This window comes from Gordonia sp. NPDC003950 (assembly GCF_053605205.1).
The window spans coordinates 1-57,478 of sequence record NZ_JBSGIT010000023.1; the positions used below are offsets into that span (position 1 = coordinate 1).

The following is a 57,478-nucleotide window of genomic DNA, read 5'->3' on the forward strand; positions in this document are numbered from 1 at the left end:
CTTGGCCCACGCGACTGTCTACGACGAGGAAACTGCCTGGCCCCCAACGACCCAAACCGCTGCCGCTTGACAGAGATACCGCATGGGATGTCTGAGTTCAGGCTGCTCGACGAGGTGTGCGGGACCCTCGCCTACGACGAGTGCCACGCCTACACGCCGGCGCTCACCGAGGGCGGCAAGGCCCGAGACACCCATGCCTCGCTGGTCTTGATGCGTGACCACCTGCACTTGCTCGACAACCTTCGACGGCGGCCGAGCGCGACACGCCAGTGCCGACGACGGCTTGTTCGACCCCGGCGGTGAGCTGATCTGCCGGCTCGAGTCGTACGGACCCGATGAGCGGCCGGCCAATCCTTATGCGTCGGGCCGCCACGAGAAGGAGATCGTCGCCGACATCGCGACCGACCTGCAGGTCGTCGCCGACAGGACACTGCCCGATTGGCGATGCGTCGTGCTGGGGCTGGCACGGGTCGGCCGAAGGTCATATCAGTCCGCGGTGATCGCCTACAGCGCGGACGCGGGCAAGCTGTCGCAGTCAGACCATCATCGGGCACGTGAGATGTGGCGCAATGTTGCCGCACTGCCGGCTCCCATGCCCTGGGAGCACAAGGGACTCAAGCTGATCGCGTATCGAGCCGGCCGAACGCGGATCGAACGTACCGACGACGCTGCACAGGCTGCGTCGTGGACGGCCTACGGAATCGGATCTCCGCCCGTCGACGTCGTCGTCGAGGCGATGCGGCCCGGGATGCTCTGACTCTCGTCGGCACCCGCGGTGCCCCCAGTAGGGCTCGAACCTACGACCTGCGGATTAAAAGTCCGTAGCTCTACCAACTGAGCTATAGGGGCAGTCCTTCGGTTAACGAAGGCGGATGCGAGTTTACCCGGTCGGATCCGACGTCGGTGCGGACGGTCGGCCCCGTGCGTGTCATGATCGAGAAACCCGCTCTGACATGGCGATTTGTGTTTTCTCCGCGCGGTGTCCTAATCTAAGTCGGCTCCCAACGGAGCGCCTCCTAACGGAGAACCGGCCCCCTTCGTCTAGCGGCCTAGGACGCCGCCCTTTCAAGGCGGTAGCGCGGGTTCGAATCCCGTAGGGGGTACGCTGCGGGTTTCGACCGGCAGATAACTGAACATGGCCCTGTGGCGCAGTTGGTTAGCGCGCCGCCCTGTCACGGCGGAGGTCGCGGGTTCGAGTCCCGTCAGGGTCGCCAAAGGTTTCGGTATGCACCGGACCTTCCGGCCAGGTAGCTCAGTTGGTACGAGCGTCCGCCTGAAAAGCGGAAGGTCGCCGGTTCGATCCCGGCCCTGGCCACAGATATTGCCCCGACTTCGGTCGGGGCTTTCTCTGTTGCACCACATCTCGCAGCGAGTCAGTTGATGTGCTGTTTTCTTGACATCGGGCACATACCCATCTCATGTGGCATTTTCTTGACATCAGCATCCGAGGTTCGTAATGTGGCGATATGTCAACATCCGAGGGTTTCGACGATGTGCGGGTCCGATCCGCTTCCGCACTCGGCCGAGTCCTCCGGGCCGCACGTCAGTCACGCGGCATGACCCAATCCGATCTCGCCGACATCTCGAGCACCAACCGTTACACATTGGCTCAGATGGAGGACGGCGACGCCACCAAGGCCGTCGACCGGCTCTTCGATGTGCTCGCCGCACTGGAACTCGAACTCGCGGTCCGTCCTCGCCGTCGACGCCCGGCCGGCGAATGACCGAGTTGGACATCTGGCTCGACGGCGTGATCGTTGCGACGGCCGCGACGACATCTCGAGGCCGCAAGGTCATGGTGACCTACACCGATACCGCGACCGAAGCCTACGAGCAGGGCGACCCGATCCTGTCGTGCTCACTGCCCGCGCTACCAGGAGCAAACCCACCCGCCGCCTCACGCGCCTTTCTCGAGGGCCTGCTGCCAGAAGGACGGGCGTTGCAGATCGCGGCCGCGCATCTGCACGGCGTAGGCCTGGATTCGTCGGGTGCACCCGAGACCGCCGCCGACTCGATCAGACTGTTGGCGGAGTACGGAAGGGACTGTGCGGGAGCCGTGTCCGTCCTCCCGGCCGGCGAGCCGCCTTCGGCCAATGCTCGACCATCCGCACCGTTGACCGTCGAAGAACTCGGTTCGCTCATCGTCGATCTTCCGGTCCGGCCCCTGGGTGCGGACCGGGCAAGGGGGTTCGCATGTCCCTCGGCGGAGCGCAAGACAAGGTACTGCTCACCCGGGTGGGCGACGACTGGTGCACACCGCTGGACGGCTATCCGTCCACCCACATCCTCAAACCCGCGACCGTCTGGAGTCACAGCGCCGAGAATGAGGCGTTGGTGATGACACTCGCGCGGACATGCAGATTGTCCGACACCGATCTCTGGGTCGAGTCAATCGGCGGCAGAAGCACATTCGTGACCACACGATACGACCGGACGGTCGGCGAGGACGGGTCGATCACCCGCATCCACCAGGAGGACATGTGCCAGGCGCTCGGGATACGACCGAAGGACAAGTACCACGTGGGACGACCCTCGGAGCGCATGGCGCGGATCCTGCGTGAGTTCGCCGATTCACCAGGGCACGAGGTGCTCAGACTCTTCCGCCAAGTGGCGTTCCGGGCTTTGGTGGGCGATGAGGATGGCCACGGAAAGAACTACTCCCTGCTGTTGCGCGGCGGCTCCGCCACCGTCGCCCCCATCTATGACTCGCTGTGTACCCTCTACTACCCCGAACTGTCCGCACGGATGGCACTGCCCATCGGCGGCCAGACTTCGTTGGCGAAGGTCGACCGCGCCGCCCTGATCGCCGAGGCAAGGGCGATGCTCTTGCGGGAGGCTGACGCTCAAGCGGCCATCGATGACCTCGTCGCCGGAGTCCGGGCGGGGCTGGAATCACTGCCCGACGAGGTGACCTCCGGTTGGCCGTCGGATCACCTCATCACCACCATCACCGACCGGGCCCGACGCCTGGAATCGGGGCAACCTCTGGGCGACAACGGTTCCCGTTCACGAAGGCCCACTCTCGACGAGGCGACTGCGCGTCGGCACACACCGTGACCGACCGGCGACCGCAGGCCCCTGACCGACTCAGGTCACCGATTGGGCGACGCAGCGCCAAACACCGAGATACCTTCGCGGGCAGCATCACCGGCAATCACCCGGAGCTGATTGCGGTCTCGGCGCGCAGCGCACCGGCCAGATCGTGATCCCAGATCTGGTTGAGTAACGTCTTGGTGCCGGCGAGCGCTTGACCGGAGACCCGGCCAGGCGACCGGCGATCCCGGACCCACGGTGATCAGATCAGCGGCCGGGACCACCCATCCTGCCGCTCGACGCGCTTGCCTTCACCCTGGTCACAACCCTCGAATCCTTCTGTTACACATGGCTTGCCACCGATGGAGACATCGGCGTGGCACGCCCCGACGACGACACCGCCATCGAGATCCTGACCGCGATCTCGTACCGCACGGTGTACGGGCCCGGCACCGGGTAGTCCCGGGGGACGCTCAGCGCCACCGCCGCTGCAATTGCGGATCGGCCTGCCACCACAGGCCGGTTGACGCAACCGGGGTGTCCTCGCCGTCATCGGCCAGGTCGAGCACGGCGTCCACCGTGTCGGCGCGATCTCGCTCGTCCAGCCGGAATCGGTGAAACAACACCAGCAGGAACGGAAGCCCGATGAGGTCACCGAGTATCCAGAAGACACCCGCACCGATGGTCTGATCGGTGCGGAGTGACGGACCCCAGGTCCGGTGCAGCGCCTCATAGTACGTCGCCGCGATCAGCGGCCCCTGCCACATCACCACACCGAGAACGCCGTCACCCAACGTCTCCGCGAGGGTGATCAGCAACGACAGACCCTGCGGGTATCGTCGCGGCACCGGATCGAGTTGCAGCCGTGCGTAGAAGTAGCCGAAGCCGCAGAGCACCAGCAGAATTCGGGTGAGCACGTCGATAGCGTCGGAGCGCAGCACGAGCGGATACCAGCCGGTCAGGTAGATCAGCCAGGGCATGAGCACCACTCCCGCCGACGTCACCATCGGCGATGCGAGGACGCGAACGGCCCTCAAGGCGAGCGCATCGTCGACGAGTGATGCGCGATCGGGTCCGAGGGCCCGACGCAGGACCGATACCGGCCGGCCGAGGGCCAGACAGAATGGCACGGCGAGCAACACCACGACGAACTGCAGCGACCGCACCCAGAACAGGGTGTCGGCGTACACGCCGACGAAGCTGCACGCTCCGACGACCCACAGCACGACACCCGCCGCGAACGCACCGGCCGGCCGCCACCCGATTCCGGCGCGGCGCGCACCCCACGAGTAGATGAGCGCTATCGCCACGACGGGGAGCAGCGTCAGGTCGGCCCGCCACGAGGTGAACGCCGTGGTGAGTGTCAGTGGGGCAAGCGTCGATGACACGCGACCAGTATGCGCACACCGGGTACCGGGTAATCGACTCGTAAAATGCAGGACTGCAACCGGATTCGGTTGACTCAGACAACGCGGGCAAGATTGGGGCATCGATTGCCACAGATGACGCCGCAGGCGATCACCGGTGGAATAGGGTGGATCCACGGATCGTCGACGCGGAGGTCGGGACATGGGCAAGAAGAAGCACAAGCACAACAAGCACCACGAACCGGTGGCGATTCAGCAGGTTCCGCCATCACCGGACCGTGAACCCATGACCAACAAGGAGTTTCGCAAGCTCATCAAGCCCCTCCACGCCGAGCTCGTTGCCCTGCAGGAATGGGTGAAGTCCACCGGGGCCAAGATCTGCATCGTCTTCGAGGGCCGGGACACGGCCGGTAAGGGCGGGGTGATCAAGGCGCTCACCGAGCGGGTCAGTCCACGGGTATTCCGCGTCGTGGCGCTGCCCGCCCCCACCGAACGCGAGAAGTCGCAGATGTACATCCAGCGGTACGTGCCGCATCTGCCGGCTGCCGGCGAGGTGGTGATCTTCGACCGCAGTTGGTACAACCGTGCCGGCGTCGAACGCGTCATGGGATTCTGCACCGAGGAGCAGAGCAAGCAGTTCCTGGCCGACACCCCCGGCTTCGAGAAGGCCGTGGTCGCCTCCGGGATCATTCTGCTCAAGTACTGGCTCGAGGTCAGCGAGGAACAGCAGACACTGCGGCTGCAGGGGCGGATCGATGACCCGCGCAAGTACTGGAAGCTCTCCCCGATGGACCTGAAGTCCTACACACATCGGGATGACTACAGCCGGGCGCGTGACGAGATGTTCCGCACCACCGACACCGGCTGGGCGCCGTGGTACGTCGCCAACACCGACGACAAGAAGCGCGGACGCCTCAACGTCATCCACCATCTGCTCGAGCAAGTTCCCTACACGCCGCTGGAGCCCCTCGACATCACGCTGCCGGAACGGACGGTCGGCGAGTATCGCGCCGCCGACCTTCCGTTGCGCCGGATCGCGACGCCGTACTGACGCCGCCGGCGTGGTCAACTGAACGGGTGACCCATCCCGATCGAGACACCCTGACCGCACGCCTGGACGCCTTCGACCGCCGCGGTACCGAGCTCCCCGGCACCGCCGCCGCGGTGGCCGTCGTGGTCACCGAACGCGAGGGCACCCTCGGCATCTGGCTGATGAAGCGTCCGGCGACGATGCGTCGGCATGCGGCGCAGTTCGCCCTTCCGGGTGGCCGGTGCGACGCCGGCGAGGACGCCCCGACGGCCGCGTTGCGCGAACTGCAGGAGGAGATCGGCATCGCACTCGACGACGATGCCGTCGTCGGTCTGCTCGACGACTACCCGACCCGCTCGGGATTCGTGATCACCCCGGTCGTCTGCTGGGCGGGGGTTACCGAGGATCCCACGCCCAACCCGGACGAGGTGGCGCAACTGTTTTTCGTGCCTCTCGACGACGTCCTGGTCACTCCGCGGTTCCTGTCGATCCCCGAGTCCCCGCGTCCGGTCATCCAGCTGCCGATCGTCGGCGCCCTGGTCCACGCGCCGACGGCCGCGGTCATTCATCAGTTCGCCGAGGTATGCCTGCGCGGTCGCAACACGCGCGTCGACGGATACGAGCAACCGGTTTTCGCCTGGTCATAGACCTTCGGAAAGAATTTTCGCGGATCCGGGAATGAAATCGGACCGCGGTCCGGTTATGCTCGGTGATGGGTCACGACGGCCCAGAGACCACCCAGCATCACCAACCGAGCGTAGGAGCCACCATGAGCACCCCCACCGTCACCGCACCGATCGCCGCCGGCACCTGGACCATCGACCCGACCCACTCGACCGTCGGCTTCTCCGTGAAGCACCTGATGGTCAGCAAGGTCCGCGGCAAGTTCGACACCTTCAGCGGCACCATCACCGTCGCCGAGGACGGCACCCCGTCGGTGCAGGCCGAGATCGACGTCACCTCCATCACCACCGGAAACGCCCAGCGTGACGGGCACATCAAGTCGGCCGACTTCTTCGACGCCGAGAAGTTCCCGACCGCCACCTTCGTCTCCACCGACGTCCGCCCCGCCGGCGACGACTACAAGCTCGTCGGTGACTTCACCCTCAAGGGCGTCACCAAGCAGGTCGAGCTCGATCTCGAGTTCAACGGCCAGAACCCGGGCATGGGACACGGCGCCGTCGCCGGTTTCGAGGCCAACACCGTCATCAACCGCAAGGACTTCGGCATCGACATCGAGATGCCGCTCGAGGGCGGCGGCGTGGTCGTCGGCGACAAGATCACCATCACCCTCGAAATCGAGGCCGTTCAGCCTTCCTGAAATCGCAGGCCACTTGATATTCTGAGACTCCCTTCTCACAGGGAGCGGTGACGAACCGATCGGCGTCATCGCACACGAGACCGATACCGCGACCCCCGACTGCGGTATCGGTCTCGTCGTATGTGGGGTCGTGGCGATGCCGATGCGCCGGCCGACTTACCGCAGGATCGACCTACCGCCCGATCCGGCGACGGCGCCGATCGTGGCCGCCGACCGGCGAATCAACCCGGATGGCCGAGGCGACCTCAGGGCAGGATGAGCCGTGGCCGTGTACTCAGATCGGCCGCGGTCACCACCGCGTCGACCGCATCGAGGAACTGCGGGACGAACTTGTCAGCGCCGAGAACGCAGCAGGCGTGCCCGCCGTCGACGTCGAACCGTTGCGCCCCGGGGATGCCGTCAACCAGGAGCTGCTGACGTTCGGGCGACACGGTCTTGTCTCGAGTCGAGACGACCACCGCCGTCGGAACGTCGATCTGGTGCAGCCAGTCACGAGAATCGAAGCGACCCAGGCCTTCTCCGAAGTCACCGGTGTGCGACAGCGGCGTGGACAGGAACTGGCGCATCCCCCACACCACGGTGTTGGAGGTCGGCTTGTCCAGGGTCTGGCCCGATGATCGCGGGATCACCTTGTAGACCGGTTTGAGGAGGCGACCGGTGCGATTGGCCTGTTCACGCAGCCGCGGATCGTGCGTACTGAAGAACGGTCCGGTCGAGCACAGCACCAGGCCGGCGACGCGATCGGCATGCCGACGCCACGCCAGCTGCGAGATGCCACCACCCATCGAGAACCCGGCTGCGACAAAGCGTTCGACGCCCAGGACATCGGCCAGTGCCGCCACGTCGTCGGCGCAGTCGAGCAGGTTGAACTCGGTGGACCGGATACCCCGGCCGTGCCAGCGGTGGTCGAGCGTGATTACCCGGTACCGCTGATTCAATTCGGGGATGGTCGGGTACCAGCACAACAGGCCGGTCGTCATCACCGAGTGCTGCAAGATGATCACCGGGGCGTCGGCCGGACCGGAATCGGTGACGAAGGTGGCGCCCCGACCCGGGAGTTCGACCATGCGGCCGGTTGGCAGATCACGGACCCGCGGGTAGGGCGACTGCCCCAACGGTAAGGCTCGTGCCACCCGCTCCACCACTGACGTACTCACCAGTACGACGGTACGCGACAATCCTTCCGGGGACCTGGGGACGAGACGCCGCGCGTCAACCCCGACTACGCCCCTACGCGGCCAAAGTGCGATCCTGATCACATGATGGAAATCGACCGCCCGAAGATCGAGGGTTCGGTGGCCGTAGACGCCGGACGACGCCGTATCGGTTTCGCCGAGTTCGGTTCGGCTACCGGCCGCGCCGTGATCTGGCTACACGGCACGCCGGGTGCACGCAGGCAGATCCCGACCGAGGCGCGCGCCTACGCCGCCGAGAACCACATCCGTCTGATCGGCCTCGACCGGCCCGGTGTCGGCAGTTCCACTGCCCACCGCTACCAGAAGGTCGCCGACTTTCCCGCCGATCTCGAACCGGTACTCGAGGCACTGGGCATCGAGAGGTTCGCGGTGATCGGCATGTCCGGCGGCGGCCCGTACGCCCTGGCCTCCGCCTACGCCTTCCCCGACCGGGTGGTGGCCGCCGGGATCGTCGGCGGCGTGGCACCGACCGTCGGCCCCGAGGCCATCGGTGGCGGGGCGATGCGACTGGGGACACTCGCCGCACCGATCGTCGGTGTGGCGGGCGCACCGGTGGGCAAGGTCATCAGCTCGTTCCTGGGCGTGGCCCGGCCCATCGCCGATCCCGCGATCCGCCTCTACGGGCAACTGTCTCCGCGCGCCGACCGGGAACTGCTCGCCCGCCCGGAGTTCCGGGCGATGTTCCTCGACGACCTGCTCCACGGCGGGAGCCGCCGGATGGACGCGCCGTTCGCCGACATCCTGGCGTTCTCCCGCGACTGGGGTTTCCGCGTCGCCGACATCTCCACCCCGGTGCGGTGGTGGCACGGCGATCACGACCACATCATCCCGTATGCTCATGGAACACATATGGTTTCGCTGTTGAGTGATGCCAAGCTGTACGAGCTTCCCGGTGAGAGTCACCTCAGTGCGCTGGGTGCCTCGACCCAGATCCTCGCCGAACTGATGGCCCTATGGGATTCCGCTGACGCCGCCGAGGAACCCGCCGGACTTCTCATCGAGCCCTGACCAGGTAGTGGGCCCGCCATGACCGCAGACTCCAAATTCCCCAACGACTTTCCGGGCGTCCGGATTCGCGAACTGAGTTCCACCGACGACCTCGATGCGCTCACCCGGGTGTTCGACGATGTGTGGCACCCGGATCCGACGAATCGTCCGGTGAGCGTCGACATGCTCAAGGCGTTGTCGCACGCCGGCAACTACGTCGTCGGAGCGTATGTCGACGGCGAACTGGCCGGCGGGACCGTCGCCTTCTTCGGCGCCCCGGTCGGCGAGGTTCTGCACAGTCACATGACCGGGGTGTCGCGCCGCGGCACCGGACGTCGGGTCGGATTCGCGCTCAAACTGCATCAGCGTGACTGGGCGCGCGCGCAGGGACTGTCGCGAATCACCTGGACCTTCGATCCGCTGGTGGCACGCAACGCCTACTTCAATATCGCCAAACTCGGTGCCGTACCGGTGGCCTATCACCGTGACTTCTATGGCGCGATCGGCGACGAACTCGGCGGCATGGACGAATCCGACCGGATGGTGATGAGCTGGGCGATCGATGGACCGGACACGGTGGGCCGCAACGCCATCGACCCCGTCGGCGATCTCCGTGCCGCCGGCGGGGTCGCTGCGATCGACACGATGGACCCGGCGCATCCGATATCGGGCACCGAGGAGCCCGGTCCGGGGGACACCGTGCTGGTGGAGATTCCGCGGGACATCGAGGCGATGCGTCGAGTACATCCCGTAGCGGCGTCACGCTGGCGGCAGGTGACGCGAGACGCATTGTCGCCGTTGCTGTCCGATGGGCCGGTCCGTCCGGTGAGCTTCCTGCGATCGGGGTGCTATGTCTTCGGTCCGGCAACCGAGCGTGAACGCAACCCGATGAACGGAGCGTCGTGAAGATCACCGGAGTAGAGTTGCGGCGGGTGGAACTCCCGCTGGTGTCACCATTTCGCACATCCTTCGCCGTCGAGCGCAGCCGCAACGCCCTTCTCGTGCGGGTGGTCACCCCGGGCGCGGAGGGGTGGGGTGAATGCGTCAGTATCGACGAGCCGGTGTATTCGTCGGAGTACACCGACGGAGCGATAGACGTCCTGCGGCGCTTCCTGATTCCGGCGGTGACCAACGCCGACGACCTGACTGCGATTGCGGTGGCGCCACGCCTGGCCCACATCAAGGGACACCGCATGGCCAAGGCGGCGTTGGAGGCAGCGGTCCTCGACGCCGAATTACGGTCGGCGGGGATGTCATTGGCGTCCCGACTCGGCGGTACCGCGACGTCGGTGCCGGTCGGGGTGAGCGTCGGCATCAAAGACGACATCGGCGCCCTGCTCGACGAGGTCTCCGGATATCTCGAATCCGGTTACGGCAGAATCAAACTGAAGATCCAGCCCGGGTGGGATGTGGAGCCGGTCGCGGCCGTGCGAGACCGCTGGGGTCCACGCCTCCCATTACAGGTCGACGCCAACACCGCCTACAGTCCGGCCGATCTGCGTCATCTGACCCGCCTCGATGAGTACGACCTCCTGCTCATCGAGCAGCCGTTCGACGAGGAGGACATCGCCAGTCACGCACGGCTGCGCCAGATCTCGACGACACCGGTGTGTCTCGATGAATCCATTCTGTCGGCCGCGGGGGCGGCCGACGCGATCACCCGCGGGGCGGTCGACATCGTCAACATCAAACCGGGCCGCGTGGGCGGATACCTCGAGGCGGCCCGCATCCACGACGTCTGCGCCGCGCACGGAATCCCGGTGTGGTGCGGCGGCATGCTCGAGACCGGAATCGGCCGCGCCGCCAACCTCGCACTGGCCTCACTCCCGGGCTTCACCCTGCCCGGCGACATCTCCTCGTCGGCACGCTACTTCCACACCGACATCACCGAACCCTTTGCGGCACAGGATGGTCGGATGACCGTTCCTACCGGACCGGGCATCGGCGTCACACCACTGACCGATACCCTGGCGGCCCTGACCACGTGGAGTGAGTGGATCACCGGGCCATGAGCCCCGGGGTGACAAAAGTGGGGGAAGAAGATTCTTCCCCCACTTTTTGCAACCGGTTCGCGCGGACGGTTCGCTACTCGTCGTCGAGTTCGGCGAGGATGGCATCGGTGTGCTCACCGAGGGCGGGGACCGCACCCATCGACAGTTCGACGTCGTCAAAGGTGATGGGCGGCAACAGTGCTCGGATCGAGCCGATCTCCGTGTCGACGGTGCGCCATCGGTCGCGGGCGGAGAGTTGGGGATGTTCCACCAGACCTGCGACGTCGCGGATCTGGGCGGCCGGGATGCCGGCCTTCGCCAACCGCTCGTCGAGGTCGGCGCCGGAGAAGTCGCGGGTGCAGTGGGCGACGAGTCCGTCGACCTCGCCGCGGCGGGCGACCCGCTCGATGTTGGTGGCGTAGCGCGGGTCGTCGGCGAGGTCGGGGCGACCGAACACGTCGGTCACCAGAGCGCGCCAACCGCGGTCGTTCTGAACGCCGATGAGGATCTCGCCGTCGCGCGTCGGGTAGGCGTCGTAGGGAACGATCGCGGCATGCCCCACCCCGCAGCGTGGGATCTGCCGATCCTCGTACATCTGGATGTACATGGCGTGGCCCATCCACTCGACAGTGGCGTCGAACATCGACACCGAGATGCTTGCGCCGCGGCCGGTCACGCCGCGACGCACCAGCGCCGACAGGATCGAGGTGAGCGCGTACATCCCGGCGGCGATGTCGGAGGTCGGTACGCCGGTCTTGGTGGCGTGCTCGGCGGTACCGGTCACCGAGATCAGTCCGGCCTCGGCCTGCACCAACATGTCGTAGGCCTTCCGGTCACACATCGGGCCATGGGTGCCGTAGCCGCTCATGTCGACCACGATGAGTTCGGGATGACCGGCCCGCAGTGTGCCCGCATCCAACCCGAGGCGGGTCGCGGCGCCCGGCGCAAGATTCTGCAGGAAGACATCGGCGCGGCCGATGAGGCGGCGCACCTGCTGCTTACCCAGCTCGGACTTGAGGTCGACCGCAAAGGACTCCTTACCGCGGTTCAGCCACACGAAATGCGACGCCAAACCCTCGACCGCGGCGTCGTAGTTGCGGGCGAAATCCCCCTCCCCGACCCGCTCCACCTTGATGACGCGCGCCCCGAGGTCGGCAAGGTGCCGGGTGGCCAGCGGCGCGGCAACCGCCTGCTCGACGGCCACCACCGTCAAGCCGGCCAACGGCAACCCGCCGTCGGCGCCGGCGTCACCGGCGGGGTCAGCAGAGGTCGCATCATCGAAGCCCACTGCGCCACCCTGACCGTCGCACCCTGCGGTGTCAACGTCCGAGCACATCTGGGACACATAGGGTTTACCTCACGATGTATGAGCCCAGAAATGGTTGCCCGATGCACCTATCCCGTGATCGTATGGATCGATGAGCACTGCATCGGATACCGAGCCGACGGGCTTGTCGGTGGTGGTCACCGGCCACCGACAGCGCGAGGCATGGGCTGAGAAGGTTCTCCCACCGGTCGAGGAGGTCCGTCCCGGCCTGTTCTCCGTTCCGGTGCCGATGCCGGGCAATCCGCTGCGCTACATCCTGGTGTACGCGCTGGTCACCGCCGACGGTGGACTGGCTCTCATCGACACCGGCTGGAACACCGACGAGTCGTGGGACACCCTCGTCGCGGGGATTCATGCCACCGGGCACGACCTCTCCGACATCACCGATGTCTTCATCACCCACCTGCACCCCGACCACTTCGGTCTGGTCCCCCGTCTGCTCGAGCACACCGATCCGCGGCTGGGTATGCACCGCAACGACGCCCGGTTCCTGCGTCATCACGACGAGGAGGAGGTGGCCCGCCAAGTCACCGACGCCCAGCTCGATCTCGTGGATCTGGGCGCTCCCACCGAGATCGTCGACGCCGGAATCCGTGAGATCGTGCGTCTACCGAAGGGCCGCACGATGGACGTCGAACTGGACGGCGGCGAACCCCTGGACATCCCCGGCTGGAACCTACGCGCGATCTGGACACCCGGTCACACGGCCGGGCATCTGTGTTTCGCCGACGACGACGCCGGGGTGATCTTCACCGGCGATCATCTGCTCCCCCGGATCAGTCCGAACGTCTCCACCAACCCGTTCCAGAGCCGGAGTCCACTCGCCGACTATCTGACCTCACTGGCCAATACCGAGCACCTCGGTGATCTCGAGGCGATGCCGTCGCACGAGTACCGATTCCGCGGCCTGTCCGACCGCGTCACCGACCTGCTGTCCCATCATGAGGAGCGGCTGACCGAGATCGCCGAGACCATCACCAACGCACCGGGATCCACCGCCTGGGAGATCACCCGGTCGGTCACCTGGTCACGGCCGTTCGAGCAGCTGTCGTTACCTCTGAGCCGAATGGCGTTGCGCGAGACCAATGCCCACCTGTTGGTATTGGCCGAACGCGGACTCATCAAGGGCGTCGGCACCGAACCCATCGGGTGGTTCCCGATCGCGTCGACATCCACACCATCGCATTCCACTTCCCGAGAGGACATCTCCCGATGAGTCCGGTCACAACCGAATTCGCCGACGGCGTCGCCGTTTTCACCATCGACCGCCCCGAGGCGCGCAATGCGGTCAACAGCGAGGTCGCCGAACTCCTCGCCGCCGCCATGGACGAGTTCGATTCCCGCGACGACATCACCGTCGGAATCCTCACCGGAGCGGGTGGAACCTTCTGCGCCGGAATGGACCTCAAGGCCTTCACCCGCGGCGAGGTTCCGAGCGTTCCCGGTCGCGGCTTCGGCGGCATCACCGAGAAGCCGCCGAGCAAACCGTTGATCGCCGCGGTCGAGGGCTGGGCCCTGGCCGGTGGTTGCGAGCTGGCCCTGTCCGCGGATCTGATTGTCGCCGCCGACAACGCGAAATTCGGTCTGCCGGAGGTGAAGCGCGGACTCGCAGCCGCTGCCGGCGGCCTGCTGCGGCTGCCGAAGATCCTCCCCTATCAGCTGGCCATGGAGATCGCCCTCACCGGAGACCCGATCACCGCCCAGCGTGCGCACGATGCCGGCCTGGTCAACGTCCTCACCGCCCCCGGCGGGGCGCTCGACGGCGCGCGGGAACTCGGCGCACGCATCGCCGCCAACGGCCCGCTCGCGGTCCGCGCCACCAAGGAGGTCGTCGGCATGGCGATCCGCTACACCGATCCCGACCTCGTCACCGCACAGCGCAGTGTCCTCGACCCGATCTTCGCCTCCGCCGACGCACAAGAAGGCGCTTTGGCCTTCGCCGAGAAACGTGCCCCGAAGTGGACCGGGAGCTGACTACTATGCTCGTATGATCCCGCCCCCATCCGGCCCCGGCCTATCGCGCCGACGCCTTCTCACCGGTGCCGGCATGGGTATTGCCGGGTTGATGGCCGGCACCCCGGTGGTATCGAAGGCCGTTGCCGCACTGAATGATTCATCGTTTGTCTCCGCGGCACCGGTTCCCGGGTGGACGGACGGCTTCCACTTCGGCGTCGCCAGTTCGGGTTTCCAATGCGAGGGATTCAACCCGGATTCCAACTGGCGCCGCTACACCGACCGCGCGGCTGCCGCGGGCACCGTCGATCCGGTACGTTCTGCCGTCGACTTCCGGCACCGCTACGCCGAGGACCTACGACTCGCACAGGGTTTGGGGCTCAACACGTTCCGGCTCGGCATCGAATGGGCGCGCGTGGAACCGCGCCGCGGACATTACGATCCGACGGCGCTCGCCTACTACGACGCGGTGATCTCGACGATCCGGTCGCTGGCTATGAGCCCGATGATCACCCTGGTGCATTACGTGTACCCCGGGTGGGTGGCCGATCAGGGCGGGTTCCTCGCTTCGGACACCCTGCGTGACTTCGAGCGATATGCGCGCATGATCACCGCCCGCTACGCCGAAGCCTGCACGATGTGGATCAGCTTCAACGAGCCACTCGTGTTCTACGGCCACGAGATGGAGATCGGCGCGATCACTGCCGGCGATCTGCCGCGGTTCCTCGATGCCGTCGCCGAGGGGCATCGCATCGCCCACCGGGTGGCGCACGCAGCGAACCCGAAGGCACGCGTCGCCGTCAACGAGGCGTTCCTGCCTGCGGTGACGCCGGTGACCGACGCGATGTTCCTCGATCGGGTCGTCGACGTTCTCGACTTCATCGGGATTGACTACTACTACGGTGCCGCGCTCAGCAACCTCACCGCGATCTACGGTGCGACAAGCGAGTTCGCCCGGATCACACCGCAACCCGACGACATCTATCAGGCGTGCCACCATTACGCCCGGGCGTTCCCCGGCAAGCCGCTGTACATCGTCGAGAACGGGATGCCCACCGACAACGGCCAACCGCGGGCCGACGGCTATACCCGCGGAAACTTCATCCGCGACACGATGTTCTGGCTTCAGCGGACCCGCGGCGAGGGACTGCCCGTCGTCGGCTACAACCATTGGGCGATCACCGACAACTACGAGTGGGGTACCTATGACTCACGCTTCGGGTTGTATCAGGTCGACGTGCTGACAGATCCGACCCTGACGCGCAAGCCCACCACCGGTGTCGAGGCCTATCGGGAGATGACCGCACGCCACGGCCCGCCCGCGGGGTATCGCCCCGTGATGGCCCCGGCCACCGGCTCCTTCGCCCGTGTGCCACAGTCCTGGACGTCGCCGTCGGTGGTGGCCGGGCCACGGGCGCGGTTGGCCTAGGATCGACGGGTGGACCTGCATCTCGCCACCTACTTCGTCGCAGTCATCGACCACGGCGGCATCACCAAGGCGGCTCAGGCGCTCTACATCTCGCAGCCGTCGCTGTCGCAGGCCATCCGCACCCTCGAACGTCGTCTCGGTGTCACCCTGTTCGACCGCGCCGGCCGTCGCCTCGAACTCACCGACGCCGGACGCCGGGTGGAGGTGGCCGCGCGACGCATCCTGACCGACGTCGACCGCGCCAAGGCCAAGGTCGCGGCGGTCCGCGAATTGCGTTCGGGACGTGTGGATATCGTCGCGGATGCCTCCTTCGCGATCGATCCGCTGGTGTCGCTGGTACGGGCCTTCCGCACGCGATTCGATCACGTCCTGGTGCGGATCACCGCCGCCGACGGCCCCGCCGGCATCCTCACCGCGCTGCGCAGCGGCGACGCCGAGATCGGGGTGATGGATTCCGACGCCGACCATGCGAGTTTCACCGCGGTGCCGCTGGGGACGCAGGAGTTGGTGCTGGTCGCCGCACCGGGCATCGTCGACGACGACCTACCCGACGCCGACGGCAGACTGTCACACGCGCGTGTTCGTGACCTGCCGTTGATTGTCGATCTGTCCGATCAGGCCAGTGCCGCGGTTTTCGCCGGGATCGTCGCCGACGGCGCCCGCAACGTGGTCGTGGATTCGGCACATCCCAACGTGACGTGGGATCTGGTGTCACGCGGGGTCGGTGCGACCATCGCGCCGCGGGCGGTGGCCGCCGACGAGGCACCGCCATTGCCCGTCTACGAGTTGCGGCCGCCGTTGCGACGCCACTACGGCCTGGTCCTGCGGTCCGGTCAACCGTCGCCCGCGGCGGCGGCGTTCATCGCCACCGCGCGCGGTGTGCTCGGTTCGCCGTCGGCACCCGGCTCGGATCCCGGTCCACTCGACGACGTGGCGGTGTGGTGAGCCGTGGAGTTACGTCAGGTCGAGTACTTCCTCGCCGTCGTCGAGCACGGCGGCATCGGCGGCGCGTCCACCGCGTTGGGCGTCACCCAACCGACTGTGTCCCAAGCACTTCGGGCTCTGGAACGGGAGCTCGGGGTGCAACTGTTCCACCACATCGGTCGCGGTATGGTGCCGAGTTCCGCCGGCCGCGCCCTGGTGGGTAGCTCACGGCAGATCATCCGCGACGTCGGCGCCGTCGACGATGCACTGTCGGCGGCCGGCGGTGAGGTGACCGGCCGGGTGGAGATCCTGGCCTCGCCCTTTGTCGAGGGACAAGCCGTCACCGACCTGATCCAGCGCTTTCGGCTCGACCATCCCAGTGTCACCGTTCATCTGGGCGATCTTCGCGACGAGGAACTGGCCGCGACCATGCTCGAGGAGGGTCGCTGCGAGTTCGTGATCACCCACTTGTCCACGGTGTCCGACGATCTCGACGCCATCGTGCTCGGTGAGCACGAGTACTGGCTGGTCTGCCCACCGGGCACCGAGCTTCCTGACGGTCCGGTGGCGGTGGCGGACATGCCACTCATTCCGATGATCTTTGTCCCGAGGGGCGGCTCGGTGGCCAACGAGATCGAAAGCGCCATCCGCGAATCCGGGGTTCGACTACCCCTCGCGGTGATCTCCGCGCATCGGCAGGAACGGTTGCCGATGGTGCTCGCCGGGATCGGCGGCAGCCTCCTCGAACGGCAGATCGCCGAAGCTGTCGCCGACCGCGCCGTAGTGCGCCCGATGAGTCCGCGTTTCGCGCGGACCTTCGCGCTCGTCTTCGATCCGGGCGCTCTGTCGTTGGCGGGTCAGGCGTTTGCCGATACCGCGCGGGCGATGATCGGAGGCTGAGGAGCCGTATCCGCCGAGTCGGGCATGTCGGGGTCGAGGAGGTTCCACGGTTGAGTGCTGTTGCGTGCGTGAGGTTTTCGGATTGCGGTGGTCTCGACCTCGACAAGCTCGGCCCGGCGGACACACGACGAGCTCGCTTCGCGTGCGCACTCGACCAGCGGGAGTGACGGCCGCCGCCTCCTCAGGAATCCAGGTCGTCGGCGATCCGACGAATCTCCGATCTCTTTGCCCGATGTCGCGCAAACAGGTAGGCGGCCGTGCCGCCGGCCACCCCGCCGACTATCGCTCCGACGATCGTGGCCGAGTCGCCGGACGGAGTGATCTCGAGGATGACCGCGAGGGCCATGGACACTGAACACGCTCCCGTGATCACGCCGAGACCGAGGACGCGTCGCCGTGAGGCACGAGCGTAGACCAGCGATTGCGCGTCGACGCCACGCGCCTTGGCAAACCGCTGCCATTCCATCGCCGGCACGATCAGTACCAGCCACAAGCCGATCGTGACCCAGATCGGGATGAACCAGGCAGCCACCGCTGAGAGGATCCACAGCGCAACCGCCATCACCGAATAGATGTAGGCGTAGCCCTCGAGCAGGACCGCCCGTTCTCGTTCATCCCCCCCAGGAGGCGTCTTCGGGTCCGAGGACGAGATTCGGGAGAGTTTTTCGTGCTGAACCCATGTCATTCCTTCCGATCATCGAGCGGAAACAGTTCCTCCACGGTCGCACCGAGAGCTCGTGCGATCCGCAACGCCAAGTACACCGACGGCGCGTAATCGCCACGCTCCAGCGACACGATCGTCTGCCTGCTCACCCCGACCGCCGATGCCAGATCGGCCTGTCGCATGGCGTTCCGGATCCGCGCCACCCGTACTGGTGACTCCCCATCCGCCATGCCACGAGTAAAGCCCGCTTGACATGATATGTCAAGCGGGCTTTACACGGATCTCTGGGCGCGGCTGTCAGCCCACCCGCTCAAAGACTGCCGCGAGTCCCTGACCACCGCCGATACACATCGTCTCGAGACCGTACCGGGCCTCGCGGCGGTGCAGTTCCCGAGCGAGGGAGGCGAGCATGCGGCCGCCGGTGGCACCGACCGGATGGCCCAGCGAGATCCCGGAGCCGTGGACATTCGTGCGCGCGAAATCGGCACTGTCGGTGGAGAACCGGCCGAAACCCCATTCCCGGGTGACCGCGAGGGCCTGCGCCGCGAATGCCTCGTTCAGCTCGATGACGTCGATGTCCGACAACGCCAAACCCGCTTTGGCCAAGGCCTTCTCGGTGGCCGGGACCGGACCGATACCCATCGTGCGGGGCGGCACACCTGCCAGACCCCACGACACCAGCCGCACCAGCGGTCGCAGCCCATGCTTCTCGGCGACGTCGGACGTGGTGACGATGCACATCGACGCGGCGTCGTTCTGGCCGCTGGCATTGCCCGCGGTCACCGTGGCGTCGGGGTCGGTTTTGCCCATGATCGGCCGCAGACCCGACAGTGCCTCGAGCGAGATGTCGGCACGCGGATGTTCGTCGGTGTCGATGACGTTCTCGCTCTTCCGGTTCCGGACGGTGACCGGGATGATCTCCTCGGCCAGGATGCCGTCCTTCTGTGCGCGGACGGCCCGCTGGTGGGATTCCACCGCGAGTTCGTCCTGCTCGGCGCGGGAGATGTCGTACTCCGCACGCAGGTTCTCGGCGGTCTCGATCATCCCGCCGGACACCGGGTAGTTCTTGCCTCCGGCGGTGGATCGTGCGCGCACGAGGCTGTCGTGCATAACGATTCCGGTGCGCGCCCCGCCCCAACGCATGTCCACCGAGTAGAACGACGCGTTGCTCATCGACTCGGTACCACCGGCGATCACGAGATCGTTGTCACCGGCGGCCACCTGATGGCCGGCCTGGATGACGGCCTGCAGGCCGGATCCGCATCGGCGGTCGATGTGCATGCCGGGTACCGTCGTCGGCAGTCCGGCGTCCAGCGCCACCACTCGGCCGATGGCCGGCGCCTCACTGTTGCCGTTGCAGTGCCCGAGAATCACATCCTCGGCGACGTCCGGCGCAATACCGGTGCGCTCGAGTAGGCCGGACAATGCGGTCACCCCCAGCCCGACGGCGGTCAACGATTGAAACATGCCGCCGTAGCGGCCGATCGGGGTGCGAACCGGTTCACAGATGACCACGTCGCGCATGGGTCTGCCCTTCTCCTTCGTGAACGATGAAAAGAATGTCGTGCTTCGTCAGGATGCCGCGAGCTGCGCCCGCAACGCCACCTTCTGGATCTTCCCGGCCGCCGAGGTCGGCAGCGCATCGACGACGATGACGTCGCGAATCTTCTTGTACGGCAACACCTGTTCGGCGACGAAACCGATGACGGCATCGGGATCGACGTCGTGACCGCCCTCGGCCACCACGAAGGCCACCGGCTCCTGCCCCGTCGCGCCCGCCTCGCGCGCCACCACCGCGGCACTGGAGATGTCGGGGTGGGTCACCAGGATCTCCTCGAGCTCACGCGGATACACGTTGTACCCCTTGTAGATCAGCATGTCCTTGGCGCGGTCGCAGATGTAGAGATAGCCGTCGTCGTCGAGATAGGCGATGTCTCCGGTGTCGAGCCACCCGTCGACGTATTGCGCGGCGGAGATGTCGGGATGATTCAGGTAGCCGGCGGTCACCTGCGGGCCGCGCACCCAGAGTCCGCCCCGCTCGCCCGGTGCGAGCACCGTCGCCTGATCGTCGAGCGAGCGGATCTGCACCCGCGTGTCGAAGGTCGGCAATCCCACACTGCCGAAACGATACCCACCGACCCCCGATGCACCGGCGGTCAGTGGCGCCGACGACACCAGGCAGGTGGCCTCGGTCAGACCGTAACCCTCCACCACCGAGCCGTGCGGGAACGCGGCGGCCAACCGCTCGAGGGTGACGTGGTCGATCGGTGCGGCCCCCGACGAGACCACCCGCACCGACGACAGGTCCCGGGTCGCGATGTCCGGATGCGCGGCCAGCGCATGCCACATCGTCGGACTCCCGGTGATGTAGGTGGCGCGGTGGGTCTCGATGAGCTCGAGCATCCGCGCCGGATCGAACCGTTGCGCACCGGCCACCGCCAGCACATGGGTGGCGCCACACAGCAGCAGGAAGGACATGTTGATCAGGGCGTGGGCATGGAACAGCGGTGAGACCACCACGGTCGCCGCCGCTCCCGGTGCCACGCCGCGATTCGTATCCTCCCTCGGCTGCAGGACGAATCCACCGTCGGCGTCCTCGATCACGGCATGCCCGGCCCGCCAGGCGATCATCTGCGTGGCGTTGGCGATCACATTGCGGTGCAACACCTGGACACCTTTGGACACCCCGGTGGTGCCGCCGGTGAAGGCGAGGTGCGCGACGTCGTCCCCGGTGATCGTCAGCTCGGGCGCTTCGCCGGCATCGGCGGTGAGTTCGGCGAGGGTGATGACCCCGGTCGGGGCAATCTCGGCGTCCACCTGGATCACCGCGCGCAACGCGGAATCGGCTGCGGTCAGCAGTGTGTCGAGTTGCGTCGTTCCGGTGAACGCCGCCACGGCGGAGGTCTCGACGAGTTGGGCCCGCAGACCCGCAACCGGTTGCGCCGGATTGATCAGCGTGACCGCGGCACCGGCCCGCAACGCGCCGTAATAGGCGACGACGAACTCGATGCTGTTGGTGAGATGCAGTGCCACCACATCTCTTTCGGCCACCCCGACCGACCGCAGCCCGGCGGCCACCGCGGCGGTACGCGCGTCGAGGTCGTCGTAGGTGAGGACGGCGTCACCGTCGACGATCGCCGCACGTCCGGGATAGAGCCGGGCCATCCCGTCGGGTAGATCGGCGAGAGTAAGTGCCGGGTAATGGAGTTCGCTCATCTCGGCGCCATCCGGATGGCGCCGTCGAGCCGGATGGTCTCGCCGTTGAGATAGCTGTTCTCCAGGATCGACACGGCCAGCTGCCCGAATTCCGAGGGCTTGCCCAGCCGCGACGGATTGGGGATGCTCGCGGCCAGCGACGCCCGGACATCGTCCCGCAGACGCGCCAGCAGCGGTGTGTCCATGGTGCCGGGGGCGATGGTGTTGACGCGGATCAGTTTGCTCGCCAGGTCACGCGCGGCCACCAGCGTCATGCCGACGATGCCGGCTTTGGAAGCGCTGTAATTGATCTGGCCGATCTGGCCCTCGAAGGCGGCGACCGAGGCGGTCATGATGATGGCGCCGCGTTCGCCGTCGATGTCGTCGAGGCGGGCCATCCGTTCGGCCCCCAGCGAGAGGGCGTGGAAGGAGCCGATCAGGTTGAGGCGGATGACGAACTCGAAGTCGTCGGCGGACCCGGCCTTGCCGTCGCGGTCGAGGATGCGCATGCGTCGGCCCGCGCCGGCGCAGTGCACCAGGGCCCGAAGCCCACCCCGGTCGTCGGCGACGTCGAGGGCGGCCGCGAACTGTTCGGCGTCGGTGATGTCGGCGGCGGCGAAATCTGCAGCCGGACCAAGTGATTCGGCGACCGCGGCACCGTCGGAGGTGGGTAGGTCGATGAGTGTGACCTGCCCACCGGCATCGATGATGCGTTGTGCGGTGGCGAGTCCGAGACCGGACGCCCCGCCGGTCACGGCGGTCGAGAGACCTTTGAGTTCCATGTATCCTCCTGGGGATTGAGGCGAGTGTTCAGCCGAGCAGTTCGTAGATGGTGGCGTTGGCCATGCCACCCGCCTCGCACATCGTCTGCAGGCCGTGGCCGATACCGTTGTTGCGCATGTGGTGGACCAGCCGGGTCGCGAGGATGGCCCCGGACCCACCGAGCGGGTGGCCGACGGCGATGGCCCCACCGAGGGGGTTGAGGGCCTTCTCGTCGGCACCGGTCTCGATCTGCCAGGCCAGCGGCACCGGCGCGAATGCCTCGTTGACCTCGAAGGCGCCGATGTCGCCGATCGAGAGTCCGGACCGGGCAAGGGCTTTGGCGGTGGCCGGGATCGGTCCGGCCAGCATCACCACCGGGTCGTCGCCGGTGACGACGGTGGTGTGGATGCGGACCAGCGGTGTCAGGCCGCGCGCGGCGGCCTGAGCACTCGACATGATCAGCAGCGCGCCGGAACCGTCGGAGATCTGGGAGGCGTTACCCGCGTGGATCACTCCATTCTCGTCGAAGACCGAGCGCAGCTTGGCCATCGATTCCAGCGAGCCGCCGCGGCGGATGCCCTCGTCTCCCTCGAGCACCCCGGGTAGCGGGGCGAGTTGCCCGTCGAAAGCTCCGGCGTCGGAGGCGACGGCGGCGAGTTCGTGTGAGCGCAGCGAGTATTCGTCGAGTCGGGTGCGGGAGAGATCCCAGCGCCGCGCCATCGTCTCGGCACCGAGGCCCTGACTGAAGCGGTCCACACCGTAGCGATCGAGGACGGTCGACGGTTGGTGTTCCCCGTTGGGGGCGGCGCTGCCCATCGGGACGCGACTCATAGATTCCACCCCGCCGGCGACGACCACGTCGAGTTGACCGGAGATGACCGCGGCGGCCGCCATCGCGATGGCCTGCTGGCTCGAGCCGCAGGCACGGGTGATGGTCGTGCCGGGAACGCTCTCCGGCCATCCGGCGGCCAGGATCGCGGTGCGTGCGATATTGCCGGCCTGCTCGGCGTGCTGGCTGACGCATCCCCACATGACGTCGTCGATGTCGGCCGGTTCGATGCCGGTGCGTCCCACGAGCGCCTCGAGGACGTGGGCGGAGAGGTCGGCCGGGTGGATTCCCGACAACGCTCCCCCGCGTCGTCCGATCGGTGTGCGGACCGCGTCGACGATCACTGCGTCGGTCATGGTCGTGTCCTTCCGTTGCTGCCGGTCCTTCGAATCCACCATGACCGGTGTTGCTTCACAAGTAGATTCACGTTCATGGGGTCATAGCCGTGGTCTATGTACGCCTCAGGCATCGGCGTACACGGCGGTCCGGATCGCCCTCTTGTCGCGGTCGGGATCGACGAAGATCAGCGCCAGCACCGCGGTCACCGCGGCGACGAGACCGAGGATCTGGAAAGCGGTGGCATAGCCTGCGGCCTTGCTCGAGGCGGCGTCGACGATCAGCCCGGTGGCGTAGGGCGCGATGAGTCCACCGATGGCCATCACCGCGAGGAACGCTCCCAGGGTGCCGGCCATCTGGCGCGGCAGGCAGATCTCGGAGATCGCCGAATTGAGCAGCGGGAAGACGATCGCGGCGAATCCGTACCCGACGGAGACCACCATCACGGCGACGATCGGGGTGCCGATCGACGGCAGCAGCGCCAGCATCGCACCGCAGAACAGGACCCCGGCGGCGGGCACGATCACCCGGACCCTGCGTGACGACGACCCGGCCGCGAGCATCCGATCGCCCACCGACGTCGACACCAGCATCAGGATCAGACCGACGATCGAGGGCAGCGCGAACATCGATCCGGCCTGCACGCGGCTGTAGCCGAGGCCGACCTCGAAGTACGACGGCAGCCAGGTCAGCACGACGGTCACCAGCGCGTACACGCTCATCACGAGCAAGGCGCCGAACACGAATGTGCGGGAGGTGACGATCCGGCGCCACGGCACCGTCGGTTCCTCGGCCACCTCGGTGGCACCAGTGTGGTCCGACGCCTTCTTCACGCCGCCCTTGGTGTACGGACCCTCACGCCACGTACCCAGCCAGATCACGCACCAGACCACGCCGGCCACCGACAGGCAGATCAGAGCGGCGCGCCAGCCGAGGCTGACGGTGACGACGGCCAGGACGGGTGCGATGGCGATCTTGGCGATCGACGCCGCGCCCGCGAGCAACGCCGACGGCACACCACGCCGGGCGGGCGGATGCCACGAGTAGGCGGCCGTGTGCAGCAGCGCCGAACTCGGCCCCTCGGCCAGGCCGAGCAGCAACCGGCTGACGATGAGCACGCCGAAGGACGCGACCGCCACCAGCGGCAGCATCGCCACACCCCAACACAGTGCAAGCAGGATCAATGCCCATTTCAGGGTGAGCCAGCGGTTGAGCAGTCCGGCGAAGAAGCCGCCGATGGTGAAGGTCAGGAAGAACAGGCTGCCCACCAAACCTATCTGCGCCGAACTCAATCCGATCTCCTCGGCGAGTGGCTGGGCGATGATGCCGAGGACGGCCTTGTCGGCGTAGTTGACGACGTAGAGCGCCACCAGGAGGCCGGTGAGTCCCCACGCGGTGCGGCGCGATTCGCCGAAATCACCGGCCGGACCGACCGCAGGGGTGCCGGCCGGGATGTCGGTGGCGGACGGGGCCGTGGCGAGCGTGGTTCTCGGTTCGGGGGTGCCGTCGGGGGCGGCGAGGGTCATGGGGTCCTCCGGGGGTTCTGGCGGCGGGGATGAAGTCCGGGGAGCGAGTGTGGCGGCGCCACGCGATGCTCGAGTGAGTGCGCTGGATCACAACTGCAGTCTCATCAGAACCGACGGTCCGTTTTGCCGACAATGCCCAAGTTGGCGATGGAGCCGAAAGGCCGAACCTATATGCGCAGTTCAGACGCCGATTCCCGGTGATTTCCGGGTCACCCATTGTCTGGCCCTATCGGAGCGTTAGCCGGAGACCACGTTCCTGATACCTGCCTCGCCGGGCATGCTGTGACCATGGCCCGCCTCGCCCAGACCCTGGGACTCACTGATATCCAGACCGAGATCGTCGCCAACGTGCGCCGGTTCGTCGACACCCAGATCATCCCGAACGCGCAGGAGCTCGAGCACACCGACACCTACCCGCAGGAGATCGTCGACGGCATGCGGGAGATGGGCCTGTTCGGCCTGATGATCCCCGAGAAGTACGGCGGACTCGGCGAGTCCCTGCTCACCTACGCCCTGTGCGTCGAGGAACTGGCCCGCGGCTGGATGAGCGTGTCCGGGGTGATCAACACCCACTTCATCGTCGCCTACATGTTGCGTCAGCACGGGACCGAGGAGCAGAAGCAGCGATTGCTCCCGCGGATGGCGACCGGCGAGGTGCGTGGTGCCTTCTCGATGAGTGAGCCCGATCTGGGTTCGGATGTCGCGGCCATCAAGACCTCCGCCAAACGCGACACCGAGGGCGAGTACACCATCAACGGCGCGAAGATGTGGCTGACCAACGGCGCGTCGTCGACACTGGTGGCCGCGCTGGTCCGCACCGACGAGGGCGCCGAGAAACCGCACCACAACCTGACCACCTTCCTGATCGAGAAGCCCGCCGGCTTCGGTGAAGTGGTTGCGGGACTGACCATTCCCCGCAAGATCGAGAAGATGGGCTACAAGGGCATCGACACCACCGAGCTCATCTTCGACGGCTATCACGCCACCGCCGAGGACATCCTCGGCGGCGCCCCCGGCCGCGGCTTCGCGCAGATGATGGACGGTGTCGAGGTGGGACGGGTGAACGTGTCGGCCCGCGCATGCGGTGTGGCACAACGCGCTTTCGAGTTGGCGATCGACTACGCCCAGCAGCGACGCACCTTCGGTAAGCCGATCGCCGAGCATCAGGCGGTCGCGTTCAGCCTGGCCGAGATGGCCACCAAGGTGGAGGCCGCCCATCTGATGATGGTGAATGCCGCGCGGCTCAAGGATTCCGGCGAACGCAACGACGTGGCCGCCGGGATGAGCAAGTATCTGTGCAGCGAATACTGCGCCGAGGTCACCCAGGCCAGTTTCCGCATCCACGGCGGATACGGGTACTCCAAGGAGTTCGAGATCGAGCGGCTGATGCGCGAGGCACCCTTCCTGCTGATCGGTGAGGGCACCAGCGAGATCCAGAAGCAGATCATCTCCAAGGGACTTCTCCGCGAGTACCGGACCAACTGAGAGGCGAGAACACATGCAGCGCACCGTTTTCAACGAGGATCACGACGCCTTCCGCAAGACCATCCGGGATTTCATCGCCAAGGAGGTGGTGCCGGTCCATCACGAGTGGGAGAAGCAGGGGCATCCGCCCCGCGAGTTCTACAACAAGCTCGGCGAACTCGGCGTGCTCGGCATCGAGGCACCCGAGCAGTACGGCGGCGGCGGCGAACACGACTTCACCTACTCCCTGGTGATCAGTGAGGAATGCGCCGCGGCCGGGGTGACCTTCGGCAGCTATTCGGTGCACGCCAACCTGATCCTGCCGTACCTGATGGAGTACGCCACCGAGGAGCAGAAGCAGCGGTGGCTGCCCGGATTCTGTTCCGGCGACCTGATGTTCGCGATCGCCATGACCGAACCGGGTACCGGATCCGATCTCGCCAACATCTCGACAACGGCCAGGCTCACCGAGGACGGCACGCACTACATCCTCGACGGCGCCAAGACCTTCATCACCGGCGGCGCCCTCGCCGACCGCATCCTCGTGGTCTGCCGCACCTCGCCCTTCGATCCCGACAACCGTCGTGCCGGACTGACGATCCTGGTGGTCGACACCACCTCCGAGGGCTTTGCCGTCGGCCGCAAGCTGGAGAAGATCGGCCTCAAGGCCTCCGACACCGCCGAGTTGTCGTTGCGCTCCGTGAGGGTCCCGGTGGAGGATCGACTCGGCGATGAGGGCGCCGGATTCCGTTACCTCACACATAATCTCGCGCAGGAGCGACTGACGATCGCGATCGGTTCGTCGGCGACGGCGGCCGCGGCCCTGCAGCATGCGCTCGCCTACACCCGCGAACGCGACGTCTTCGGACGGCCGGTCGCATCGTTCCAGAACACCAAGTTCGTCCTCGCCGAGTGCTCGGCCGAGGTGGAGGCGATCCAGCACTTCGTCGACCGTGCACTAACCTTGCATAACGCCGGCGAGCTCTCCGTCGCCGACGCCGCACGCGCCAAACTGTTCGCCACCGACACCGCGGGAAAGGTCATCGACAAGTGCCTGCAGTTGCACGGCGGCTACGGCTACATCACCGAATTCCCCATCGCCCGTCTGTACGCCGACACCCGCGTCTCCCGGATTTACGGCGGCACAAGCGAAGTGATGAAGACGATCATCGCCAAGGATCTGGGGTTGTAGGTCGACAGACCCACCCGGCCCTGGGATCAGTTCCCGTGCAGTTCATCCAGCCAGGCCCGTGCCGATGCATCCGACGGCGAGCGCCAGTCCCCGCGCGGCGACAGCGATCCACCCGAACCGATCTTCGGCCCGTTGGGCATGGCGGTGCGCTTGAACTGGTTGCCCATGAATCGCTTGCAGAACACCGACAGCCACTTCTCGATCGTCTCGTCGTCGTAGACGTTGTGCGCGTCGATCGATTCCCGATCCCATTGCGCGCCACGGTCGAGTAAACCCCACGCCTGTCGCGCGAGGAAGGCGATCTTGCTGGGGCGGTAGCCGAAACGGGTCAGGTGATACAGGAAGAAGTCGTGGAGTTCATAGGGTCCCACCGCGTCCTCGGTGGACTGGATGGCGCCGTCCTCACCGGGTGGCACCAGCTCCGGCGAAATCACGTCGGCGAGGATCTCGGTCAACGCACCGGTGGTCTCAGCGGAGTAGTCGCCATTGCCGATCATCCAGCGGATCAGATGCTGGACAAGGGTTTTGGGCACCGAGGAGTTCACGTTGTAGTGCGACATCTGATCGCCGACACCGTAGGTACACCAGCCGAGAGCCAGTTCGGAGAGATCACCGGTACCGAGGACGATCCCGCCGTGGTGGTTGGCCAGGCGGAACAGGTGCGACGTGCGTTCGCCGGCCTGCACGTTCTCGAAGGTGACATCGAAAACCTTCTCGCCCTTGACAAACGGATGGCCGAGATCGGCCAGCATCTGCTCACACGACGGCCGGATGTCGATCTCGGAACCACTGACCCCCAGCGAATCCATCAACACGTGTGCCCGGCGCAAGGTGGCGTCGCCGGTGGCGAATCCCGGCATCGTGTACGCGAGAATGTTGGTGCGCGGCAAACCGAGTCGATCGAAGGTGTCGACGGTCACCAGTAACGCCAGCGTGGAGTCGAGGCCACCGGAGACGCCGATGACGATCTTCTCCAGTCCCGTCGCCCGCAGTCGCGCGGCGAGCCCCTGCACCTGGATGTTGCCCACCTCGCGGCAACGTTCATCGAGATCCGCGGTACCGCTGGGCACGAACGGAAAGCGCGGGATCGGGCGTCGCAGCATGCCTGCGGCGGAACCGGAAGCGATGTCGCCGAACGTAAATGACACACGCCGCATGCCTTTGAGAGCTTCCCGGTGGTCCCCGACCTGGTCCCGCACACTGGTCATTCGCATACGTTCCTGCCGAAGGCGGTCCAGATCGATGTCGGCACTGATGATCTGGGCGCCCATCTCGAACTGCCGGCTGCGCGTCAGCAGTGACCCGTTCTCGGTGATCAGCGCGTCACCATCCCAGGCCAGATCGGTGGTCGACTCGCCGAACCCGGCCGCCACATACAGGTGCGCGGCGATACACCGCGCGGAATGGCTGGTGCTCAACAGTTTCCGATACGACTCCTTACCCACGGTGACCGGCGAGCCGGACAGATTGGCCAGCACGGTGGCACCGGCCAACGACGCCCACACGCTAGGCGGGATCGGCACCCAGCCGTCCTCGCAGATCTCCACATGTACCGCGAACCCGGGCAGATCGTCGGCGACGAAGATCAGGTCGGCACCGAACGGCACATCCGCGCCGAAGAGCCGCACCGAGTCGGTCGGCGCATCACGCGCGGCACTGTAGTAGCGCTTGTCGTAGAACTCCCGATAGTTGGCCAGATACGACTTCGGCACGACGCCGAGGATCTGCCCGTCGCGGATCACGACACCGCAGTTGTACAGCCCGTCGCCGACCACCAGCGGCGCCCCGACCACCACCAGTGCCGGACACCCCGCACTGGCGTCGACGACGGATGCCAACGCCTGCAGGCACCCGTCGAGGACGGCATCTTGCTGGACGAGGTCGTCGATGCTGTAGCCGCACAGCCCCATCTCGGGGAAGACGATCAACGCGGAGCCGTCGGCAGCGGCGTCGGCCATCAGCTCGATGGTGGCCTCGGCGTTGGCGCGGGGGTCGGCGATACGGACCACCGGAACGGCTCCGGCGACGCGTGCGAAGCCATGGTCATAGACGGACACGCGATAAGCGTATCGGTCAGTCGTCGCACGCCTCGATCAATGCCTTGAGCTGATGTTCGAAGGCCTCGGCGATCTCGTCGACGTCGGGTACCTCATCGGGACAGGTGAGGATGCCGACGTTGAGGTGACCGTCGACGGAGAAGACCGTCACGTTGAGCGCCAACCCGTGGAAGATCGGCCCGAGCGGGTACACCGCAGTGACCTTGGCGCCGCAGAAGTACATCGAGAAATCCGGTCCGGCGACGTTGGAGACGGTCACGTTGTACACCGGCGGGTGATTCATCGACAGTTTGCGGTCGCCGTAGAACTTCATCAGCGTCGACATCGTGGTGCCGGGCGCGAACTGCGCCCAGGCCCGCAGGATGTTCGCGTCGATGTCGGCGTGATGTTCCTTGGCACGCCGGGACAGTTCGCCGGCACGTTCCAGCCGGGCGACGGGATCGGCGACGTCCGACGGCAGTTCGGTGAACATCCCGGTGACCTTGTTGGTGCCGTTGACCACGAGGTCACGTTCGTCGGCGCCGTGCACCGAGACCGGTACCAGCGCCACCAACGGTTGATCCGGCAGATCGTCGTGACGGTCGAGGTACTCGCGCAGCGCGCCGCCCACCATGGCGAGCACGACGTCGTTGACCTTCACCCCGAAACGGTTCTTGACCCGTTTGACGTCGTCGAGGGACAGCTGGGTCGTCGCGATGCTGCGATGCGGCGAGATCGGGCCGTTGAACACCGTGCGCGGGGCCGCGAACGGTGCCGGCATGCTGGTGTGCGAGCGGGATCGGCGCAACCATTCGAACGGCACCGACACCGTCTGCGGTATCAGCTTCGCCATCGCGATCGGGCGGCCGACGAAGTAGTTGAGCGCACCGGAGACCACCATGCCGGTGCGATTGGGCCCGCCCGCGGTCTCCTGCAACTTCGCCGAATCGGCCTCGTCCTCGTCCGGGGTCAGGGTGCACAGTTGCCCGAGCACCTCGGCGGTGGTGACACCGTCGACGCTGGCGTGGTGCATGCGCAGGAAGGCGCACAGCGAACCGTCGGCACTGCCCTCGATGATCCACATCTCCCACAGCGGTTTTCCGCGATCGAGGGTCTGACCGGCCAGATGCCCGCACAGTTCGTGCAGTTCCCGCTTGCCGCCCGGTGCCGGCAACGCGACCCGATGCACGTGCCGGTCGATGTCGAAACGCTCGTCCTCCACCCACACCGGGTGATCGATGTTGAGGGTCGAGTTGTCGAGCTTGCGCCGCAGCATCGGCATTCCGGCGACCCGACGCGAGATCTGATTGCGCATCCGGATGAAGGAGTAGCCACCCGGAATCGTGGACGGGTCGAGTTCCATGATCCCGACGACGTGCATCAGCTGGGACCGGGTCTCCAGATAGAGGAACGACGCATCCAACCCACTCAACCGCTGCACTGCGGACCTCCGGTTCCAGCCCTCACGTCACCGAGCAGTCACTCGGCGATCACATCCATTCTGCTCTCCTGCGTCGTGGATCCCCACCACTTGTCGAGATTGGCGAATCGTCGTCGATACCCGGTCGAAAACTGGAACACGTTCTAGTGTGTGCCCCATGGGTGCCACCTTCACCGCCGCAGAACTCGACGACGCCTTCGCCTCGTTCCAGCGAACCGTCGCCGAGGTCGGCGTCAGCCGCGACTGGGATCGCTTCGCCGACATGTTCACCGTCGACGCCGACTACGTCGAGCACGCCCTGGGCGTCATGCACGGACGTGCGGAGATCCGCACCTGGATCTGGAAGACGATGACGGCCTTCCCCGGCAGTCACATGACGGGATTCCCCGCGCTCTGGCACGTCTGCGACCCGACGACGGCCCGGGTGATCTGCGAGGTCGACAATCCGATGCGCGATCCCGGCGATGGGACCCTGATCACTGCGACCAACATCACCATCCTCACCTATGCAGGTGAGGGCCTGTGGTCGGCCGAGGAAGACGTATACAACCCTCTCGAGTTCGGCGCGGCGGCCATGAAATGGTGCGAAAAGGCCGCCGACCTCGGTACTCTCGACGACAGCGCGGAGAAGTGGATGCGACGGATCGGGCCGGCGTTTGCCGCGCGACGATGACCTGCCGATCCCCTGTGAGTACGGGCCGCGGGGTGGACGGTCGGATTCGATCCACGCACGATGGTGAGTCGGAACCGGGCACGTAACGCCCGGCACCCCGACGACGACAACCCACACGGTTCGGTTACGCCCCCGTAGGTCGAGACTTGGGCCGACCCGGCCCGGTGCCGTAGCCTGGTCCCTTGACCTACGCGCGTGCGCACCGAACCCACAACGCATGCGACCACCGTTCGGAGGAATCTTTATGGCACGTGCACTGACTCAGCTGGAGCTCCTACAGGAACTCGCTCCGGTTGCCGAAGAGAACGTGAACCGTCACCTCAAGACCGCGCGTGACTGGAATCCGCACGACTACATCCCGTGGGATGAGGGACGTAATTACGCAGCACTCGGCGGCAGCGACTACGACCCGGAGCAGTCGCAGCTCAACGAGGTCGCCAAGGCCGCGATGATCACCAACCTCCTCACCGAGGACAACCTGCCCTCGTATCACCGCGTCATCGCCGACAACTTCTCCATGGACTCCGCGTGGGGCCACTGGGTCGGCCGCTGGACCGCCGAAGAGAACCGGCACGGCATCGTGATGCGCGACTACCTCGTGGTCACCCGCGGCGTCGACCCGGTCGCCCTCGAGGCCGATCGCATGGTCCACATGACCAACGGCTACGACCCGATGCTGGCGGCCGCCGGGCGCGTGGACGAGTTGGAGGAGCACGCCGACGAACTGGGCATTCTGCACTCGGTCGCCTACGTGACCTTCCAGGAACTCGCGACCCGCGTGAGCCATCGCAACACCGGCAAGGCCTGCAACGACCCGATCGCCGATCGGATGCTGCAGCGCATCGCCGCCGACGAGAACCTGCACATGATCTTCTACCGCAACATCTGCGGGGCGGGTATGGACCTCGCCCCGGATCAGACGCTGCGCGCGGTCACCGACATCGTCACCAACTTCCAGATGCCCGGCGCCGGCATGCCCAACTTCCGTCGCCACGGCGTGCTGATGGCCAAGCACGGCATCTACGACCTGCGTCAGCACCTCGAAGAGGTCGTGCAGCCGGTGCTGCGCAAGTGGAATGTCTTCGAGCGCGAGGACTTCAGCGCCGAGGGCGAGAAGACCCGTGAGGAGCTCGCCGCCTTCCTCGAGCAGCTCGAGAAGGACACCATCCGCTTCGAGGAGATGCGCGACCGCGCACTCGCCCGTGAGGCCAAGAAGCGGGAACGGCAGGCGTCCTGAGCACCACCACGCACCCGATCACCGCGCCGGCGCCCTCCATCTCCACCGAGGGCGCCGGTGCGCTGTCGTCTGCCACCCGCGCGACGCCGCTGCGTATCGGGTCCATCGAACTCGCCAGCCCCGTCGTGCTGGCCCCGATGGCCGGCGTCACCAACGTGGCGTTCCGGACGTTGTGCCGCGAACTCGAACTCGCCCGCACCGGGACCGTGTCGGGCCTCTATGTGTGCGAGATGGTGACCGCCCGGGCACTGGTGGAACGGCACCCGGTCACCATGCACATGACGACGTTCGGCCCGGACGAGAACCCGCGGTCGATGCAGCTCTACACGGTCGACCCGCGCTACACCTACGAGGCCGCGAAGATGATCGTCGACGAGGGTCTCGCAGACCACATCGACATGAACTTCGGCTGCCCGGTCCCCAAGGTCACCCGCAAGGGCGGCGGATCGGCCATCCCGTTCAAGCGGGTGCTGTTCCAGAAAATCGTCGCCGCAGCGGTCCGCGCGGTCGAGGGCACCGACATCCCGGTGACCGTCAAGTTCCGCATCGGCATCGACGACGAGCACCACACCCACCTCGACGCCGGCCGCATCGCGGCCGCAGAGGGCGCGAAAGCCGTTGCGCTGCATGCCCGTACCGCATCGCAGCGGTACTCCGGCGAGGCCGACTGGGGTGAGATCGCCCGGCTGAAGGATCACGTGACCGAGGTTCCCGTCCTCGGCAACGGCGACATCTTCGAACCGGCCGACGCCGTCGCGATGATGCGGCAGACCGGCTGCGACGGCGTCGTCATCGGACGCGGCTGCCTGGGCCGGCCGTGGCTGTTCGCCGAACTCGCCGCCGAACTCAACGGTCTGCCGGCACCGGCGCAACCGACACTCGGCGACGTCGCCGCGATCATCGTCCGCCACGGCCAACTCCTCGCCGATCATCACGGTGAGGACAAGGGGATGCGCGAGATCCGCAAGCACGTGGCCTGGTACCTACGTGGCTTTCCCGCGGGTTCGGATCTGCGGCAACGCCTTTCACTGGTGACCACGCTCGACGAGCTACGTGAACTCGTCGCGTCACTGCCGGCCGATGCCCCCTTCCCCGAGGACGGCCACGGCCCACGCGGCCGGCAGGGATCACCCGCGAAGGTCGCCCTCCCCCAGGGATGGCTCGACGACCCGTACGAGGACGTCGTCCCCGAGGGCGCCGAAGTCATGCACTCCGGCGGCTGAGCGGTCGCTCCCCCGCCGCGTTGACAGCGCTCTCCTCATCACTGACAGCGCCCTGTCCCGCGTTGACAGCGCTCTTCCCTGCGTTGACAGCGCTTGCCACGTCGTTCACAGCGCTTTCCTCATCACTGACAGCGCTCTGCACGTCGTTCACCGCGCTCATGTGCCCTACATCTGAACGAGTCGGCGTCGAACAAAGCGCTGTCGGTGACAGAAAGAGCGCTGTCAACTCCCGAGAGAGCGCTGTCGACGGCACGCAAAGCGCCGTCAGTGATAGCGAGAGCGCCGTCGGTGACTCGGAAAGCGCTGTCAGTGATGGCGAGAGCGCTGTCGACGACGGAGAAGGGCGCTCCACATCACACGAGCCGTGAGCTGAGGATGCCTCTCAGCCTCGACCAAGTACGATGTCGCAAGGCCCTGCCGCGGCAGGTTCCACCAGAGGTACGTGCCGCAGGCGTCAACCCCCGACGCCGTGGTTCACCAAGTAGCGGGGGATGAGGATCTGTCAGTTGAGTCGTTGGACGCGTAACAGGGGCGGCGCATCGGGCGACGACGAGCCCACCGCCGGGCGCGAAACCGCCGGCGGGCGACGCCGTCGCGAGAACCGCGGCGGCTCCGGCGACGACCTCGGTTCGATGTTCTCCGCACCACCGGCCGGCGAGACCCCCGAATCCGATCGCCTGCGCGAACCACGCTCCGCCGACCGCTTCGTCCGCGGCCGCAACCGCATCACCGTGCGTGAGCTGATGGAACAGATGAACGCCGCCGGCGAGCATCCCGACGCCGACCGCGCCGACCGGGGTGGGCCCGCCGACGAATCGCCGACCCAGGCCATCCCGACCGCCCGCTCACGCTTCCGGCCAGCCCGCAGCAATCATCAGCCGGCCCCGCCCCGCCCCGAGCCGACCCGGCCCGAGCCACCCCGACCTGACGCCCCCACCACGGCGCTGCCGCCGATACCGCGCGTCGAGGGCAATGACGTCACGCAGAAGATCCCGCCGGTCAGTGCCGACGGCCCGGGCCCCGACCTGTCCGATCGTGCGACGACGCGCCGGGCCATCGAGGAGTCCCGCGCCCAGGGCGGACAACCGGTCGGTGGCCCCGTCGCGCCCGAGGAGACCGCCGCCGGCGAATCCTCCGCAGGAAACCAGGACGCCCCCGCCGACAACACGCCAACCGAGGCCGTCGCCGCGTCCGCAGCCCCCACCGACGACGACGCCTTCACGCCCGTCGCCCCGGCTCCGCACACCGCGTCACCCGAGACGGTCGCCGCTGCACCGATGGAGCGCACCCCGGACCTGACCAAGGTCGCCCGGTCCCGACCGCGTCGACTCGCCGGACGGACCCGCAAACAATCGCTGAGCCGCAACGCCACCATGACCGGGCGCATCCTGGTCTCGGTCGCCTGCATCATGGCGCTGGTCGGCACCGGATTCGTGTGGGGATACCTCAAGTCGTGGAACGGTAACTGGCGCAACATCATCGCCGTCGACCCCGACGACGCGAACATCCGAGACAAGAACGCACAGTACGGCGACGAGAACTACCTGATCGTCGGCACCGACACCCGCAGCGGCCAGAATGGCGACGTCGGCGCCGGCACCACCGCCGACGCCGAGGGCGCCCGCTCGGACACCGTGATCCTGGTGAACATTCCGGCCGACCGCAGCCGCGTCGTCGCCGTCTCGTTCCCGCGTGACCTGCAGGTCGATCAGCCCGAGTGCCAGCAGTGGGACAACGACAACGGCACCTACGGCGATCCCCTGCCCGCTCAGACCGAGGTCAAGCTGAACAGCGTCTACGCCCTCGGCGGGCCGCAATGCCTGGTGCGGGTGATCACCCAGATGAGCGGTCTGAACATCAACCACTTCATCGCGATGGACTTCTACGGCTTCGAAAAGGTCGTCAACGCCGTCGGCGGTGTCGAGGTGTGCTCCACCCAGCCGCTCTACGACTACGAACTCGGTCAGATCCTGCGCAAGCCCGGCAAGCAGAAACTGACCGGCCGACGCGCCCTGAACTACGTGCGGGCACGGACCGTCTCCACCGAGGGCAACGGTGACTACGGCCGCATCAAACGCCAACAGCTGTTCATGTCGTCGCTGTTGCGATCGACGTTGTCGGGCAACGTGCTGACGAATCCGACCAAACTCAACTCGATCGTCAACACGTTCATCGACTACAGCTACGTCGACAACGTCAACACCGAGTCGTTGCTGAAACTGGCCGAGTCGATGCAGGGCATCGAGGCGGGCCGCGTCTCGTTCATCACGATCCCCACCGACGGCACCGCGACCGACGGCAGCAACAACGAACTGCCCAACACCGAGAAGATCGACGCGCTGTTCAACGCGATAATCAACGACGACCCGTTGCCCGGCGAGCAGGCCGAACGGACGTCCAGCTCGAGCTCGTCGACGTCGACGACGACCACCACGGCCGCACCCACGAATGTGTCGGCGACCGCCCAGAACCCGGGCAACGTCGAGGTCCGGGTGCTCAACGGCACCGGACGCGACGGGATCGCCAGCGAGGTCTCCGATCAGCTCTACGGGCAGGGATTCAACGTGCAGGGCGTGGCCGACGCGTCGGAGAACCGCACCGACACGGTGATCCGCTACGGCACCGGTTCCCAGGACTCCGCGGCGACCCTGGCCGAGATGTTCCCGGGTGCCTCGATCCAACTCGATCGCACCGTCCGCTCCGGTGTCGAGGTGATCCTGGGATCGGAGTTCGACGGTACGGTCGGCACCGCGCCGTCGGTGGGCACCACGCTGTCGGTGTCATCGTTGCCGCCGGCCGCCAATACCGGCGACCTGCCCAACGATCTGGCGATCACCAACGCCGGCGACACCACGTGCTCCTGAGGCGTTCACTGGGAGTTCACCGCCCAGAAGAGGGCCTCGGCACCCCGTACCCAGTAGCCTTGATACATGCGTACCGCCTACCAGGAACAACTGCGCGTTCTGAACGCCATTCTGGGTGAGATGTGCGACCTCGCCGGCTCGGCGATGGAACGTGCCACCCAGTCCCTTCTCCAGGCCGATCTCGCGATCGCCGAGGATGTCATCAGTGAAGACGAGCGGATGAGTGAGCTCACCGCGCAGGCCGAGGAGCAGGCCTTCGCATTGCTGGCGCTGCAGAATCCGGTCGCGGGTGATCTGCGCGGTATCGTCAGCGCCCTGCAGATCGTCTCCGACGCCGACCGCATGTGCGCCCTGGCGCTGCACGTCGCCAAGGTGGCCCGGCGTCGCCATCCCGCCAAGGCCCTCCCCGAGGAGGTCGCCGGGTACTTCGCCGAGATGGGTCGCCTGGCGGTGATCCTCGCGCACAACGCCCGTGAGGCGCTGGAAACCCTCGATCCGCAGGCCGCCGCGCGCCTCGAAGAGGACGACGATTCGATGGACGATCTGCACCGTCACCTCTTCACGGTGATGATGGATCGCGAATGGAATCACGGCGTCGCCGCCGCCGTCGACATCACCCTGCTGGGGCGTTACTACGAGCGTTTCGCCGACCACGCCGTCCTCATCGGCCGGCGGGTGGTCTTCCAGGCGACCGGCAAGACCCTCGAGGACCTTGAGGTCTGAATCTCCGCGCGGTTCCTTCCGGCCGGTGATCGGCGTCGACGTCTCGTGCGTCGGCGCCGATCGCCGTCTGTGCCCCCTACCGTCTGCGCCCCACCGTCTGCGCCCACCGTGACCCAGACATTGTGACCCCGACCACTCATATGCCGCGTGTGGTACATCGTCTCAGAATGTGCGACGCACATCGGCGAGCGGTTAGGGTAACAGCCCATGGGCCTGCGCTACCCCGCCGAACCGGACTTCAATGCCGTGTCCGACGACGATGACTCCCGACACCATCACCTCGGTGCCCGACAGCTCGTCATCTACGGGGGCGTGATCGCGTCGCTGCTCGCACTGCTGGTGATCCTCTACCTCAACATGTGAGGAATCCCCGACCGCCGTGGGCGATCGGGGATTTCTGTGTCGTAGGGCCGCCGAAGGTGGGCGGTCCGGCCTATCCGAAACGGCCCGAGATGTAGTCCTCGGTCTCCCGCTTGGTGGGGTTGGAGAACATCGTCTCGGTGTCGTTGATCTCCACGAGCTGACCGGGCTTGCCGACGCCGTCGAGGTTGAAGAACGCGGTCTGGTCACTCACGCGGGCGGCCTGTTGCATGTTGTGGGTGACGATGACGATGGTGTAGTCCTTCTTGAGCTCACCCATCAGGTCCTCGATGGCCAGCGTCGAGATCGGGTCGAGCGCCGAGCACGGCTCGTCCATCAGCAACACGTCCGGCGACACCGCGATGGCGCGGGCGATGCACAGACGCTGCTGCTGACCACCGGACAGGCCGCCACCGGGCTTGTCGAGACGATCCTTGACCTCATCCCACAGATTCGCACCCTTGAGGCTGCGTTCGCACACCTCGGCCAGTTCGGACTTGTTGCGGATGCCCTGCAGTTTCAGGCCGGCCACCACGTTGTCGCGAATCGACATCGTGGGGAACGGATTCGGACGCTGGAACACCATGCCGATGGTGGTGCGCACCGCGGTCGGATTGACCTCTTTGGCGTAGATGTCCTCGCCGTCGAGGAGCACGCTGCCGACCGCGTAGGCGCCGGGAATCTCCTCGTGCATGCGGTTGAGGGTGCGCAGCACGGTGGACTTGCCGCAACCGGACGGTCCGATGAATGCGGTGATGCTGCGCGGCGGCACCGACAGCGTCACGTCCTTCACGGCGTGGAACTTGCCGTAGTAGATGTTCAGATCTTTGATGTCGAGGCGCTTGGCCATGGCACTACCTTTGGGAAGTCTGGATGAACTGGTGGATGCGACCGGTGAGGTGTGCGCCGAGGGTCGACGCACCCGCGTGGCCTATTTGGTCTTGGGCGCCAGGTACTTCGCCAGCAACGCGGCGATGACGTTGAGAACGGCGATGATGATGATCAGCGTCAGTGCCGCGCCCCAGTAGTAGAACGACGACGCCGGCTGGCTCGCCGACCACACGTCCTTGATGAACAGCGGCAGCGAATTCATGCCGCCCTCAAAGGGATTGGTCTTCACCAGCGAGCTGGCCGGCCCGGCGAGGATGAGCACCGGGGCGGTCTCACCCATGATGCGGGCGATCGCGAGGAAGATACCCGAGAGCATCCCCGACAGCGCCGTCGGAATAACCACGCGCACAATGGTTTTCCACTTGGGGATACCCAGGGCGTAGGACGCCTCACGCAATTCGTCGGGGACGAGTTTGAGCATCTCCTCGGTGGAGCGCACCACGATCGGGATCATCAGCAGGATCAGTGCCAGGCTCACCATGAAGGCGCTCTGCCCCATCGACAGTCCGATGACGAACACCGTGAAGATGAACAGCGTCGCGACGATCGACGGCACTCCGGCGAGGATGTCGACCATGAAACTGACCGGCTTGACGAGCTTCGACGTCGGGTACTCGACCAGCATGATGGCCGTGAGGACGGCGATGGGCACCGAGATGATGGCCGCGATCAACGCCTGGATGATCGACCCCACGATCGCCGGTGCCACACCTGCGCCGTACTGGGTGGTGGTGTCGATGCCGTAGGCATCGCCGAACCACCAGTTGGGATCGGTGATCGCCTGTGCGCCCTGCGAGATGACGGTCCACAGCAACCACACCAGCGGGATCACCCCGAGCGCGAAGCAGGCGATGAAGGCGATCTTGGCCGCATTGTTCTTGGCCTTGCGGCTCAGCGAGACCTCGCGGAATGCGCTGGGGGCCTGTTTGACGGGACCGCCACCGGAGGCCGCTTCGTCGGCTGTGATGGTCATCCGTTCACCTTTCCGCCGGCGACCGCACGGGCGACCGCGTTGACCACGAACGTGAGAACGAAGAGCACCAGGCCGGCGGCGATGTAGGCGCTCTGAGTGTCGCGACTGCCGACGAATTCGCCGACGTCGCGGGCGATCTTCGAGGCGAAGGTGTCGCCACCCTCGAACAGCGACCACTTGAGGCGTCCGACGGCCGCGCTCAAGATGATCATCACCGCGATCGTCTCGCCGAGCGCACGCCCGAGGGCCAGCATCGCGGCGGCGATCATGCCGGATCGGCCGTACGGGAACGAGGTCATCCGGATGACCTCCCACTTGGTGGCGCCGAGCGCCATGGCCGCTTCCTTCTGGCCACTCGGCGTCTGCCGCAACACCTCTCGGGTGATGGAGGCAATGATCGGCAGCATCATGATCGCCAGCACGATGCCGGCGGTGAAGATGGTGCCGCCACCGGCGATCGACGTGCTACCGGTCCCGAACAGGAAGAACCAGCCGAGACTGCTGTTCAGCCATTCGGCGAACGGTGCGATGAACGGCGCCAGGATGTAGATACCCCAGAGACCGAAGATGATCGAGGGCACCGCGGCCAGCAGGTCGATGACCGCACCGAGCGGACGGGAGATCCGGCGGGGCGCGTACTCGACGAGGAAGACCGCGATGCCGATCGCGATCGGGGTGGCGATGACGAGCGCGAAGAACGACGTCAGCACGGTGGCGCGGAACAGTTCCCACACACCGAATCTGACGGTGCCCTCGTCGAAGTTGCTCTGGGCGACATTCCATTCCGAGGAGAACAGGAAGGTCGTGGTGTTCGCCGCGATCGACGGGATCGCGTCGACGACGAGCGTGATGCCGATCCCCGCGATCAGCACGATCACGAAGAAACCGGTCCCACGAGCGAGGTAGGAGAAGACGCGGTCGCCGACCGCGCCCCGGTGGCTTTTCAGGCCGGGGTGGAGCTGTTCCTGCAGTTCCTGCTTTTGCTCGGGCGGTAACTGGTTGGGCTCGTCCGGCGTGGAGCCGGACTCCGACGGTTTGCCCGCCGAAGTCCGGCCCAGTCCGGTGGTGTCATCCACAGACATAACTCTTATCTCGCATCGTGGTGGTTGGTACTTGCTACTGGATCGCGTTGATCGATGCCTGCAGCTTCTGCTGGAACTCGGTCGGCAGCGGGATGTAGCCGGCGTTGACCAGTTCCTGTCCCTGGTTCTGCGGCGCGGCGGCCACCGACAGGAAGGTCTTCACACCCTGACCGACGGAGGCGTCAGAGTACTTGGAGCACACGATCGAATATGTTGCCAGAACGATCGGGTAAGCACCGGCCTGAGTGGGCTTGTAGAAGGACGAGGTGTCGATCACCATGTTGTGGTTGTCCGGACCGTTGGCCAGGGTCGCCGACTCGATGGTCTTGCCACCGGCCTCCGCGGTCAGGGCCACACCGGTGGGATCCTGATCGGTGATGATCTTGGCCATCGACAGCTGATTCGACTGGGCGTAGGCCCACTCGACGTAGGCGATCGAACCGGGGGTCGGCTTCACGGCCGAACCCACGCCCGGGTTGCCCTGCTTGCCCTCACCGACACCGCCGTTGAAGGTCTTGCCGGTGCCCTTGGTCCAGCCGCCGGCCGCGGTCAGGTACTTCTGGAAGTTGTCGGTGGTGCCCGAGGAGTCGGCGCGGTAGATCACGTTGATCGGGGTCGACGGGAGGGTGACGCCGGGGTTGTCGGCGGCGATCGCCGGATCGTTCCAGGTCTTGGCCTCACCACTGAAGATCTTCGACAGGGTCGCACCCGACAGCGCCAGGTTGTCGACACCCTCGACGTTGTAGGCGACCGCGATTGGGCCGAACACCAGCGGCAGCTGCCAGGCCTCGGAGCTGCAGCGCTGGGCCGCGGCCGAGATCTCGTCACCCTTCAGCGGGGAGTCGGAGCCACCGAAGTCGGTGAGGCCCTGGTTGAAGTCGGAGACGCCCTGGCCGGAGCCGCCGCCACCGTAGGAGAGTTCGTACCCCGGGCACGTCTTGGCGAACGAGGTGGAGAAGATCTTCATGGCGTTGGCCTGGGCGGTGGAGCCGCTGGCCTTCAGCGACTGCTTGCCCTGGCACTGGATGTCGGCCACGGCCGAGGCCGGCGCGGCGCTCGTGTCGTCCTTGTCGGCATTGCTGCTACACGCACCGAGGACGAGGGCGGAGCTGGCCGCCATCGCGGCGACGACTGCACCCGTACGACTCAATTTCACTTTCAGGTTCCTCCAGCATCAGAACACGACAACCCCCCGCGGGGCGCCCGGTCGGGACAACCCTAGGGTCCGCCGATGGACGGCCCGCGCACCGAAGGTGAACGGAAGATGAATTGGACATCCCCGACACGCGGATCCGGGTAGATGGCCATCGGGACTGTTGTCGCCGTCACGGCGAGACGGGTAGCGGGCAGCCGTCGAGCTTCACTTAGGTAAGCCTTGGTAAAGTCTTTCTGATTCTCATGGGCAGACCACGTTCCGACACCGACCGCGCGGCCATCCGCGCGTCGCCGATCGACCGGCACCACAGCCGTCGCCGATCGGCCCTGGTGTTCGGTCCGGTGGCCACGCCCGCGGTGCCCGACGCGGCCGATCGCCTCGCGGCACTGGCCGCGCGCGGCGCGTGGTCGCGGATCGGCCTGCACCCCTCCCCGGCGGCGAGCAGATGGCCTTTCGACCCCACCGCAGGCGGTCACGTCGTGCGCGCCGCCGCCGATCCCGGCGACGATCCCCTGCGCCTGCTCGACGAGGTCCGCACCCGCGGAGGCGAACCGCTGCGGGTGGCGATCGGCGGCGACCACATCGCCATCGACTTCGATCACGGACTGGGCGACGCCCGACTCATGCACACCGTCGTCGATGTCGCTCTGGGCGTTGCCGATCCCACCGACGATCGACTGTGGCATCGCTATCGCCACCGGCTCCCTCCCCTCGCCGTGGCCTCGGCGCGGATCGCCGCCGATCCGAGACGTCTCGTCGCGCTCGCCCGGCTGACCCGCCGACCCGATCGCACACCGCCCAGACCGCTCTCGTCATCGACGAGAACTGTTGTGCAGCCGGATGTTTCCGTGTCGCGACGCCCCCGCGCCCACGCCCTGCGCATCCCGTCGGACACCGTCGCCGCGGTGCGGTCCGCACGGGACGAGCACCGCCCGGGGGTCACCCTGTATGCGCTGACCACCGCCGCCCTCGTCGACGTCCTCGACACCGCCGGGGTGGCACTCGATCCCGTCGTCACCGCACCGTTCGACGCCCGCGCCTACCTGCCGGAGGACCGGTCGACCCTGGCGAACTTCTCCGCGGGGCTCGCCTTCGAGGTTGCCCCCGGCACCGATCCGACTCGGCTGCATCACGAGCTCACCGAGGCCGCCCGGATCGGTCGTCCGGTGGCCAATCTCGTTGCCACCGAGGCGAAGACGCGGCTCGCGGCGATGTTTCCGAGCCACCGTCCCGCAGCCCCGACATCCCCGTCGTCGGTGCACCTGCTGCACTCGAGCGTCGGTCACATCCCCGGATCCGAGGATCGGTGGCGGTGGCTCGACGACGAGCGCGCGCAGGTGCTCGCGGTCGCCGATCCACCGACGCCGTATGGAATCACCGTGACCACCGCCATGGTGGGTGGTGGGATGTCGGTCGCGACAGCATATTTCGACGCGGTCGTGCCCGGCGACGCTGTCGACACGGCGATGAACCTTCTTCCCCTGCGCATGCTCGAGCTGGCGTCGATGACCTGAGCACCGCGTCATCTCAACACTTTTCGCCCAAAACTCACGCCGACCGCGTGCCACGCCAGGAGGTTTCCACGCCATGTCCGCACCATCTCAACGCTGCCAGGTGGCCATCATCGGCGCCGGACCCGCGGGGCTCGCACTCGGTCAGATGCTCGCCCTCCAGGGCATCGACGCCGTGGTTCTCGAGGCTCGTTCCGAGGAGTACGTTCGCGCCCGCGTCCGGGCCGGCGTCATCGAGAACACCACCGTCGACATCCTCACCGAACTCGGTGTGGCCGATCGGCTGCATCGGGAGGCGCTGGTGCACAACGGATTCTATCTGCGTTTCGACCGCACCACCCATCGTCTCGACTTCCACCGCTTCGACGGCCGACATGCCTACGTCTACGGGCAGGCCGAGATCGTGGCCGACCTCATCGACGCCCGCAAGGCTGCGGGACTACCACTGGTCTTCGAGGCGCAGGACGTCGAGCTCGACGGAATCGATTCGGCGACAAGCGAGATCACCTATGTCGTCGACGGCGAACCGCAACGCCTCGTCGCCGACGTCGTCGCCGGCTGCGACGGCTTCCACGGCGTCACCCGCAGCTACCTTCCGGCAACCGTTCGCACCCTCGAACGGGTGTATCCGTTCGCCTGGCTCGGCATCCTGGCCCGCACCACGCCGGTGACCGAGGAGGGCATGTACTGTGCGCATCCCGACGGACTGTCGGTGCACAGCATGCGCGGCACACACATCACGCGGCAGTACCTCCAGGTACCGGCCGACACCGACCTCGCCGACTGGCCCGACGACCGCATCTGGTCGGAGTTGAAGCGGCGCAGCGCTTCCGACGATCATCCGGAACTCGAGACCGGCGAGATCTTCGATCGCAGCCTGGCGCCGCTGCGTAGCGTCGTCACCGAACGCATGCAGACCGGGTCGCTGTTCCTGCTCGGCGACGCCGCCCACATCGTGCCGCCGACCGGGGCGAAGGGACTCAATCTCGCGGTGTCGGATGCGTGCGTTCTCTCCCACGCCCTCGGACTGTTCTACCGCACCGGCGATCGGTCCGGGCTGGAGGCCTACACCGACACCGCCCTGCCGCGAATCTGGCAGGCACAGAACTTCTCCTGGACCCTGACCTCGATTCTGCACCGCTTCACCGACGACCCCTTCGACTGGGAGTTGCGTCGGGCACGACTGCAGCGGTGGGCCGAGTCCGACGCCGAACAGCACGGCCTCGGTGAGGTCTACCTGGGCCTGCCGTTCCCTACGCCGTGGCGGGCCGAGTAGCGAAGTCCGCCACGCCCAGCGGCATCTCGGCCAGATCGACGCCGAAGTCGCGGAGACACGCCTGCCGCGCCGCGACCGGATCGAGGATCGACTCACTGCGGAGCTCACCGTCGGTGACGATCAGCCGAAAGCGCCCGGGCACGTCGGCGTCGGTGAGTGTCCGACGGCCGTCGCCGTCGGGCAGTGTGCAGATCACCGAGCGGGTGAACCGCGACCGTGGAGAGGTACTGTGCCACCACGCCATCGCCTCGAAATCGACGAGGGGACGAGGGTGGGATTCGAGTACATAGGCAGCGGAGCCGACGTCGACGCGGCGGTCGTGCGCGGATGTGAGATCGACGGGGCGGCAGACACGCTCGCCGCCGAAGCCCACATCGACCAGCAGGGTGAGGCCGTCGACGGCGACGATGACGGCCATATGGCCCAGGGGCGGACCCGGTTGCCCACCGGCGTCCACGCGTGCGCCGATCACCTGCGCCTCGAGGCCCAGCGCCCGCAAGGCCATGGCCAGCAGCCCGTTCAGCTCGTAGCAGATCCCGCCGCGCCGGCCGTCGACGAGTCGTGCCACGATCGCCGATTCCTCGGACTCGACGGGAATACCGCGGTGGATGTCGAGATTCTCGAAGGGGATTCGTGCGTGTTGTGCGGCGGCCACCTGCGCGACCAGTTCGGCACCGCGCGAGGCGGGTGCGTCGATTCCGATCCGGTCGAGATACGCGGGCAACGAGAAGACCGCGCGCGTTGTTTCGGGGCGCAAATGATCCACTCCAACAGGGTAGGCTACCCTCACTAACCATGGGTCCTGAGGTCTTCTGGTACATCAATCCGACCGACGGCGACGTGCCGTGGGAACCGTCGCTGCGCGTCGAGCCGACCCTCGAGGTGATTCGGCACCAGGCCCAGACCCTGGACCGCCTGGGCTTTTCCGGCGCACTCACCACCGCCCGCGAACCGATCGCGCTGGTGCCCGGCACCGACAACCTGCGATTCCTCATCCCGGTGTACCCGGGCGTCAAGCCGCCGGCGCAACTCGCCGAGGAGGCCCAGGTCTTCGACCAGTACTCGGGCGGGCGACTGATCTTCAACCAGGTCAACGGCGCCGACCCGGTGCTCGCGCGGTACGGGCGCCGCGAGTCCAAGGCGGAGCGGTATCGGCTGTCGGCGGAGTACTGGCGGCAGGTCAAACGGCTCTACGCCGACGAGACCGAGGCCTACGACGGCGAGTTCTTCTCCTACGGCCCGCGGTACAAACCGGCCATCCCCGGTCCGCGGCAGCCCGGCGGCATCGAGGTGTGGGGTACGGGCGCCTCCCCGGAGGGCATCTGGCACGCCGCGGAGGTGCTCGACGTCTACCTGTCGTTCATGGCTCCCCCGTCGGACTTGACGGCACTGTTCGACCGTGTCCGGGCCGCCGCATCCGAACGCGGCCGTACCTTGCGGTTCGGCGTGCTCGCCAGCGTCATCGTCCGGGAGACCGACGACGCGGCCTGGGAACGGTTCGAATCCCAGTTGAGTAGGACCCGACCCGAGACCGTCCTGGCCACCGCCGACCGCAACCTGCGCAGTTTCGGCTTCCCCGGCCTCGACGAGATCTCCAGCGACGACCGAAAGGTGCAGGGCCGGATCGATGCGCTGCGCGCCGGCCGCATCCCCGGCCGAGAGCTGTTGGAGTACGCACCGAATATGGCTGCCGGTCTGACCACCTGGACCGCCGCCGAACCACCATTCGACATCGCGGGCAAGGGCACCGGAACCTACTTCGTCGGCAGCGCCGAGAACGTAGCGGCCACCATGAATTCACTTGCCGCACAGGCAGGGATCGACATCTGGATTCTGTCCGGCTGGCCGCTGGCCGCCGAGGCCGAGATCGCCGCCGACCTCCTGCTCCCGCTACTGCAGAATCCGGCGACCACCGCGGTGGCCTGAGCGTCCCCCACCCGCCGACCAAGCACCCACCCGCCGAGCCACCCGCCCGCCGGTCGAGCCACCCACCCGCCGGTCGAGCCACCCATCCGCCGGTCGAGCCACCCATTCGCCGACCGAGCCACCCATCCGCCGGTCGAGGAGCGAGGAGCCCCCAGGGCGACGAGCCTCGAGACCACCGCAACCCGACAACCCAACCAGCCCAACACCTCCCGCCTGACGATCCCCACCCGCCGGTCGAGGAGCGAGGAGCCCCCAGGGCGACGAGCCTCGAGACCACCGCAACCCGACAACCCAACCAGCCCAACACCTCCCGCCTGACGATCCCCACCCGCCGGTCGAGGAGCGAGGAGCCCCAAGGGCGACGAGCCTCGAGACCACCGCAACCCGACAACCCAACCAGCCCAACACCTCCCAGCACCACCCCACCAGGTCTCGACACGACCTCCGTTTCGACGGAGCTCAACGCGGCGGCTAACGCTCCGGTCGGCTCGACCAAAAAAAGCGCACCACCCAGGGCGTCGGCTCGACCAACGAAAAGCCCACCTCGATCAACGAAAAACGCTGCGAACCTGCGCAACCCGCCGATCGAGCCCTACCGCACCGTCGCCACCACACCGCGGTGATCGGAGCCCACCAAGGTCACCGTGTGCATGGACGTGGGTTGCAGACCGCCGCGCGTCAGCACGTGATCGATGGTCAGTAGCGGCGGAATCGCCTTGTCCGCCGGGTAGGTCGGCACAAAACCGGCACCCACCACCTCGGCGGCGTCGAGCAGATCCGGCGACGTGTCGGGTCCGTATCCGGCGAGCATCCTACGGAACGGCCGATGATCCCAGGTGGAGTTCATGTCAGCACCGACGATCGTCGGAAGTGCCTCGGCCGCAAGGATGTCGGATAGTCGACTCATCTCGAGATCCCATCGCCACGCGGCCTCCGGCCAGGGCGGCAGCGGATGCAGCGCGTACACCGCAGTGCGGCCGTGGCCGGGAAGGTCGGTTTCCGCGCGCACATTCCCGAGGCGGAAACCGTCGAGTACGCGCCCGTCGACGAGTGGATACTTCGAGAAGATCCCGACACCCCGGCCGTCGGGCAACGCATGGGTGAACGAATACGGCAGCGCCACAGCGAGATCCGACACTTCGATGCGATTCAACGCACCCTCGGTGAGTTCGACGATGGTCAGGAGGTCGACGTCCTCGGCCCGTACCGTCGAGGCCAGCGACACGATGTCGGCCTGACCGAGGTAGATATTCGCCTGCATGACAACGAGATCGGAATCCGCCGCCGACGACGCTCCTACATAGAGCGGCGCCTGCGTCAGCACGCCGGCCGCCACCACGAGCGCCGCAATGCCCGCGACGATCCACCGCCGCGCAAGCAGCAGCACGACGAGTCCGACGACGCCGACGACCACCAACACCGGAGTGAAGGCGGCGACGCGGCTCGCCGTCGAACTGACGAACCCGGAGTAGTGCGCGAACACTCCTGCCGCGCAGGCGAATACCGCCGACATCCCCACGACGGTGGCCGCAGCTCGCACCAACCTCCGACCCCGCGGTCCCGGTGTCCCCCGACCCGGCGGCGCGCCACCGACGCCCACGACCGGTTCAGCCATAGGCGACGTCGATGGCGTGCCGCCCGAATCCCAGCCGCTCATAGGTACGTAAGGCCGCGGTGTTGTCGCCCTCGACGTAGAGCATCACGTCGTCGATGCCCCGGTCGGCGAAGTAGTGCAGTCCGGCCAGCGTCAGCAACCGGCCCAGCCCACGACCCTGCGCGGCCGGATCGACACCGACGATGTACACCTCGCCGAGTGTCGGGCTCTGCGTCTTGGTCCAGTGAAATCCCAGAAGGGTGTCGGGAGCGGCGGTGTCGAACGCCAGGAACAGGCCCGCCGGGTCGAACCAGTCGGCCTGCACCCGCTCGGTGATCTGTTCGGGCGCCCAGCCGCCCTGCTCCGGATGCCAGGCGAAGGCGGCGTTGTTGACCCGCAGGATCTCCGGGTCGTCGGCCGGCCCGGCGTAGGTGCGCAGCTCGGTATCAGCGGGCACGACGAGCGGATCAAGTCCCCTCCGACCGCCGGTACGCAACAGTTGCAGCAGTTCGCGGCGTCGGGTCAGACCCATGGCCGCGGCGAGCGCCTGCGCGCCGGGCAGATCGCCGTGGGCCCACGCCCGGGGTGCTCCGTCGGCATCGAGTGCGCGTGCCGCGGCGAACGCCACCTCGAGAAGCGCCCTACCGTGTCCCTGACGCCGGAGCTCCGGATCGATCACCGCCTCGATCATCGCGGGCTCGTCGTCGCGTCCGGGGGTGATGTTCGCGTACCCGCCCACCGACACGACGTGGCGCACGCCGGGGGTGCCGTCGATCGCGTGCACCGCCTGTTCGGACAGCGGCGCCACCCCGTCGGCCTCCGTTGCGTCGGCCACCAGACGACGCGCGTACGCCGCGACCTGCGGGGACACCGCATCGCTGACGGTCGGCTCATCCGGAATCGTCGTATCGCCGAACGGTGATGTCACTGGTGGTCAGCCTCCACTGGCACTGATTTCCTCGTCTGCGGGTTCGTGGTCGACGGGTACGTCCTCGGGCAGGTCCGGACCGAGGTCCTCGTCGAGGTCGTCGACCGTGGTGTCCGGGCCGCCGGCGCGTCCGCGGCTGGGCCGCACCGCCTTGTAGCCGACGTTGCGGACGGTGCCGATGAGTGATTCGTGGTCGCTGCCGAGTTTGGCCCGAAGCCGCCGCACGTGGACGTCGACGGTGCGGGTGCCGCCGAAGAAGTCATAGCCCCACACCTCCTGCAGCAGTTGCGCCCGGGTGAAGACCCGGCCCGCGTTCTGCGCGAGGTACTTCAGGAGTTCGAATTCCTTGTAGGTCAGATCGAGTGGCCGACCACGCAGCCGCGCAGTGTAGGTGCCCTCGTCGATGACCAGCTCACCCAGCGTCACCTTGCCCGACGCCTCTTCGGCGGTCACTCCGCGGGTGCGCATCACCAGCAACCGCAGCCGGGCGTCGAGTTCGGCCGGTCCGGTTGCCGGCAGCAGGAACTCGTCGAGCCCCCAGTCGGCGTTCACCGCCACCAGGCCACCTTCGGTCAGCACGGCGGCCACCGGGACCGCCGAGCCGGTGCTGCCCAGCAGCCGGCACAGGCCGCGGGCGGCGGCCAGATCCGTCCTGGCATCCACGATGGCAACGTCGGCGTTGCTCGCCTCCATCAACGACGACACCTCTGTCGGAGCAACCCGTACCGTGTGCGCGAGCAGCGCCAACGACGGCAGAACCGACTCCGGATTGGGATCGGCGGTCAACAGTAGGAGATCCACGCAATACTCCGATCTTCCTCAGTCGCGCCCGAAGCACCTCTCGTCCCCGCGGCGAGTGACCCCGGGGGCATTCTCCCCCGTTCGGCCACCTCGACACTGAGGCGAACGATCGGTCGCGCCGGCGGCTCGGCATGTTTACTCCGCCTTACCAACATGTGCGCGACAGGTGACAGAATAACCGCAATGTCGCGCTCTGCTGTTAACAAGGCCGACGCGGACGCCGTGAACTCGGACGATTCGTCCGCCGAGATGTCGGCTCATCGGCTCCGACGCACAGTGATCGTCGCCGTCATCGTGCTGGCGGTGATCGTCGCGGGCGCTTTCGTCACCGACACCGTGGCGGCGAGCCGCGCCGAGCAGCGTTTGTCGGCGTCACTGGCCACCGCACCGGGCATCGAGTACCGCCCCGAGGTCACCCTCGGCGGGTTCCCGTTCCTACGCCACGCCACCGACGGCGAGTTCACCGGCGTCGTCATCACCGCACGCGGAGTACCCGTGTCCGGGTGCACGTATCCGCAGGCACCGGACTGTTTCGCCGAACTCGGCGCCACCCTCGGCCCGGTCACCGTCGACGACGGCTTCGACATCGCCCCGACCGAGGTGATGCGGACGTCGTCGGTGACCGCGTATTCGCTGCTGAACTCGGTGAACCTGGGCCGGATGCTGGGCATCCTCGACCTGAGCGTTAACACCCCCGCGACACCCGACCGCGTCGGTGGGGGCGGTCCGCAGTTCGGGAATCTGGAACGCAGCACGGGCGTCGTGCTCACCGGCACCGTCGCGCTGCCGCCGTCGTCGGCACCCGAACCCGGCGGTGTGCCCGACCCGACACGGGCCCCGTCGGCGTCGGAGTACCCCGGTGCGCGCACCAGGGTCAGCGTCACCGTCGACCTGTCGGTCGTCGACGGCAGACTCCATCTGCAGGCCACCGGTTTCTACACCGGCCCCGAGGAACACGTGGTGTCTGCGGAACTGTCCGGCGATGGGGCACAACAGATGCGTCACGCCGTGCTCGACAGATTCACCCGGACCCTGCCGCCTCTGCCGATGCCGTGGGATCTGCCCGCCACCGGCGCGCACAGCGCCGGCAGCGACATCATGCTCACCGCCGAGTCCGGCCCCCGCGACCTGCGGCCCGACCGGTTCTGATCAGCGCGATCGCAGACCACCGACGCGATTGCGGTGCCGCCCTGACGCTGCTGTACCCTCGTGGGCATGCAACAGCGCCGTGAGTTCTTGCTCACCCGCCGCCGGGCGATCGACTTCTGTCGTGTCGCCGACTGTTGCTGTCGCTGTACACGGTGATCGTGGCGCATCGCGCCGACACGCTCACCTATCGATGACGGTCGGCAAGGCGCACATTTCTGAGCTCTGGGCGACCAACGCGCATCGAGCGTTGTGACCGTCATCGTCCGCCGAAGTCTTCGGCAATCCGACGCCGACGCCTTCATCTTCATTTCCCATATCCCACACCCATGTATCCGGGAGGAAAATCCATGGCACGTTCCGACGTCCTGGTCAGCGCCGATTGGGCTGAGCAGAACCTGCACACCGACAAGGTCGTCTTCGTCGAGGTCGACGAGGACACCAGCGCCTACGACGGCGGCCACATCGAGGGCGCCGTCAAGATCGACTGGAAGACCGATCTGCAAGATCCGGTCCGTCGTGACTTCGTCGACCGCGAGCAGTTCTCCAAACTGCTCTCCGAGCGCGGCATCGCGGGCGACGACACCGTCGTGCTCTACGGCGGCAACAACAACTGGTTCGCCGCCTACGCGTACTGGTACTTCAAGCTCTACGGCCACCAGGACGTGAAGCTGCTCGACGGTGGCCGCAAGAAGTGGGAACTCGACGGCCGGCCGCTGTCGACCGACGCCGTGAGCCGTCCGGTCACCGAGTACAAGGCCGCCGACCCGGACAACACCATCCGCGCCTTCCGTGACGAGGTCGTCGAGGCCATCGATGTGAAGAATCTGGTCGATGTCCGCAGCCCTGACGAGTTCTCCGGCAAGATCCTGGCGCCGGCCCACCTCCCGCAGGAGCAGAGCCAGCGTCCCGGCCACATCCCCGGCGCCATCAACGTGCCGTGGAGCAAGGCCGCCAACGAGGACGGCACCTTCAAGTCCGACGAGGACCTCGCCGCGCTGTACGCCGAGGCCGGCCTCGACGGCGAGAAGGAGACCATCGCCTACTGCCGCATCGGCGAGCGTTCCAGCCACACCTGGTTCGTGCTGCAGGAGCTGCTGGGCCACAAGAATGTGAAGAACTACGACGGCAGCTGGACCGAATACGGTTCGCTGGTCGGCGTTCCGGTTGAACTGGGAGAAGGAAAGTAAGTATGTGTGCTGCACCCAAGCAGGGACAGAAGCTGCCCGCGGGCGTCGACGTCGAGAAGGAGACCGTCCTGACCGGACAGGTCACCGACGGCTCCGGTAGCCCGGTGGCCGGTGCCTTCGTGCGGTTGCTGGATTCGACCGGCGAGTTCACCGCCGAGGTCGTCGCCAGCCCCACCGGCGATTTCCGTTTCTTCGCCGCCCCCGGCACCTGGACGCTGCGTGCGCTCAGCTCGGTCGGCAATGGTGACGTCACCGTGAGCCCGGAGGGTCCGGGCGTGCACAGCCACGACATCACCGTCGCCAAGTAAGGCTGTCCCGCAAGACAAGCGAGGCCCGGTCACCCTGGTGGTGGCCGGGCCTTCGTCGTTTCCGGGGGCGTCGTCGCCCGCCCCGCCACCCGGCTGAAAGTGGGGGAAGAGTTTTCTTCCCCCACTTTCTGCTGTTTCCGGCAGAACTTTCTGGGGGAAGATCGCGTACCCGGGGGGAAGAAGATTCCTCCCCCACTTCTGTTGTCCCCCATTCGTGCGGCACCCGTTGGTCCGTTCGGCCGATTCTTGCGTCCGCCCCCACGTCCGCGGCCGCCAATTCCCCTGCGCCCGTGTTACCTTCACCTTCCATACGTGAAGAATCCGGCCGTTCGCCGGCACTGGAAGGTAATCGGTTCGATGGTACAACTCTGGCCGAATTCTGTTCGCACACATCGCGATTCGACATCAACCCGGACCATCGGCAGAACCGGGGGCCGCGCCCTGCGTCGAGTCGTCGCCGTCCTGGCCCTGGTATTCGCCGCGGCCGCAACACAGATCGCGCCGCCCGCGCACGCCGCACCACCGACCTTCGCGCAGTTCGCGAGCCGCGACGTCCTCGTCGGCACCTTCTTCTCCAGCGACGCCGACCTGACCGACACCATGTACTACTCCACCGATGGCAAGAAGTTCACGTACCTGTCGACGCCGTACCGTCGCGGCCAGAACCCGATGAGCGACCCGTCGATCATCTATCACAACGGCTACTTCTGGATGCTGTCGAACTGGCCGCGTAAGGACGGCCGATTCTGGCCGATGATCGGGGTGTCGCGGGACGGTAAGAACTGGTCGAGACCCGAAGGGCGACAGTTCAACAACGGTCTCTATGCCGGCATCCCGCTGAATCCGGCGCCGGGCGGTCGCGACATCGTCGCACCGGATTGGTACCGCGCCGCCGACGGCAGCATCTACATCGTGTTCACCGCCGGATACTTCGGACACTTCCGTGGCCAGGTCGGCGCCGACCGTATGACGCCGTATGTGGTGCGCGTCAACCAGCTCGACGTCAACGCCGCCGGCCGTGGCCGCGGTGTCCCGCTCGGGAAGAACATCGTCTTCAATGCCGGTCCCGCGACCCGCATCGCCCTCAACCCTGGCGCCAAGGACCGGATCGACGGCTCGTTCTTCGAGCGCGGTGGCACCAAGTACCTGACGATCAAACGCGACGGCACCTGCAACGAGGTGTGGCGCTCGGGCTCGTTCACCGGGCCGTGGCATCGCGACGTGGCGTGCGCGGCGAATGTGCAGGAGGGGCCGAGCATGACTCGCCTCGGCGGCACCTACTACCTCTACACCGACAAGATCTACGGTGGCCGCGCGATCTACTACTCGACGGCGCCGTCGCCGAGCGGCCCGTGGTCGAATCCGACGCCCATCACCACCGCCGGCGGCCCGGGCCGCACCCGGCACGGCACCGTCATCCGCCTCGACGACCGCAACGCCAAGTGCGCGGTCTACCGGATGGCGTACGGCCCCGGCTGCACGTTGACAACGGGCGTTCCCGGCATCGGTGGGCTATTCGGCAGCTGACGGATTGACGGCGACGGCATCGGACCGACTGAAAGTGGGGGAAGAAATTTCTTCCCCCACTTTCTGCTGTTTCCGGCATAACTTTCTGGGGGAAGATCGCGCACCCGGGGGAAGAAGATTCCTCCCCCACTTTTCGCACACACCCGACGCCACCGACCGCGCGCAAACCCGCGAGTGATCCACGTTGCACTCGGTCGGTCCGAGGACGGTGCGCAACACACCGGGAGGTAGACTCCGACGCGTGGTCCTCTTCTTCGAAATCCTCCTGGGTCTGGCCTCGCTGCTGATCGTCTGGTTCGCGCTGTACGTCATCTACCGCCTGGTCAACGACGAGTCGTGACTCTCCCTCCCGAGGGATCCCAGCCCGACGGCACCGGCGCCGACGCGCCTCGCCGGTCGGGTGACGAGGCGATCAGTCAGGCCGAGGCGCGGGCCGTCGAATCCGGCAGCCGCGAACGCAACGTCCCCACCTGGGACGATCTGCCCCTGCCGATCGACACCTCCAACCTCCGCGCAGGCCCCGATCTGCATCCGGGTCTGCTCGGACTGCTGCCGCTGGTCGGCGTCTGGCGTGGGGAGGGCGAGGCCCGCAATCCGCACACCGGCGACGAGTACCACTTCTCACAACAGATCGTCGTCAGTCACGACGGGCAGAACTTCCTCAACTGGGAATCACGCTCGTGGGTCATCGACGAGGACGCCAACTTCGTGCGCCCCGACCTGCGGGAGACCGGCTACTGGCGGATCGGCGACGACGACACCATCGAACTCCTCCTGGCCCACGCCGAGGGCTGGGTCGAGGTCTTCTACGGACAACCGCTCAATCAGACGTCGTGGAATCTGACCACCGACGTCGTCATCAAGTCGGCGACCGGCCCGCATGCCGGCGGCGCACGACGACTCTACGGTCTCGTCCCCGACGGTGACCTCGCCTACGTCGAGGAGCGCGTCGACGCCGACGGCGACTTCGTGCCGCGCCTGTCCGCCAAGTTGCGACGTCACGTCGGATAGCCGCCCGACGATGGTCCGCGACCACACCGGCGCACCGCGATCCCTGCCCGTCTATCTGGCATTGATGTGGCTGCCGGTGCTCGTCGATCTCGTATTCGGCGAGACCTCACCGACCCTGTTCGCATCGGTCGTGGCAGCGGTCGTCCTCGCCGGTGGCGCCCTGTCGCCGCAGACCCGGCGGCTGATGGCCGCCGTCCTCGCCGCCCTGCGGGTGCGGTTGCAACGGATACCGGCACCGCTCGACGCCAATCAACCCCGACGACGTCGGGGCACCACCTTCCCTCGAGAGCTGATTCTTGTTCTGCGCGTGGGTGATCCACGCGCACCGACGTTCGCGGCCTGATCCCCCGCCACCGCCGACACCATCTGAAGGATCTCCCCCATGCTCTCCATTCGCGGAGCGCGCCGTTCACACGGCGCGCAAACCCTGTTCACCGACCTCGATCTCGACGTACCCGCCGGCCGCTGCGCGGCGATCATCGGCCCCAACGGGAGCGGCAAATCCACGCTGCTGCGTTGCGTCATCGACGACGACCGGCTCGACGCCGGCACCATCGACATCGCCGGGATGCGCCCCGACGAACGGTCGCCCCGCTTTCGGGAACTCGTGTCCGCCGACACCGGCGAACAGGCGGCGTTCTTCGACGTCACCCTCACCGAACACCTCGAACTGCTGGCCCGCGCACATCGCACCGAGGATGCCGACGTCGAGAACGCTCTCGCCGACGCCGGACTCGCCGACCTCGCCGATCGCTTTCCACACACGCTCTCCTCGGGTCAGCAGCAACGCTTCGCGCTGGCCGCGGCGCTGTTACGACCGGCGTCGCTGCTCGTCCTCGACGAACCGGAACGTGCACTCGACTTCGCCGGACAGGAGTGGGTGGCCGAGCGGATCATCGAGGCGAAGAACGACGGGAAGGCCGTTCTGGTGGCCACCCACAGCCCAACCCTGGTGCAGCGGTGCGCCGACGACGTGGTGGACCTCGGCCGATGAGGATTCCCGACCTACGCCTGGGGTGGATGCGCCGGTATGACTTCTCCTGGTTCGAGCTCATCTTCTGTGTGGCCGTTCTCGACGGTTTCGCGAGCTGGCTCCTGACCCCGGCACGAGTGTCCCACGTCGCGACCCTGACCGGCGTCGCAGCGACCCACCCGACCATCATCGGGTGCGTCATCGTTGCGGCGATCGCGGTGGGTGCCTACCGCTGGACGGTGGTGTGGGGACCGGTCCGGGTCGAGGGTGCGATGATGCGCTGGCAATTGTCGGGGCCGGGGCCCCGCGGGCCCGAACTGGCCGGCCGGTTGGGCGGCATCGTCATCACCGTCGTCGCCGGATGTACCGCGGCGGGAGCGCTACTCGGGCTGCTCGCACCCGATTCCCTGGTCACCGTGGTCGGCGTCGCGGCCGGACTCGGGCTCGTCGCGGCCATCTGCGCGTACGGCACCCAGGTCGTCGCCGACCGGCGCCACGGTTGCGCACCTCCCCCGACCTGGCAGTGGTCGCCGAATCGGTTGCACCGGAGCACGATCGCACCTGCCGACGGCTACGCCGGTGCGCTCGGACTGGCCGCGAGCCTGATGGACTTCAGCTGGATCACCGATGCCCGGATCGTGCGGTGGAAACGGGGGGCGACGTCGGCGCCGACCCGGCGCCTGCACCGAAACCCCTATGTTGCCCTGGCGCAGATCGACTTTCGACGACTGCGACGACACCTAGACGGCGTGCTGCGCGCGCTCATCTGCATCGCGGTGCTTCTCGTTGCGCCCCAGGTGGTGAGCATCGCGCACGCCGCGACTGCCGTCATCACGGTGCTCATCTCCTGCGCGGGCAACGCGGTGGCAACAGGCCTGCGCAACGCCTCTGAGAGTGTCGCGATCCGGCGCGCCCTGGGGCTCGATGACCGTCGAATCACACGGGCGCACATGGCTGTTCCCGGATCGGTGATACTCATCGCCGCCGCCGCGGCCGCCGTCGCCGGTCACTGACGCCGGCCTCGGCGGTGATCTGCTTCGTGGGTTGCGCAGTCGCCGTCCTGCGGCGGGGTACCCGGCCACCCCTGCCGTACGACGCGCCGGTGGTCACCGAGTCGGTGGTCACCGGCGCGGCGACTCAGCCGCTGATGATCGCCGCCCAGGCGCGCGGGATGGTTGCGCTGATCATCACGGCCGTCGCCG

Annotated in this window: 54 protein-coding genes, 4 tRNA genes and 1 pseudogene (1 of these 59 cut by a window edge); 38 read left to right on the forward strand and 21 right to left on the reverse strand. The window is 66.8% G+C overall.

All coding sequences use genetic code 11. From position 1 onward, the window contains the following. Positions 1-214: 214 nt before the first annotated feature. Positions 215-757 (forward strand): hypothetical protein, encoded by a 543-nt coding sequence (locus tag ACWETB_RS18585; RefSeq protein WP_452212806.1) that lies wholly within the window; start codon positions 215-217, stop codon positions 755-757. Between the two features lie 19 nt (positions 758-776). Here ACWETB_RS18585 and ACWETB_RS18590 read toward each other — a convergent pair. Continuing rightward, positions 777-849: transfer RNA gene (locus tag ACWETB_RS18590), tRNA-Lys, on the reverse strand. Positions 850-1,030: 181 nt separating this feature from the next. Between ACWETB_RS18590 and ACWETB_RS18595 the strand changes: the two genes are divergently transcribed. The 6 genes and pseudogenes from ACWETB_RS18595 to ACWETB_RS18620 all read left to right on the forward strand — a co-directional run bounded on the left by ACWETB_RS18595 (position 1,031) and on the right by ACWETB_RS18620 (position 3,057). Continuing rightward, a tRNA-Glu gene (locus tag ACWETB_RS18595) sits at positions 1,031-1,103 on the forward strand. Positions 1,104-1,137: 34 nt separating this feature from the next. Further along, positions 1,138-1,214 (forward strand) — tRNA-Asp (locus ACWETB_RS18600). A gap of 27 nt (positions 1,215-1,241) precedes the next feature. After that, positions 1,242-1,315 (forward strand) — tRNA-Phe (locus ACWETB_RS18605). Between the two features lie 151 nt (positions 1,316-1,466). Continuing rightward, on the forward strand, positions 1,467-1,724 hold the full coding sequence (locus ACWETB_RS18610) for a helix-turn-helix domain-containing protein (RefSeq protein ID WP_452212808.1): 258 nt from the start codon (positions 1,467-1,469) through the stop codon (positions 1,722-1,724). Further along, positions 1,721-2,053 (forward strand): annotated as a pseudogene (locus ACWETB_RS18615) (HipA N-terminal domain-containing protein); the annotation flags it as partial. The gene ACWETB_RS18610 and the pseudogene ACWETB_RS18615, both read left to right, overlap by 4 nt. Before the next feature lie 140 nt (positions 2,054-2,193). Then, a complete protein-coding gene (locus tag ACWETB_RS18620) occupies positions 2,194-3,057 on the forward strand; it encodes a HipA domain-containing protein (RefSeq protein WP_452212810.1) in 864 nt (287 codons plus the stop codon). Between the two features lie 449 nt (positions 3,058-3,506). Here ACWETB_RS18620 and ACWETB_RS18625 read toward each other — a convergent pair whose 3' ends face one another. Next, positions 3,507-4,421 carry a cytochrome c oxidase assembly protein gene (locus tag ACWETB_RS18625; protein WP_452212812.1) on the reverse strand — a complete coding sequence of 305 codons (915 nt, stop codon included), beginning with the start codon at positions 4,419-4,421 and terminating at the stop codon, positions 3,507-3,509. A 181-nt stretch (positions 4,422-4,602) separates the two neighbouring features. On the opposite strand from ACWETB_RS18625, the gene ppk2 reads away from it, so the two are divergent. The 3 genes from ppk2 to ACWETB_RS18640 all read left to right on the forward strand — a co-directional run bounded on the left by ppk2 (position 4,603) and on the right by ACWETB_RS18640 (position 6,751). Beyond that, positions 4,603-5,451 (forward strand): polyphosphate kinase 2, encoded by an 849-nt coding sequence (gene ppk2, locus ACWETB_RS18630; protein WP_452212814.1) that lies wholly within the window; start codon positions 4,603-4,605, stop codon positions 5,449-5,451. A 26-nt stretch (positions 5,452-5,477) separates the two neighbouring features. Then, entirely contained in the window at positions 5,478-6,077 is a 600-nt protein-coding gene (locus tag ACWETB_RS18635; RefSeq protein WP_449742021.1) for an NUDIX hydrolase, read from the forward strand. Positions 6,078-6,199: 122 nt separating this feature from the next. Then, a complete protein-coding gene (locus ACWETB_RS18640; RefSeq protein WP_449742022.1) occupies positions 6,200-6,751 on the forward strand; it encodes a YceI family protein in 552 nt (183 codons plus the stop codon). Positions 6,752-6,996: 245 nt separating this feature from the next. Here the strand turns inward: ACWETB_RS18640 and ACWETB_RS18645 are convergent, their stop codons facing one another. Then, complete coding sequence (locus ACWETB_RS18645) at positions 6,997-7,818, reverse strand: alpha/beta fold hydrolase (RefSeq protein WP_449742428.1); 822 nt, start codon at positions 7,816-7,818, stop codon at positions 6,997-6,999. 192 nt (positions 7,819-8,010) lie between these two features. Between ACWETB_RS18645 and ACWETB_RS18650 the strand changes: the two genes are divergently transcribed. Genes ACWETB_RS18650 through menC form a run of 3 tightly spaced genes read left to right on the forward strand, consistent with a single transcriptional unit; the run spans position 8,011 to position 10,946 of the window. Continuing rightward, positions 8,011-8,955, forward strand: coding sequence for an alpha/beta fold hydrolase (locus tag ACWETB_RS18650; RefSeq protein WP_452212817.1), 945 nt, complete (start codon positions 8,011-8,013; stop codon positions 8,953-8,955). Between the two features lie 18 nt (positions 8,956-8,973). Then, positions 8,974-9,840 (forward strand): GNAT family N-acetyltransferase, encoded by an 867-nt coding sequence (locus tag ACWETB_RS18655; protein ID WP_449742024.1) that lies wholly within the window; start codon positions 8,974-8,976, stop codon positions 9,838-9,840. Next, the gene (gene menC, locus ACWETB_RS18660; protein ID WP_452212819.1) at positions 9,837-10,946 is read left to right on the forward strand and encodes an o-succinylbenzoate synthase; all 1,110 of its coding nucleotides are present in this window, start codon (positions 9,837-9,839) and stop codon (positions 10,944-10,946) included. Before ACWETB_RS18655 ends, menC begins: the two co-directional genes overlap by 4 nt. A gap of 73 nt (positions 10,947-11,019) precedes the next feature. Here the strand turns inward: menC and ACWETB_RS18665 are convergent, their stop codons facing one another. Continuing rightward, positions 11,020-12,213 (reverse strand): CaiB/BaiF CoA transferase family protein, encoded by a 1,194-nt coding sequence (locus tag ACWETB_RS18665; RefSeq protein WP_452212821.1) that lies wholly within the window; start codon positions 12,211-12,213, stop codon positions 11,020-11,022. A 130-nt stretch (positions 12,214-12,343) separates the two neighbouring features. On the opposite strand from ACWETB_RS18665, the gene ACWETB_RS18670 reads away from it, so the two are divergent. From ACWETB_RS18670 to ACWETB_RS18690, 5 genes are read left to right on the forward strand one after another with little or no spacing between them, the layout of a single operon-like run. Beyond that, positions 12,344-13,468 carry an MBL fold metallo-hydrolase gene (locus ACWETB_RS18670; protein WP_449742027.1) on the forward strand — a complete coding sequence of 375 codons (1,125 nt, stop codon included), beginning with the start codon at positions 12,344-12,346 and terminating at the stop codon, positions 13,466-13,468. Then, entirely contained in the window at positions 13,465-14,226 is a 762-nt protein-coding gene (locus ACWETB_RS18675) for a crotonase/enoyl-CoA hydratase family protein (RefSeq protein WP_449742028.1), read from the forward strand. The genes ACWETB_RS18670 and ACWETB_RS18675 overlap by 4 nt, the downstream gene beginning before the upstream one ends. Before the next feature lie 13 nt (positions 14,227-14,239). Continuing rightward, the gene (locus ACWETB_RS18680) at positions 14,240-15,634 is read left to right on the forward strand and encodes a family 1 glycosylhydrolase (RefSeq protein ID WP_452212824.1); all 1,395 of its coding nucleotides are present in this window, start codon (positions 14,240-14,242) and stop codon (positions 15,632-15,634) included. 9 nt (positions 15,635-15,643) lie between these two features. Beyond that, positions 15,644-16,579 (forward strand): LysR family transcriptional regulator, encoded by a 936-nt coding sequence (locus ACWETB_RS18685; RefSeq protein WP_452212826.1) that lies wholly within the window; start codon positions 15,644-15,646, stop codon positions 16,577-16,579. Positions 16,580-16,582: 3 nt separating this feature from the next. Further along, positions 16,583-17,458: a LysR family transcriptional regulator gene (locus ACWETB_RS18690; protein WP_452212828.1), complete on the forward strand. Its 876-nt coding sequence runs from the start codon at positions 16,583-16,585 to the stop codon at positions 17,456-17,458. Positions 17,459-17,639: 181 nt separating this feature from the next. On the opposite strand, the gene ACWETB_RS18695 is transcribed toward ACWETB_RS18690, so the two are convergent. The 7 genes from ACWETB_RS18695 to ACWETB_RS18725 all read right to left on the reverse strand — a co-directional run bounded on the left by ACWETB_RS18695 (position 17,640) and on the right by ACWETB_RS18725 (position 24,770). Beyond that, positions 17,640-18,143 (reverse strand): hypothetical protein, encoded by a 504-nt coding sequence (locus tag ACWETB_RS18695; protein WP_452212830.1) that lies wholly within the window; start codon positions 18,141-18,143, stop codon positions 17,640-17,642. Next, a complete protein-coding gene (locus tag ACWETB_RS18700; protein WP_452212832.1) occupies positions 18,140-18,352 on the reverse strand; it encodes a helix-turn-helix transcriptional regulator in 213 nt (70 codons plus the stop codon). Before ACWETB_RS18700 ends, ACWETB_RS18695 begins: the two co-directional genes overlap by 4 nt. Positions 18,353-18,419: 67 nt before the next feature. After that, positions 18,420-19,646, reverse strand: coding sequence for an acetyl-CoA C-acetyltransferase (locus tag ACWETB_RS18705; protein ID WP_452212834.1), 1,227 nt, complete (start codon positions 19,644-19,646; stop codon positions 18,420-18,422). Positions 19,647-19,694: 48 nt separating this feature from the next. Then, positions 19,695-21,338: a class I adenylate-forming enzyme family protein gene (locus ACWETB_RS18710; protein WP_452212836.1), complete on the reverse strand. Its 1,644-nt coding sequence runs from the start codon at positions 21,336-21,338 to the stop codon at positions 19,695-19,697. Next, the gene (locus ACWETB_RS18715; RefSeq protein ID WP_452212838.1) at positions 21,335-22,099 is read right to left on the reverse strand and encodes an SDR family NAD(P)-dependent oxidoreductase; all 765 of its coding nucleotides are present in this window, start codon (positions 22,097-22,099) and stop codon (positions 21,335-21,337) included. The genes ACWETB_RS18710 and ACWETB_RS18715 overlap by 4 nt, the downstream gene beginning before the upstream one ends. A 28-nt stretch (positions 22,100-22,127) precedes the next feature. Further along, positions 22,128-23,264 (reverse strand): thiolase family protein, encoded by a 1,137-nt coding sequence (locus tag ACWETB_RS18720; RefSeq protein WP_452212840.1) that lies wholly within the window; start codon positions 23,262-23,264, stop codon positions 22,128-22,130. A gap of 105 nt (positions 23,265-23,369) precedes the next feature. Further along, positions 23,370-24,770 carry an MFS transporter gene (locus ACWETB_RS18725; RefSeq protein WP_452212842.1) on the reverse strand — a complete coding sequence of 467 codons (1,401 nt, stop codon included), beginning with the start codon at positions 24,768-24,770 and terminating at the stop codon, positions 23,370-23,372. Between the two features lie 288 nt (positions 24,771-25,058). Here ACWETB_RS18725 and ACWETB_RS18730 point away from each other — a divergent pair, with 288 nt between their 5' ends. Together ACWETB_RS18730 and ACWETB_RS18735 are read left to right on the forward strand one after the other, a co-directional pair. Beyond that, on the forward strand, positions 25,059-26,255 hold the full coding sequence (locus ACWETB_RS18730; RefSeq protein WP_452212844.1) for an acyl-CoA dehydrogenase family protein: 1,197 nt from the start codon (positions 25,059-25,061) through the stop codon (positions 26,253-26,255). A gap of 13 nt (positions 26,256-26,268) precedes the next feature. Next, entirely contained in the window at positions 26,269-27,426 is a 1,158-nt protein-coding gene (locus tag ACWETB_RS18735; RefSeq protein ID WP_452212846.1) for an acyl-CoA dehydrogenase family protein, read from the forward strand. A 26-nt stretch (positions 27,427-27,452) separates the two neighbouring features. Here the strand turns inward: ACWETB_RS18735 and ACWETB_RS18740 are convergent, their stop codons facing one another. Then, positions 27,453-29,483 (reverse strand): NAD(+) synthase, encoded by a 2,031-nt coding sequence (locus ACWETB_RS18740; RefSeq protein ID WP_452212848.1) that lies wholly within the window; start codon positions 29,481-29,483, stop codon positions 27,453-27,455. Positions 29,484-29,499: 16 nt separating this feature from the next. After that, on the reverse strand, positions 29,500-30,903 hold the full coding sequence (locus ACWETB_RS18745; RefSeq protein ID WP_348804786.1) for a WS/DGAT/MGAT family O-acyltransferase: 1,404 nt from the start codon (positions 30,901-30,903) through the stop codon (positions 29,500-29,502). Between the two features lie 157 nt (positions 30,904-31,060). Here ACWETB_RS18745 and ACWETB_RS18750 point away from each other — a divergent pair, with 157 nt between their 5' ends. The 6 genes from ACWETB_RS18750 (at position 31,061) to ACWETB_RS18775 (ending at position 37,986) form a co-directional block, all read left to right on the forward strand. Beyond that, a complete protein-coding gene (locus ACWETB_RS18750) occupies positions 31,061-31,576 on the forward strand; it encodes a nuclear transport factor 2 family protein (RefSeq protein WP_348804785.1) in 516 nt (171 codons plus the stop codon). Between the two features lie 244 nt (positions 31,577-31,820). Then, positions 31,821-32,813 carry an acyl-ACP desaturase gene (locus tag ACWETB_RS18755; protein WP_452212851.1) on the forward strand — a complete coding sequence of 331 codons (993 nt, stop codon included), beginning with the start codon at positions 31,821-31,823 and terminating at the stop codon, positions 32,811-32,813. Between the two features lie 38 nt (positions 32,814-32,851). Next, positions 32,852-34,036 (forward strand): tRNA dihydrouridine synthase DusB, encoded by a 1,185-nt coding sequence (gene dusB, locus ACWETB_RS18760; protein WP_452212922.1) that lies wholly within the window; start codon positions 32,852-32,854, stop codon positions 34,034-34,036. A 506-nt stretch (positions 34,037-34,542) separates the two neighbouring features. After that, a complete protein-coding gene (locus tag ACWETB_RS18765) occupies positions 34,543-36,900 on the forward strand; it encodes an LCP family glycopolymer transferase (protein WP_452212853.1) in 2,358 nt (785 codons plus the stop codon). Positions 36,901-36,966: 66 nt separating this feature from the next. Beyond that, a complete protein-coding gene (gene phoU, locus ACWETB_RS18770; protein ID WP_348808771.1) occupies positions 36,967-37,623 on the forward strand; it encodes a phosphate signaling complex protein PhoU in 657 nt (218 codons plus the stop codon). A gap of 207 nt (positions 37,624-37,830) precedes the next feature. Next, entirely contained in the window at positions 37,831-37,986 is a 156-nt protein-coding gene (locus tag ACWETB_RS18775) for a hypothetical protein (protein WP_348808770.1), read from the forward strand. A 70-nt stretch (positions 37,987-38,056) separates the two neighbouring features. On the opposite strand, the gene pstB is transcribed toward ACWETB_RS18775, so the two are convergent. From pstB to pstS, 4 genes are all read right to left on the reverse strand, one after another. After that, positions 38,057-38,833 (reverse strand): phosphate ABC transporter ATP-binding protein PstB, encoded by a 777-nt coding sequence (pstB, locus tag ACWETB_RS18780; protein WP_348808769.1) that lies wholly within the window; start codon positions 38,831-38,833, stop codon positions 38,057-38,059. 81 nt (positions 38,834-38,914) lie between these two features. Beyond that, positions 38,915-39,847 carry a phosphate ABC transporter permease PstA gene (gene pstA, locus ACWETB_RS18785; RefSeq protein WP_348808768.1) on the reverse strand — a complete coding sequence of 311 codons (933 nt, stop codon included), beginning with the start codon at positions 39,845-39,847 and terminating at the stop codon, positions 38,915-38,917. Then, the gene (gene pstC, locus ACWETB_RS18790; RefSeq protein WP_348808767.1) at positions 39,844-40,929 is read right to left on the reverse strand and encodes a phosphate ABC transporter permease subunit PstC; all 1,086 of its coding nucleotides are present in this window, start codon (positions 40,927-40,929) and stop codon (positions 39,844-39,846) included. The genes pstA and pstC overlap by 4 nt, the downstream gene beginning before the upstream one ends. A gap of 34 nt (positions 40,930-40,963) precedes the next feature. Continuing rightward, on the reverse strand, positions 40,964-42,085 hold the full coding sequence (pstS, locus tag ACWETB_RS18795; protein ID WP_348808766.1) for a phosphate ABC transporter substrate-binding protein PstS: 1,122 nt from the start codon (positions 42,083-42,085) through the stop codon (positions 40,964-40,966). A 242-nt stretch (positions 42,086-42,327) separates the two neighbouring features. On the opposite strand from pstS, the gene ACWETB_RS18800 reads away from it, so the two are divergent. Further along, a complete protein-coding gene (locus ACWETB_RS18800; RefSeq protein WP_452212857.1) occupies positions 42,328-43,599 on the forward strand; it encodes a hypothetical protein in 1,272 nt (423 codons plus the stop codon). Between the two features lie 73 nt (positions 43,600-43,672). Next, complete coding sequence (locus tag ACWETB_RS18805; RefSeq protein WP_452212859.1) at positions 43,673-44,872, forward strand: 4-hydroxybenzoate 3-monooxygenase; 1,200 nt, start codon at positions 43,673-43,675, stop codon at positions 44,870-44,872. Here the strand turns inward: ACWETB_RS18805 and ACWETB_RS18810 are convergent. Then, a complete protein-coding gene (locus ACWETB_RS18810; protein WP_348808763.1) occupies positions 44,850-45,638 on the reverse strand; it encodes an arylamine N-acetyltransferase family protein in 789 nt (262 codons plus the stop codon). The two genes, ACWETB_RS18805 and ACWETB_RS18810, sit on opposite strands and share 23 nt — an antisense overlap. Before the next feature lie 29 nt (positions 45,639-45,667). Here ACWETB_RS18810 and ACWETB_RS18815 point away from each other — a divergent pair, with 29 nt between their 5' ends. Beyond that, positions 45,668-46,798: an LLM class flavin-dependent oxidoreductase gene (locus ACWETB_RS18815; RefSeq protein ID WP_452212862.1), complete on the forward strand. Its 1,131-nt coding sequence runs from the start codon at positions 45,668-45,670 to the stop codon at positions 46,796-46,798. 592 nt (positions 46,799-47,390) lie between these two features. Here ACWETB_RS18815 and ACWETB_RS18820 read toward each other — a convergent pair. The 3 genes from ACWETB_RS18820 to ACWETB_RS18830 form a co-directional block, all read right to left on the reverse strand. After that, positions 47,391-48,311, reverse strand: coding sequence for an endonuclease/exonuclease/phosphatase family protein (locus ACWETB_RS18820; RefSeq protein ID WP_452212864.1), 921 nt, complete (start codon positions 48,309-48,311; stop codon positions 47,391-47,393). 94 nt (positions 48,312-48,405) lie between these two features. After that, positions 48,406-49,293 (reverse strand): mycothiol synthase, encoded by an 888-nt coding sequence (mshD, locus tag ACWETB_RS18825; protein ID WP_452212924.1) that lies wholly within the window; start codon positions 49,291-49,293, stop codon positions 48,406-48,408. 33 nt (positions 49,294-49,326) lie between these two features. After that, positions 49,327-50,121, reverse strand: coding sequence for a winged helix-turn-helix transcriptional regulator (locus ACWETB_RS18830; RefSeq protein ID WP_449742047.1), 795 nt, complete (start codon positions 50,119-50,121; stop codon positions 49,327-49,329). Positions 50,122-50,304: 183 nt separating this feature from the next. On the opposite strand from ACWETB_RS18830, the gene ACWETB_RS18835 reads away from it, so the two are divergent. The 9 genes from ACWETB_RS18835 to ACWETB_RS18875 all read left to right on the forward strand — a co-directional run. Then, the gene (locus ACWETB_RS18835; RefSeq protein WP_452212866.1) at positions 50,305-51,270 is read left to right on the forward strand and encodes an LmeA family phospholipid-binding protein; all 966 of its coding nucleotides are present in this window, start codon (positions 50,305-50,307) and stop codon (positions 51,268-51,270) included. Between the two features lie 347 nt (positions 51,271-51,617). After that, positions 51,618-52,457, forward strand: coding sequence for a sulfurtransferase (locus ACWETB_RS18840; protein WP_452212868.1), 840 nt, complete (start codon positions 51,618-51,620; stop codon positions 52,455-52,457). Between the two features lie 2 nt (positions 52,458-52,459). Then, positions 52,460-52,765, forward strand: a complete 306-nt coding sequence (locus ACWETB_RS18845; RefSeq protein WP_348804768.1) for a DUF1416 domain-containing protein — start codon at positions 52,460-52,462, stop codon at positions 52,763-52,765. A 357-nt stretch (positions 52,766-53,122) separates the two neighbouring features. Further along, positions 53,123-54,292, forward strand: coding sequence for a hypothetical protein (locus ACWETB_RS18850; protein WP_449742050.1), 1,170 nt, complete (start codon positions 53,123-53,125; stop codon positions 54,290-54,292). Between the two features lie 336 nt (positions 54,293-54,628). Continuing rightward, positions 54,629-55,303, forward strand: coding sequence for an FABP family protein (locus tag ACWETB_RS18855; protein WP_449742051.1), 675 nt, complete (start codon positions 54,629-54,631; stop codon positions 55,301-55,303). Between the two features lie 10 nt (positions 55,304-55,313). Next, positions 55,314-55,646: a hypothetical protein gene (locus tag ACWETB_RS18860; RefSeq protein WP_449742052.1), complete on the forward strand. Its 333-nt coding sequence runs from the start codon at positions 55,314-55,316 to the stop codon at positions 55,644-55,646. A gap of 39 nt (positions 55,647-55,685) precedes the next feature. Then, positions 55,686-56,297 (forward strand): ABC transporter ATP-binding protein, encoded by a 612-nt coding sequence (locus ACWETB_RS18865; RefSeq protein ID WP_452212871.1) that lies wholly within the window; start codon positions 55,686-55,688, stop codon positions 56,295-56,297. Continuing rightward, positions 56,294-57,289, forward strand: a complete 996-nt coding sequence (locus ACWETB_RS18870) for a DUF6297 family protein (protein ID WP_452212873.1) — start codon at positions 56,294-56,296, stop codon at positions 57,287-57,289. Before ACWETB_RS18865 ends, ACWETB_RS18870 begins: the two co-directional genes overlap by 4 nt. A 26-nt stretch (positions 57,290-57,315) precedes the next feature. Next, on the forward strand, positions 57,316-57,478 hold the 5' portion of the coding sequence (locus ACWETB_RS18875; protein WP_452212875.1) for a hypothetical protein. Its footprint extends 14 nt past the window's final position; only the first 163 of its 177 coding nucleotides appear in the window; it begins with the start codon at positions 57,316-57,318; its stop codon lies beyond the right edge, outside the window.

Bases quoted from the DNA above. Each gene is read 5' to 3' on its own strand.
- ACWETB_RS18610 (WP_452212808.1), top strand. From the start codon at position 1,467: ATGTCAACATCCGAGGGTTTCGACGATGTGCGGGTCCGATCCGCTTCC.
- ACWETB_RS18620 (WP_452212810.1), top strand. From the start codon at position 2,194: ATGTCCCTCGGCGGAGCGCAAGACAAGGTACTGCTCACCCGGGTGGGC.
- ppk2 (WP_452212814.1), top strand. From the start codon at position 4,603: ATGGGCAAGAAGAAGCACAAGCACAACAAGCACCACGAACCGGTGGCG.
- ACWETB_RS18640 (WP_449742022.1), top strand. From the start codon at position 6,200: ATGAGCACCCCCACCGTCACCGCACCGATCGCCGCCGGCACCTGGACC.
- ACWETB_RS18645 (WP_449742428.1), bottom strand. From the start codon at position 7,818: ATGGTCGAACTCCCGGGTCGGGGCGCCACCTTCGTCACCGATTCCGGT.
- ACWETB_RS18650 (WP_452212817.1), top strand. From the start codon at position 8,011: ATGATGGAAATCGACCGCCCGAAGATCGAGGGTTCGGTGGCCGTAGAC.
- ACWETB_RS18655 (WP_449742024.1), top strand. From the start codon at position 8,974: ATGACCGCAGACTCCAAATTCCCCAACGACTTTCCGGGCGTCCGGATT.
- ACWETB_RS18670 (WP_449742027.1), top strand. From the start codon at position 12,344: ATGAGCACTGCATCGGATACCGAGCCGACGGGCTTGTCGGTGGTGGTC.
- ACWETB_RS18675 (WP_449742028.1), top strand. From the start codon at position 13,465: ATGAGTCCGGTCACAACCGAATTCGCCGACGGCGTCGCCGTTTTCACC.
- ACWETB_RS18680 (WP_452212824.1), top strand. From the start codon at position 14,240: ATGATCCCGCCCCCATCCGGCCCCGGCCTATCGCGCCGACGCCTTCTC.
- ACWETB_RS18695 (WP_452212830.1), bottom strand. From the start codon at position 18,143: ATGACATGGGTTCAGCACGAAAAACTCTCCCGAATCTCGTCCTCGGAC.
- ACWETB_RS18700 (WP_452212832.1), bottom strand. From the start codon at position 18,352: ATGGCGGATGGGGAGTCACCAGTACGGGTGGCGCGGATCCGGAACGCC.
- ACWETB_RS18705 (WP_452212834.1), bottom strand. From the start codon at position 19,646: ATGCGCGACGTGGTCATCTGTGAACCGGTTCGCACCCCGATCGGCCGC.
- ACWETB_RS18710 (WP_452212836.1), bottom strand. From the start codon at position 21,338: ATGAGCGAACTCCATTACCCGGCACTTACTCTCGCCGATCTACCCGAC.
- ACWETB_RS18715 (WP_452212838.1), bottom strand. From the start codon at position 22,099: ATGGAACTCAAAGGTCTCTCGACCGCCGTGACCGGCGGGGCGTCCGGT.
- ACWETB_RS18720 (WP_452212840.1), bottom strand. From the start codon at position 23,264: ATGACCGACGCAGTGATCGTCGACGCGGTCCGCACACCGATCGGACGA.
- ACWETB_RS18725 (WP_452212842.1), bottom strand. From the start codon at position 24,770: ATGACCCTCGCCGCCCCCGACGGCACCCCCGAACCGAGAACCACGCTC.
- ACWETB_RS18730 (WP_452212844.1), top strand. From the start codon at position 25,059: ATGGCCCGCCTCGCCCAGACCCTGGGACTCACTGATATCCAGACCGAG.
- ACWETB_RS18735 (WP_452212846.1), top strand. From the start codon at position 26,269: ATGCAGCGCACCGTTTTCAACGAGGATCACGACGCCTTCCGCAAGACC.
- ACWETB_RS18750 (WP_348804785.1), top strand. From the start codon at position 31,061: ATGGGTGCCACCTTCACCGCCGCAGAACTCGACGACGCCTTCGCCTCG.
- ACWETB_RS18755 (WP_452212851.1), top strand. From the start codon at position 31,821: ATGGCACGTGCACTGACTCAGCTGGAGCTCCTACAGGAACTCGCTCCG.
- phoU (WP_348808771.1), top strand. From the start codon at position 36,967: ATGCGTACCGCCTACCAGGAACAACTGCGCGTTCTGAACGCCATTCTG.
- ACWETB_RS18775 (WP_348808770.1), top strand. From the start codon at position 37,831: ATGGGCCTGCGCTACCCCGCCGAACCGGACTTCAATGCCGTGTCCGAC.
- pstB (WP_348808769.1), bottom strand. From the start codon at position 38,833: ATGGCCAAGCGCCTCGACATCAAAGATCTGAACATCTACTACGGCAAG.
- pstA (WP_348808768.1), bottom strand. From the start codon at position 39,847: ATGACCATCACAGCCGACGAAGCGGCCTCCGGTGGCGGTCCCGTCAAA.
- pstC (WP_348808767.1), bottom strand. From the start codon at position 40,929: ATGTCTGTGGATGACACCACCGGACTGGGCCGGACTTCGGCGGGCAAA.
- ACWETB_RS18800 (WP_452212857.1), top strand. From the start codon at position 42,328: ATGGGCAGACCACGTTCCGACACCGACCGCGCGGCCATCCGCGCGTCG.
- ACWETB_RS18805 (WP_452212859.1), top strand. From the start codon at position 43,673: ATGTCCGCACCATCTCAACGCTGCCAGGTGGCCATCATCGGCGCCGGA.
- ACWETB_RS18815 (WP_452212862.1), top strand. From the start codon at position 45,668: ATGGGTCCTGAGGTCTTCTGGTACATCAATCCGACCGACGGCGACGTG.
- ACWETB_RS18820 (WP_452212864.1), bottom strand. From the start codon at position 48,311: ATGTCGGCGGTATTCGCCTGCGCGGCAGGAGTGTTCGCGCACTACTCC.
- ACWETB_RS18835 (WP_452212866.1), top strand. From the start codon at position 50,305: ATGTCGCGCTCTGCTGTTAACAAGGCCGACGCGGACGCCGTGAACTCG.
- ACWETB_RS18840 (WP_452212868.1), top strand. From the start codon at position 51,618: ATGGCACGTTCCGACGTCCTGGTCAGCGCCGATTGGGCTGAGCAGAAC.
- ACWETB_RS18845 (WP_348804768.1), top strand. From the start codon at position 52,460: ATGTGTGCTGCACCCAAGCAGGGACAGAAGCTGCCCGCGGGCGTCGAC.
- ACWETB_RS18850 (WP_449742050.1), top strand. From the start codon at position 53,123: ATGGTACAACTCTGGCCGAATTCTGTTCGCACACATCGCGATTCGACA.
- ACWETB_RS18860 (WP_449742052.1), top strand. From the start codon at position 55,314: ATGGTCCGCGACCACACCGGCGCACCGCGATCCCTGCCCGTCTATCTG.
- ACWETB_RS18865 (WP_452212871.1), top strand. From the start codon at position 55,686: ATGCTCTCCATTCGCGGAGCGCGCCGTTCACACGGCGCGCAAACCCTG.
- ACWETB_RS18870 (WP_452212873.1), top strand. From the start codon at position 56,294: ATGAGGATTCCCGACCTACGCCTGGGGTGGATGCGCCGGTATGACTTC.